The 55434-nt window shown below is 63.4% G+C and carries 58 protein-coding genes, 4 tRNA genes and 2 rRNA genes (2 of these 64 running past the window's edge); 8 read left to right on the forward strand and 56 right to left on the reverse strand.

The window, feature by feature from the left end; translation table 11 throughout:
• Together HNO53_RS18440 and HNO53_RS18445 are read right to left on the reverse strand one after the other, a co-directional pair.
• Positions 1 to 758: the 5' portion of a phospholipase D family protein gene (locus tag HNO53_RS18440; protein ID WP_242597470.1), read on the reverse strand. The gene continues 757 nt to the left of window position 1, outside the view; 758 of the gene's 1515 nt are visible here — the first part of the coding sequence; its start codon is at positions 756 to 758; its stop codon lies beyond the left edge, outside the window.
• A gap of 34 nt (positions 759 to 792) precedes the next feature.
• On the reverse strand, positions 793 to 1035 hold the full coding sequence (locus HNO53_RS18445; RefSeq protein ID WP_209474159.1) for a hypothetical protein: 243 nt from the start codon (positions 1033 to 1035) through the stop codon (positions 793 to 795).
• Between the two features lie 131 nt (positions 1036 to 1166).
• On the opposite strand from HNO53_RS18445, the gene HNO53_RS18450 reads away from it, so the two are divergent.
• The gene (locus HNO53_RS18450; RefSeq protein ID WP_209474161.1) at positions 1167 to 1967 is read left to right on the forward strand and encodes a TlpA disulfide reductase family protein; all 801 of its coding nucleotides are present in this window, start codon (positions 1167 to 1169) and stop codon (positions 1965 to 1967) included.
• A 150-nt stretch (positions 1968 to 2117) separates the two neighbouring features.
• Positions 2118 to 5069 (forward strand): RNA polymerase-associated protein RapA, encoded by a 2952-nt coding sequence (rapA, locus tag HNO53_RS18455; RefSeq protein WP_209474163.1) that lies wholly within the window; start codon positions 2118 to 2120, stop codon positions 5067 to 5069.
• Positions 5070 to 5091: 22 nt separating this feature from the next.
• Here rapA and HNO53_RS18460 read toward each other — a convergent pair whose 3' ends face one another.
• Positions 5092 to 6003: a TIGR01777 family oxidoreductase gene (locus HNO53_RS18460; protein ID WP_209474165.1), complete on the reverse strand. Its 912-nt coding sequence runs from the start codon at positions 6001 to 6003 to the stop codon at positions 5092 to 5094.
• Between the two features lie 145 nt (positions 6004 to 6148).
• Between HNO53_RS18460 and HNO53_RS18465 the strand changes: the two genes are divergently transcribed.
• The 3 genes from HNO53_RS18465 to phrB all read left to right on the forward strand — a co-directional run bounded on the left by HNO53_RS18465 (position 6149) and on the right by phrB (position 9008).
• On the forward strand, positions 6149 to 6529 hold the full coding sequence (locus HNO53_RS18465) for a sirohydrochlorin chelatase (protein ID WP_209474167.1): 381 nt from the start codon (positions 6149 to 6151) through the stop codon (positions 6527 to 6529).
• Between the two features lie 120 nt (positions 6530 to 6649).
• Positions 6650 to 7564, forward strand: coding sequence for a MerR family transcriptional regulator (locus HNO53_RS18470; protein ID WP_209474169.1), 915 nt, complete (start codon positions 6650 to 6652; stop codon positions 7562 to 7564).
• Positions 7565 to 7586: 22 nt separating this feature from the next.
• Entirely contained in the window at positions 7587 to 9008 is a 1422-nt protein-coding gene (gene phrB / locus HNO53_RS18475) for a deoxyribodipyrimidine photo-lyase (protein ID WP_209474171.1), read from the forward strand.
• Positions 9009 to 9049: 41 nt separating this feature from the next.
• On the opposite strand, the gene HNO53_RS18480 is transcribed toward phrB, so the two are convergent.
• Entirely contained in the window at positions 9050 to 10912 is a 1863-nt protein-coding gene (locus HNO53_RS18480) for a putative bifunctional diguanylate cyclase/phosphodiesterase (protein ID WP_209474173.1), read from the reverse strand.
• Between the two features lie 246 nt (positions 10913 to 11158).
• Here HNO53_RS18480 and fabA point away from each other — a divergent pair, with 246 nt between their 5' ends.
• Both fabA and fabB read left to right on the forward strand, forming a co-directional pair.
• Positions 11159 to 11674, forward strand: a complete 516-nt coding sequence (gene fabA / locus HNO53_RS18485) for a 3-hydroxyacyl-[acyl-carrier-protein] dehydratase FabA (RefSeq protein WP_209474175.1) — start codon at positions 11159 to 11161, stop codon at positions 11672 to 11674.
• A 14-nt stretch (positions 11675 to 11688) separates the two neighbouring features.
• Complete coding sequence (gene fabB / locus HNO53_RS18490) at positions 11689 to 12906, forward strand: beta-ketoacyl-ACP synthase I (RefSeq protein ID WP_209474177.1); 1218 nt, start codon at positions 11689 to 11691, stop codon at positions 12904 to 12906.
• 68 nt (positions 12907 to 12974) lie between these two features.
• On the opposite strand, the gene HNO53_RS18495 is transcribed toward fabB, so the two are convergent.
• From HNO53_RS18495 to HNO53_RS18510, 4 genes are all read right to left on the reverse strand, one after another.
• Entirely contained in the window at positions 12975 to 13733 is a 759-nt protein-coding gene (locus tag HNO53_RS18495; protein WP_209474179.1) for a lysophospholipid acyltransferase family protein, read from the reverse strand.
• Positions 13730 to 14623 (reverse strand): sugar nucleotide-binding protein, encoded by an 894-nt coding sequence (locus HNO53_RS18500; protein WP_209474181.1) that lies wholly within the window; start codon positions 14621 to 14623, stop codon positions 13730 to 13732. The genes HNO53_RS18495 and HNO53_RS18500 overlap by 4 nt, the downstream gene beginning before the upstream one ends.
• Before the next feature lie 33 nt (positions 14624 to 14656).
• Positions 14657 to 15277, reverse strand: coding sequence for a single-stranded DNA-binding protein (gene ssb / locus HNO53_RS18505; protein WP_209474183.1), 621 nt, complete (start codon positions 15275 to 15277; stop codon positions 14657 to 14659).
• Between the two features lie 72 nt (positions 15278 to 15349).
• Positions 15350 to 16735, reverse strand: coding sequence for an MFS transporter (locus tag HNO53_RS18510; protein ID WP_209474185.1), 1386 nt, complete (start codon positions 16733 to 16735; stop codon positions 15350 to 15352).
• Positions 16736 to 16898: 163 nt separating this feature from the next.
• Here HNO53_RS18510 and uvrA point away from each other — a divergent pair, with 163 nt between their 5' ends.
• Positions 16899 to 19760: an excinuclease ABC subunit UvrA gene (gene uvrA, locus HNO53_RS18515; protein ID WP_209474187.1), complete on the forward strand. Its 2862-nt coding sequence runs from the start codon at positions 16899 to 16901 to the stop codon at positions 19758 to 19760.
• Positions 19761 to 19885: 125 nt separating this feature from the next.
• Here uvrA and rplQ read toward each other — a convergent pair whose 3' ends face one another.
• The 48 genes from rplQ to HNO53_RS18755 form a co-directional block, all read right to left on the reverse strand.
• Positions 19886 to 20281, reverse strand: coding sequence for a 50S ribosomal protein L17 (gene rplQ / locus HNO53_RS18520; RefSeq protein WP_149328154.1), 396 nt, complete (start codon positions 20279 to 20281; stop codon positions 19886 to 19888).
• A 39-nt stretch (positions 20282 to 20320) separates the two neighbouring features.
• On the reverse strand, positions 20321 to 21319 hold the full coding sequence (locus HNO53_RS18525; RefSeq protein ID WP_209474188.1) for a DNA-directed RNA polymerase subunit alpha: 999 nt from the start codon (positions 21317 to 21319) through the stop codon (positions 20321 to 20323).
• 82 nt (positions 21320 to 21401) lie between these two features.
• Positions 21402 to 22022 (reverse strand): 30S ribosomal protein S4, encoded by a 621-nt coding sequence (rpsD, locus tag HNO53_RS18530; protein ID WP_209474190.1) that lies wholly within the window; start codon positions 22020 to 22022, stop codon positions 21402 to 21404.
• Positions 22023 to 22034: 12 nt separating this feature from the next.
• Entirely contained in the window at positions 22035 to 22421 is a 387-nt protein-coding gene (gene rpsK / locus HNO53_RS18535) for a 30S ribosomal protein S11 (RefSeq protein ID WP_010626488.1), read from the reverse strand.
• 39 nt (positions 22422 to 22460) lie between these two features.
• Positions 22461 to 22817 carry a 30S ribosomal protein S13 gene (rpsM, locus tag HNO53_RS18540; RefSeq protein WP_010626487.1) on the reverse strand — a complete coding sequence of 119 codons (357 nt, stop codon included), beginning with the start codon at positions 22815 to 22817 and terminating at the stop codon, positions 22461 to 22463.
• A 122-nt stretch (positions 22818 to 22939) separates the two neighbouring features.
• A complete protein-coding gene (rpmJ, locus tag HNO53_RS18545; RefSeq protein WP_009099023.1) occupies positions 22940 to 23053 on the reverse strand; it encodes a 50S ribosomal protein L36 in 114 nt (37 codons plus the stop codon).
• A gap of 51 nt (positions 23054 to 23104) precedes the next feature.
• Positions 23105 to 24436, reverse strand: coding sequence for a preprotein translocase subunit SecY (gene secY / locus HNO53_RS18550; protein WP_209474192.1), 1332 nt, complete (start codon positions 24434 to 24436; stop codon positions 23105 to 23107).
• Positions 24437 to 24871 carry a 50S ribosomal protein L15 gene (gene rplO, locus HNO53_RS18555; protein WP_209474194.1) on the reverse strand — a complete coding sequence of 145 codons (435 nt, stop codon included), beginning with the start codon at positions 24869 to 24871 and terminating at the stop codon, positions 24437 to 24439.
• A gap of 3 nt (positions 24872 to 24874) precedes the next feature.
• Positions 24875 to 25057 carry a 50S ribosomal protein L30 gene (gene rpmD / locus HNO53_RS18560; RefSeq protein WP_010626484.1) on the reverse strand — a complete coding sequence of 61 codons (183 nt, stop codon included), beginning with the start codon at positions 25055 to 25057 and terminating at the stop codon, positions 24875 to 24877.
• Between the two features lie 5 nt (positions 25058 to 25062).
• On the reverse strand, positions 25063 to 25563 hold the full coding sequence (gene rpsE / locus HNO53_RS18565) for a 30S ribosomal protein S5 (RefSeq protein WP_010626483.1): 501 nt from the start codon (positions 25561 to 25563) through the stop codon (positions 25063 to 25065).
• Positions 25564 to 25574: 11 nt separating this feature from the next.
• Complete coding sequence (rplR, locus tag HNO53_RS18570) at positions 25575 to 25925, reverse strand: 50S ribosomal protein L18 (protein WP_111413347.1); 351 nt, start codon at positions 25923 to 25925, stop codon at positions 25575 to 25577.
• Positions 25926 to 25934: 9 nt separating this feature from the next.
• Complete coding sequence (gene rplF / locus HNO53_RS18575; RefSeq protein ID WP_197448631.1) at positions 25935 to 26465, reverse strand: 50S ribosomal protein L6; 531 nt, start codon at positions 26463 to 26465, stop codon at positions 25935 to 25937.
• 9 nt (positions 26466 to 26474) lie between these two features.
• The gene (gene rpsH, locus HNO53_RS18580; RefSeq protein WP_209474196.1) at positions 26475 to 26867 is read right to left on the reverse strand and encodes a 30S ribosomal protein S8; all 393 of its coding nucleotides are present in this window, start codon (positions 26865 to 26867) and stop codon (positions 26475 to 26477) included.
• A gap of 32 nt (positions 26868 to 26899) precedes the next feature.
• On the reverse strand, positions 26900 to 27205 hold the full coding sequence (gene rpsN, locus HNO53_RS18585; RefSeq protein WP_209474197.1) for a 30S ribosomal protein S14: 306 nt from the start codon (positions 27203 to 27205) through the stop codon (positions 26900 to 26902).
• A gap of 10 nt (positions 27206 to 27215) precedes the next feature.
• The gene (gene rplE / locus HNO53_RS18590; RefSeq protein WP_111413343.1) at positions 27216 to 27755 is read right to left on the reverse strand and encodes a 50S ribosomal protein L5; all 540 of its coding nucleotides are present in this window, start codon (positions 27753 to 27755) and stop codon (positions 27216 to 27218) included.
• A gap of 18 nt (positions 27756 to 27773) precedes the next feature.
• Entirely contained in the window at positions 27774 to 28091 is a 318-nt protein-coding gene (rplX, locus tag HNO53_RS18595) for a 50S ribosomal protein L24 (RefSeq protein WP_086507996.1), read from the reverse strand.
• Positions 28092 to 28105: 14 nt separating this feature from the next.
• Positions 28106 to 28477, reverse strand: coding sequence for a 50S ribosomal protein L14 (gene rplN / locus HNO53_RS18600; protein WP_010626476.1), 372 nt, complete (start codon positions 28475 to 28477; stop codon positions 28106 to 28108).
• Positions 28478 to 28516: 39 nt separating this feature from the next.
• Entirely contained in the window at positions 28517 to 28777 is a 261-nt protein-coding gene (gene rpsQ / locus HNO53_RS18605) for a 30S ribosomal protein S17 (protein WP_010626475.1), read from the reverse strand.
• A gap of 1 nt (position 28778) precedes the next feature.
• A complete protein-coding gene (rpmC, locus tag HNO53_RS18610; RefSeq protein ID WP_010626474.1) occupies positions 28779 to 28970 on the reverse strand; it encodes a 50S ribosomal protein L29 in 192 nt (63 codons plus the stop codon).
• Complete coding sequence (gene rplP / locus HNO53_RS18615; protein WP_111413341.1) at positions 28970 to 29383, reverse strand: 50S ribosomal protein L16; 414 nt, start codon at positions 29381 to 29383, stop codon at positions 28970 to 28972. The genes rpmC and rplP overlap by 1 nt, the downstream gene beginning before the upstream one ends.
• Positions 29384 to 29398: 15 nt before the next feature.
• Positions 29399 to 30100, reverse strand: coding sequence for a 30S ribosomal protein S3 (gene rpsC, locus HNO53_RS18620; protein ID WP_111413340.1), 702 nt, complete (start codon positions 30098 to 30100; stop codon positions 29399 to 29401).
• A gap of 11 nt (positions 30101 to 30111) precedes the next feature.
• Positions 30112 to 30444, reverse strand: coding sequence for a 50S ribosomal protein L22 (rplV, locus tag HNO53_RS18625; protein WP_097790618.1), 333 nt, complete (start codon positions 30442 to 30444; stop codon positions 30112 to 30114).
• An 18-nt stretch (positions 30445 to 30462) separates the two neighbouring features.
• Positions 30463 to 30738: a 30S ribosomal protein S19 gene (gene rpsS, locus HNO53_RS18630; RefSeq protein WP_009098993.1), complete on the reverse strand. Its 276-nt coding sequence runs from the start codon at positions 30736 to 30738 to the stop codon at positions 30463 to 30465.
• 22 nt (positions 30739 to 30760) lie between these two features.
• Positions 30761 to 31588 (reverse strand): 50S ribosomal protein L2, encoded by an 828-nt coding sequence (gene rplB / locus HNO53_RS18635; protein WP_209474199.1) that lies wholly within the window; start codon positions 31586 to 31588, stop codon positions 30761 to 30763.
• A gap of 17 nt (positions 31589 to 31605) precedes the next feature.
• Positions 31606 to 31902 (reverse strand): 50S ribosomal protein L23, encoded by a 297-nt coding sequence (rplW, locus tag HNO53_RS18640; protein WP_010626469.1) that lies wholly within the window; start codon positions 31900 to 31902, stop codon positions 31606 to 31608.
• Entirely contained in the window at positions 31899 to 32504 is a 606-nt protein-coding gene (gene rplD / locus HNO53_RS18645) for a 50S ribosomal protein L4 (RefSeq protein WP_209474201.1), read from the reverse strand. Before rplD ends, rplW begins: the two co-directional genes overlap by 4 nt.
• Positions 32505 to 32518: 14 nt before the next feature.
• The gene (rplC, locus tag HNO53_RS18650; protein ID WP_209474202.1) at positions 32519 to 33157 is read right to left on the reverse strand and encodes a 50S ribosomal protein L3; all 639 of its coding nucleotides are present in this window, start codon (positions 33155 to 33157) and stop codon (positions 32519 to 32521) included.
• A gap of 149 nt (positions 33158 to 33306) precedes the next feature.
• The gene (gene rpsJ, locus HNO53_RS18655) at positions 33307 to 33618 is read right to left on the reverse strand and encodes a 30S ribosomal protein S10 (protein WP_010626466.1); all 312 of its coding nucleotides are present in this window, start codon (positions 33616 to 33618) and stop codon (positions 33307 to 33309) included.
• Between the two features lie 165 nt (positions 33619 to 33783).
• Positions 33784 to 34977: an elongation factor Tu gene (gene tuf / locus HNO53_RS18660; RefSeq protein ID WP_209474204.1), complete on the reverse strand. Its 1194-nt coding sequence runs from the start codon at positions 34975 to 34977 to the stop codon at positions 33784 to 33786.
• Between the two features lie 29 nt (positions 34978 to 35006).
• The gene (gene fusA / locus HNO53_RS18665; RefSeq protein WP_209474206.1) at positions 35007 to 37127 is read right to left on the reverse strand and encodes an elongation factor G; all 2121 of its coding nucleotides are present in this window, start codon (positions 37125 to 37127) and stop codon (positions 35007 to 35009) included.
• Between the two features lie 45 nt (positions 37128 to 37172).
• Positions 37173 to 37643, reverse strand: a complete 471-nt coding sequence (gene rpsG, locus HNO53_RS18670; protein ID WP_159554817.1) for a 30S ribosomal protein S7 — start codon at positions 37641 to 37643, stop codon at positions 37173 to 37175.
• Between the two features lie 125 nt (positions 37644 to 37768).
• Positions 37769 to 38143 carry a 30S ribosomal protein S12 gene (gene rpsL / locus HNO53_RS18675; RefSeq protein ID WP_010626462.1) on the reverse strand — a complete coding sequence of 125 codons (375 nt, stop codon included), beginning with the start codon at positions 38141 to 38143 and terminating at the stop codon, positions 37769 to 37771.
• 136 nt (positions 38144 to 38279) lie between these two features.
• The gene (gene rpoC / locus HNO53_RS18680; protein WP_209474208.1) at positions 38280 to 42500 is read right to left on the reverse strand and encodes a DNA-directed RNA polymerase subunit beta'; all 4221 of its coding nucleotides are present in this window, start codon (positions 42498 to 42500) and stop codon (positions 38280 to 38282) included.
• 11 nt (positions 42501 to 42511) lie between these two features.
• Positions 42512 to 46591, reverse strand: a complete 4080-nt coding sequence (gene rpoB, locus HNO53_RS18685; protein WP_209474209.1) for a DNA-directed RNA polymerase subunit beta — start codon at positions 46589 to 46591, stop codon at positions 42512 to 42514.
• 232 nt (positions 46592 to 46823) lie between these two features.
• Complete coding sequence (gene rplL, locus HNO53_RS18690; protein ID WP_111413331.1) at positions 46824 to 47198, reverse strand: 50S ribosomal protein L7/L12; 375 nt, start codon at positions 47196 to 47198, stop codon at positions 46824 to 46826.
• Between the two features lie 90 nt (positions 47199 to 47288).
• Positions 47289 to 47792 carry a 50S ribosomal protein L10 gene (rplJ, locus tag HNO53_RS18695; RefSeq protein ID WP_209474211.1) on the reverse strand — a complete coding sequence of 168 codons (504 nt, stop codon included), beginning with the start codon at positions 47790 to 47792 and terminating at the stop codon, positions 47289 to 47291.
• Positions 47793 to 48056: 264 nt separating this feature from the next.
• Complete coding sequence (rplA, locus tag HNO53_RS18700) at positions 48057 to 48749, reverse strand: 50S ribosomal protein L1 (RefSeq protein WP_010626457.1); 693 nt, start codon at positions 48747 to 48749, stop codon at positions 48057 to 48059.
• Positions 48750 to 48751: 2 nt separating this feature from the next.
• Positions 48752 to 49183 (reverse strand): 50S ribosomal protein L11, encoded by a 432-nt coding sequence (rplK, locus tag HNO53_RS18705; protein ID WP_071943762.1) that lies wholly within the window; start codon positions 49181 to 49183, stop codon positions 48752 to 48754.
• Positions 49184 to 49275: 92 nt separating this feature from the next.
• Entirely contained in the window at positions 49276 to 49809 is a 534-nt protein-coding gene (gene nusG, locus HNO53_RS18710; protein WP_209474213.1) for a transcription termination/antitermination protein NusG, read from the reverse strand.
• An 8-nt stretch (positions 49810 to 49817) separates the two neighbouring features.
• On the reverse strand, positions 49818 to 50186 hold the full coding sequence (secE, locus tag HNO53_RS18715) for a preprotein translocase subunit SecE (protein WP_209474215.1): 369 nt from the start codon (positions 50184 to 50186) through the stop codon (positions 49818 to 49820).
• A 68-nt stretch (positions 50187 to 50254) separates the two neighbouring features.
• Positions 50255 to 50330: transfer RNA gene (locus tag HNO53_RS18720), tRNA-Trp, on the reverse strand.
• Positions 50331 to 50474: 144 nt separating this feature from the next.
• Positions 50475 to 50549 (reverse strand) — tRNA-Thr (locus HNO53_RS18725).
• A 40-nt stretch (positions 50550 to 50589) separates the two neighbouring features.
• Positions 50590 to 50663: transfer RNA gene (locus tag HNO53_RS18730), tRNA-Gly, on the reverse strand.
• Positions 50664 to 50710: 47 nt separating this feature from the next.
• Positions 50711 to 50794 (reverse strand) — tRNA-Tyr (locus tag HNO53_RS18735).
• Positions 50795 to 50911: 117 nt separating this feature from the next.
• Positions 50912 to 51751, reverse strand: a complete 840-nt coding sequence (locus HNO53_RS18740; RefSeq protein WP_209474217.1) for a type III pantothenate kinase — start codon at positions 51749 to 51751, stop codon at positions 50912 to 50914.
• A complete protein-coding gene (locus tag HNO53_RS18745) occupies positions 51748 to 52731 on the reverse strand; it encodes a biotin--[acetyl-CoA-carboxylase] ligase (protein WP_209474219.1) in 984 nt (327 codons plus the stop codon). The genes HNO53_RS18740 and HNO53_RS18745 overlap by 4 nt, the downstream gene beginning before the upstream one ends.
• Positions 52732 to 52955: 224 nt before the next feature.
• Positions 52956 to 53071: ribosomal RNA gene (rrf, locus tag HNO53_RS18750) — 5S ribosomal RNA — on the reverse strand.
• Positions 53072 to 53173: 102 nt separating this feature from the next.
• Positions 53174 to 55434: ribosomal RNA gene (locus tag HNO53_RS18755) — 23S ribosomal RNA — on the reverse strand (it continues 629 nt past the right edge of the window).

Genomic DNA, 55434 nt, shown 5'->3' on the forward strand with positions numbered 1-55434 from the left:
GGCGAGTCGGCGTTGGCCTCGACCCAGTCGTCGAGCGATGCCTTGAGGTCACGCCACGCCTCGTCAGCGGCGGGGTGATAACGCCCTATAGGCTGTGCCAGTCCATGATTCCAATACAGATGGAAGCTGCGCGACAGCGGTTCCACCACCGGCCCCAGAACCAGCAGGTCGAGGTCGGTGAAATTACGCGGCTCGCTGGCGCTGTAGTATTCGTCGCCCAGATTGCGCCCGCCGACGATGGCCAGAGCGCCGTCAGCGATCCATAGCTTGTTGTGCATGCGACGATGCTGGCGTGTCGCCTGTGGCACCGAAGCCAGCACACGACCAATTAGCGTATCGCGACCGATGCCGATCGCGTTGTAGACGCGCACCTGAATGTTGGGATGACTTGCAAGCGCCGCCAGCTGCGCCCCCTGCCCCACCGCGCCCATGTCGTCGATCAACAGGCGCACCTCGACGCCCCTGTCGGCGGCACGCAGCAGGCGGTGCAGCAGCAGGCGGGTCGTCAGCCCGTCGCCCATCAGGTAGGTCTGGATATCGAGTCGCCGGTCGACCTGCTCACTGAGCAACACGCGCAAGCTGAAGGCATCCTGGCCGCTGGAGAGCAGGGTGAAGCCACTCTTGCCGGGGTGCGGCGAGGCGCTCAATCGCGCCCACTGACCCAGCCACGTGGCTTCACTCTCGGCAGGGGCCAACGGGGCGCCATGCTCGCGCGGCACCGGCGCGGCGGCGCAACCCTGCAGTACGAAGCCCAGCACGACGCACAGCGTCAGACACCGGGCTCGTCTAAGCTCAGGGCTCGTCATCGTCGTCCGCCAGCCGGCGAGCCATCTCCTTGCGCGCCTTGTTACGCCGATAGAGTCGCGCCAGCGCCAGGGCCAGCGCAAAGGCGACCATCGCGGCCAGCGTCACCCCCTGCCAGGGTCGGGCAGCCTCGCCACCCAGCACCGTTTCCAGCGTGATGATGAGGATGAAGCCCAACGCCTGACTGCCAATGGCCAAGGCGCGCAGAGGATCGAATGACTTGTGTGCCATGAAGGCTCCCGCCGGGTGACAGTGCTTGCCGTGCGCAGTAGGCTTGCTCTGCTGACGCAGCAACCCATGCAAGTGGATGATTCTACCCGGTCTTGCCGTTTGCGCCGACCCCTCTTCTCGGAGCTGAACCGATGGACGCCTTCGCCCTGGGCCCCGTACTGATATCCGTCCCGCGCCTGTATGCCATTGGCTGTGCCCTGCTCTTGCTGCTCGCAGCCTGGCTGTTGCTGGGGCTCTCCCCCGGGGTCCGCTCGCGCTGGTTCAACGGGCTGGTGCTGGCCTGGCTGGTCGGTGCCCGCCTGGGTCATGTGGCGATGAATCTCGATGCCTACGCCGCCGCCCCGCTGGACGTGCTCAAGCTGTGGCAGCCGGGCTATCACGGCCTGTGGGGACTGCTCGCGGCGCTGATCTGGAGCGGCTGGGCGCTGCGCGACCGGCTGCTGTCGATGATCGGCGCCATGGGCCTGACCGTCGGCGCCTCGGCGCTATGGCTGGTACTGGTCACCCTGGCCCCGTTGGGTGGCGACATGCCGCTGCGCGAGCTGCCCGACATCTCCCTGGAGAATCTCGACGGCGAGCCGGTCAACCTGCAGGACCTGCGTGGTGAACGCGTGGTGGTCAACCTCTGGGCCACCTGGTGCCCGCCCTGTCTGCGCGAGATGCCGCTGCTGGCTGAGGCCGGCGAACGCGAGGACGTCACAGTGGTGGTGATCAACCAGGGCGAGGAACTGCTGCAGGTGGTGCGCTATCTCGACGAACAGGGGCTGGCCTTCCGCTACCCGCTGCTCGACCCCCGCCAGCAGATGATGTCGACCTTCGAGTCGCCGGGACTGCCCACCACCCTCTTGTTCGACCGTGAAGGCCGCGCGGTGGAGCGCCACGTGGGAGAGCTGTCACGGGCGCAGCTGAACGGCTGGCTGGAGCGTCATTGAGCCGAGGGGGCGATCCGTCCTACCATTTCCGGGCGTTCTCCACCAGCCTTAAGCCATGACAAGCTTTGCGTTAGAATCGCCCGCCCTGCTGCTGGCGGAGCTGCCTCTGCCGACAGCATGCGCATCGTTTTCCGCATCGACCGAGGCATCATGAGCGACTTTTCACCCGGCCAGCGCTGGATCAGCGACGGCGAGGCCGATCTGGGCCTGGGCACCATTCTGAGTTGCGATCAGCGTAGCGTCACCGTGCTGTTCGGTGCCAGCCAGGAAACCCGCACCTACAGCAGCCGTCAGGCACCTCTCACCCGAGTCGCCTTCGGCAGCGGCGACCGCATCCAGTCGAGCGAAGGCTGGAGCCTGACCGTCGACGACAGCAAGGAGGTCGACGGTCTGATCGTCTACATCGGCGAGGACGAACAGGGCGAACTGCGCGAACTGCCGGAGGCACGCCTGGCCGATACCATGCAGTTCGACCAGGCTCGCGACCGTCTGCTGACCGGCCAGGTCGACCGCAACGACTGGTTCGACCTGCGCTTCCGTACCCTGCATCACCACCACCGCATCGAACAGAACCCGGCGCTGGGTCTGGCCGGACCGCGCATCGACCTGATTCCTCACCAGCTCTACATTGCCGATGAAGTGGCCCGGCGTCATGCACCACGCGTGCTGCTGGCCGATGAGGTGGGGCTGGGCAAGACCATCGAGGCCGGTCTGATCCTGCATCGCATGCTGCTCACCGGCCGCGCCCAGCGCGCGCTGATCCTGGTCCCGCCGAGCCTGACGCATCAATGGTTGGTGGAGCTGCTGCGTCGCTTCGCCTTGGAAGTGACCCTGCTCGACGAGCAGCAGAGCCTGGCCCAGGCCGAGAGCAACCCCTTCGAGTCCGGCCAGTTGATCCTGGCCAGCCAGGAATGGCTGTTCGCCAATCCGCATCGACAGGAGCAGGCCGCCAGTAGCGACTGGGATCTGCTGATCGTCGATGAAGCGCACCACCTCGACTGGAGTGCCGATCAGGCCGGCCCCGGTTATGCATGCGTCGAGCGCCTCGCGAAGACCGTGCCGGGAGTGCTGCTGCTCACCGCCACCCCCGAGCAAATGGGGCTCGAGAGTCACTTCGCCCGCTTGCGTCTGCTCGACCCGGACCGCTACCACAGCCTCGACGCCTTCCGCGAGGAGGAGCAGCACTATGTGGAAGTGGCCCAGGCCATCGACGCCCTGGAGAACCTTCCCGCAGGCGGCAGCGACGCGCGCGACAGCGTATCAGCAGTAGTCGACGAGCCCGACAGCCTGGCGCTGCTGAAGGTGCTCGCCAACCCCGAGAGCGGCCCCGAGCAACAGGCCAGCGCCCGCGATCAGCTGCGCGAGCAGTTGCTCGACCGGCACGGCACCGGACGGGTGATGTTTCGTAACAGCCGCCGCCACGTGGGCGGCTTTCCCCAACGCCGCCTGCACCTGGCAACACTAACGCTGCCTTCGGCCTACCGCCGCGTGCTGCGCAAGCTCGAGCGCGACGAGGACTATCTCGACGAACTGCTGATCGAGACCGGACTCGACCACCCCGACGTACTGATCTACCCCGATGCCACCTATCGTGCGCTTTCGGACGACCCGCTCAACGCCGAGCCCTGGTGGCAGATCGATCCTAGAGTGAGTTGGCTGCTGGAGCGGCTCGCCGACGACGGGGAGCAGGGTTTCGCCAGCGACAAGGTGCTAGTGATCGCCCATGATCGCGAAACCGCCCAGGGCCTGGCCGAAGCCCTGCGGGTTCTGGGCGGCATCCACGCCCCGGTGTTTCACGAAGGGCTCACGCTGGTCGAGCGCGACCGCGCGGCCGCCGCTTTCGCCGACGAGGAGGAAGGCAGCCAGGTACTGGTATGCTCCGAGATCGGCTCGGAGGGGCGCAACTTCCAGTTCTGCCGTCATCTGGTGATGTTCGACCTGCCGCAGCATCCCGACCAGCTCGAACAACGCATCGGCCGGCTCGATCGTATCGGCCAGCGCCACGCCATCGAGATCCACGTGCCGCTGTTCGAGGCCAGCCCGGGCGAGCGCCTGCTGCGCTGGTTGCGCGAGGGAATGGACGCCTTCGCCTCGCCCCACGGCGTCGGCAATGAGCTGTTCGATGCCTTCGGCGACGCGCTGGCCGAAGCGCTGCTCGACGACGAAGCGCTGGAGGACGTCATCAACGAGACCCGGGCGCTATTCGAGAGCCGCCTGGCCCAGCGCGACGCCGGGCGCAACCGCCTGCTGGAACTCAACGCCTGTCGCCCGGCGCGTGCCGAGGCGGTGGCGGCAGCGATTCGTGAGCTCGACGACGACCCGGCGCTGACGCGCTACCTCGACCAGGCGCTGGATATCTTCGGTGTCGATAGCCAGGAGCTCGGCGGCGGCCTGCTGCACCTGCAGCCCGGCCCGCAGATGCTCGACGGCCTGCCCGGCCTGGCCAAGGGCGAGGAGGGCTTCACCGCCACCCTGTCGCGCGAGCGCGCTCTGGCCCGCGATGACGTGCAGCGTCTCTCCTGGGAGCATCCGTTGCTGCGCGAGATGATGGGGCGCATCCTCGACGGCACCATGGGCAACACCGCCCTAGCGCTGCTCAAGCATCCCGCCATACCCGCCGGGCGACTGATGGCCGAGCTGGTGTTTCGCACTTACTGTCCGGCACCCAAACGCCTGCACGTCAACCGCTTCCTGCCGCCGACCGCGGTGCGCGTGCTGCTCGACGAATCGGGCGCCGTGCTCAGCGACAAGGTCTCCTTCACCGGGCTGTCGAAGAACCTGAAGAAGGTCAAGAAGGCCATGGCCCGCGACCTGATCCGCAGCCGTCACGACCAGTTGCGCGACCTGCTCACCCAGGGCGAGCAGGAGGCCGAACGCGAGCTGCCGAGCATCGTCGAGGGCGCTCAAGTTCGCATGCGTCGGGAGCTTGACGGCGAGCTGGCCCGCCTGGAGGCGCTGGCAAGACTCAACCCGGCGGTGCGCGAGGAAGAGCTCGAGGCGCTACGCCGTGAACGTCGCGAACTGGATGCCGCCATCGATAGCACACGACTGCGGCTGGATGCGGTCAGGGTCATCGTCACGGTGGGAGAAGAGAGCCGCTGACGCCGTGTGCAGAAGGCCGAGATCAGCGCTTCTCGAGGATGTCGGCCAGCGCCTGCTCCAGCGTCGGATACCGAAACGTGAAGCCGGCCTCGAGCAGGCGCGCCGGGCGCATGTCGGCCCCGGTCAACAGCAGGCGTGCCATCTCGCCGAAAGCGGCCTCCAGTACGACCGCCGGTACAGGCATGACGGCAGGGCGGTTGAGCTGCCGGGCCAGCACGCGGGTGAACTCGGCGTTGGTGACCGGATGCGGCGCGCTGCCGTTGAACGGCCCATCGAGGTCGTCGCGCTCGAGCAGGAACAGGATGCTGCGCACCAGATCCTCGCGGTGGATCCACGGCATGTACTGTCGCCCGTCGCCAAAGCGCCCTCCCAGCCCCAGCTTGAATGGCGGCAGCATCTTGGCCAAGCTGCCGCCTCCCGTATCCAGCACCAGGCCGGTACGCAACAACGCCACCCGGGTCCCGAAGTCAGTCGCCTCGAGCGCGGCGTCCTCCCAGCGCTTGCACAGGCGATGGGCGAATTCATCGTGGGGGGGGGTCTGCTCGGTGACCTCCCGGCTTCCCTGATCGCCATAGAATCCCATCGCCGAACCCGACACCATGACATGCGGTGCCTGCCCGCTGGCCTGCTCGAGCTGCTCACAGAGGATCACCAGATCGCGAGTCACGTTGACCCGGGAATCGATCAGCCGGTTTTTCTGCTCGTCGCTCCAGCGCTTGGCGGCGATCGGCTCCCCGGCCAGATTGACGATGGCATGCGGCGGGGAATCGACGAAATCGAGCACCGAGCGTCGCACGTCGGTCCCTTCCGGTAGCTTGCGTCGAGCGGATGCCGGATCGCGGGAAACCACCTGCAGCCGGTGCCCCGCCTCCTTCAGGCGCAGGCACAGGCGCTGGCCAACGAAGCCACTGCCGCCGGTCACCAAGACTCGCATATCAGATTCCCTCCCGCGTCGCAGGCGCCCTCACCCGCTGCGCCTTTCGTTATACAATCGTTGTACATCTCTGCTATGCTGGCGGCAACCGGCCGGTTCAACGGTGCAGCCCGCCGGCCGCTACACTTCGTGTTCGGAGATCGCCATGACCTACAGTCTGATTCTGCTCGCCCATGGCTCCAGCGATCCCGCCTGGCGTGCCCCTTTCGAGCATTTCCACGCATCCTTGGCCACTCGCATGCAGGTCCCGCTCAAGCTAGCCTACATGGAGCTTAGCGAACCCTCGCTGGAAAGCAGCGTGGCCGAGCTCGCTTCGGCAGGCCTTCGGCGCGCCGATATCCTGCCCCTGTTCTTCGCCGCCGGGCGCCATCTGCGCAAGGACGTCCCGGCTCAGGTCGAGGCGCTGAGGTCATCCCATCCCGACATCGAGCTGAGGCTGCTGCCCCCCGTGGGCGAACACCCTGCTTTCATCGATGCCCTGGCCGCCGTGGTCGCGGAGCAGGCAGGGGAGGCCTTGTCGACTTGACCGTGACCTCCATCAGTTGTACACCGCCCGTTTAGCGTACAATATTCCTTGGCAGCGAGCCTCGGCAACAGCCGGGACACCGTTGCCACCAGGCCCAGACAACACAAGAGGCAGGCGAGCATGACCGAGAAGGGGGCCCATCCGGCCGACACACCGCTCTATCCGATCCGCGAGGTGTCACGCCTTACCGGGGTCAACTCGGTTACCCTGCGCGCCTGGGAGCGCCGCTACGGCCTGATCCGCCCCAAGCGCACCCCCAAGGGACATCGCCTCTACGCTCGCGAGGATATCGAGCGGGTCGAGCGCATCCTGCAGTGGCTTAGCCGTGGCGTGCCGGTCAGCCAGGTCAAGGAGCTCATCGACCAGCCGCAACCCATACCGGCGGCCGAGCCGGCCTCCGGCGACTGGCCCAGCCAACGGCGTCAGTTGTTGGCGGCCATCGAGGCTCTCGACCAGGGCCAGATGGAAACGCTCTACGCACAGAGCCTGGCCCTCTATCCCGTGTCAACCTGTCTGGCGGAGCTGTGGCAACCGGTGTTTCGCGAACTCGAGGAGCACTGGGTCGATCAGCTCGGCGCCGCCCTGCAGCGCCGCTGCCTGGAGTCGTTCCTGCGCACCCGTATCGGCATCCGCCTCTACCATGCCAACCACTTGGCCAAGGGCCCCGTACTGCTGATCGCACCGCTGCCCGACGATCCCGGCACCCTGTGGCTGCTGTTGGCGGCACTCGCCGCGAGCGATGCCGGTTACCGGGTACAGTTGATGGATAGCGCACTGCCCTTCGGCGAACTGCCACTGGCGGTTGAACGCCTGCATGCCGCCGCGCTGGTCCTGGTCAGCGGGCGCGCCGAGCGGGCCGACCTGATCCGGCGCCAGCTTCCACGCCTGGCCGAGCAACTCGACGCCCCCCTCGGCTTGTGCGGGCCGGTTGCCCGTATTCGCAGCGGCGATCTGGCCGATAGCCTGGTGGAACTGCTGGGCGACGATCTGCCGCTGGCCATGGCGCGCATGCGACCGTTGATCCTCGAACACTGAGCCCGTCCCCAGGCAGCCGATCATGACCTGCTCCCTGATGTGGTTTCGCAGCGACCTGCGCATTCACGACAATACGGCACTTGCCGCCGCCGCCTGCAACGGTCCGGTCGTGGCCGTGTTCCTGCGCAGCGTCCCTCACTGGCAGCGTCACGGGCATGGCGCCAACAAGCTCGACTTCTGGCAGCGCGGCGTGGCCGCCCTGGCCGACGCCCTGGCCGGCCTCAACATTCCCCTGCTGCATCGCGACATTTCCGCGTTCGGCGAATCGCCTGCCGCGCTGCTGCAGATCGCTCGCGAGGTCGGCGCCGGGGCCGTGCACTTCAATTGCGAGTATCCCCTCGACGAGCAGCGCCGCGATGCGGCCGTGGTCGAGGCCTTTCGGGAAGAGGGTCTGTCTGCAGTCGGCCATCACGACAGCGTGGCCTTCGCCCCGGGCGAGCTGTTGACGGGCAAAGGAGGGTACTACAGCGTCTTCACCCCCTTTTCCCGCGCCTGGCATCGCCAGTTGACGCCAGAACGCCTGGCGTTGCGCGAGACACCCCCTGTGCAGAAGCCGTCCTCCGGTGCTCCCCGTCCCGCTGTCCCACCCCCGACCCGGCTCGCAGACGCGCCGCTTGATGCAAGCCGTTGGCCTGCCGGCGAGGCCGCCGCTGCCGACCGCCTGGAGCGCTTTCTACGCTTTCGCGCGCGCCGCTACGCAAGCCAGCGCGACTTTCCCGCCATCGCCGGCACCAGCGAGCTCTCGCCCTACCTGGCACTCGGCATGATCTCGCACCGCCAGTGCCTGCAAGCCGCGCTGGCCGAGAACGACGGCAGTCTGGCCGAGGGCGATGCCGGCCTCACCGCCTGGGTCAACGAGCTAGTCTGGCGCGAGTTCTACCAGCACGTGGCGACGGGCTTTCCCCAGGTGTGTCGTCACCGCGCCTTCCAGACGCATACCGAGGCGCTTGCCTGGCGCGACGACGAAGCAGGCTTCAAGGCCTGGTGCGAAGGGCGCACAGGCTACCCCATCGTCGACGCCGCCATGCGCCAGTTGGTCCACACCGGCTGGATGCACAATCGGCTGCGTATGATCGCAGCGATGTTCCTGAGCAAGCATCTGCTGATCGACTGGCGGCGCGGAGAAGCGTTCTTCATGCACCACCTGGTGGACGGCGAGTTCTGCGCCAACAACGGCGGCTGGCAGTGGGCCGCCTCCACCGGTACCGATGCGGCACCCTATTTTCGAATCTTCAATCCCACTACCCAGTCCCATCGCTTCGATGCGGATGGCCGTTTCATCGCCGCGCACGTGCCCGAGCTGGCCGCGCTGTCACCACGCGACCGTCATGCACCCAGCGATACCCAGCGAGCCAATGTCGGCTACCCGCCGCCCATCGTCGAGCACAAAGCGGCACGCCTCAGGGCCCTGGATGCCTTCAAGGCCCTGCCGCCGCCCACCTGAGCGCTACATCATGGGCTTGCTCACCGACGATGCGCAGCCTGTCAGGCCGATGGCTCGACGCGCATGACCAGCCCCGATGATTCCGAGGTCAGCGCCTGCCACTGGGCCTCGATCGCTTCGGCGGGCCCCGGACGCGCATAGAGGAAGCCCTGAACCAGCCGACAGCCGGCCTGCTGCAGGAAGTCGAGCTGGCCCTGGGTTTCCACGCCCTCCGCCACCACGTCCAGCCCCAGCCCCCTTGCCATGGCCAGCACGGCGCTGACGATAGCGGCATCGGCGGGGTCGTCGGGCAGTGAGCGGATGAAGGCGCGGTCGAGCTTGAGCTTATCCAGCGGTAGATTCTTGAGGTAGCTGAGCGACGAATAGCCCATGCCGAAGTCATCGATGGCGATACGATGCCCCTTGGCGCGCAGCGCCTCCAACCGAGGCACGATGTCCCCGGCGCGCTCGTCGAGAAGTACCGATTCGGTCAGCTCCAGACCGAGCTGGGCCGGCTCGATGCCGTGCCTCGCCAGCCCTGCCGAGAGCGCCGTCTCCAGCTCCCCCTGAAACATCTGGATCGCCGAGATGTTGATCCACACGGGCAGTTGGGGCAGGCCCAGCTCATGCCATCGCGCCATCTGTGCCAGCGCCTCGTCGATGACCCAGTTGCCGAGCGAGCCCATCAGCCCGTGACGCTCGGCCAGCGGGATGAAATCGGCCGGCGATACCATGCCATGCTCGGGATGCCGCCAACGCAGCAGCGCTTCCATGCCGACCACGGCGCCATCCATGATGCGATGCTGGGTCTGGTAGTGCAGCTCGAGCTGATCGCCGTTGGCCAAGGCGTCGCGCAGGCCATAGACCAGCGCCATGTGCGGCGAGTTCTGTACGTCGAGTGCCGGGCGGAAGCGCTGGCTGACGTTACGCCCGTGCCGTTTGGCCGAGTAGAGTGCCGACTCCAGGCGCTGGAACAGAACGCCGGAGTCCTTGCCGTCCTCGGGGGCGCGGCAGCTACCGATGGAGAGCCCCAGGCGCAACGTCTTGCTGCCCAGCTCGAAGGGCTCGCCCAGGTACTGGCGCAGTCCGGCAACCCAGTGGTCATGATCGTCGAAGGTGGTGGTACGGATGACCAGAAATTCGTCGCCGCCCAGGCGTCCCACCACGCCGCCGGCCACATGGCGGGCCAGTCGCTGGCCGAAGCGCGCCAGCAGCCGGTCGCCCTGCTCCACCCCGAGACTGTCGTTGACCGACTTGAAGCCGTCGATGTCGATGATCGCCATGTCGAGGCTCTCTCCGGCGCGCAGATGACGCAATCGCGAGGTCATCAGATCGTGCAGGCGGCGGCGATTGGGCAACCCGGTGAGAGGATCCTCGAAGCCGATGCGCCGCAGGTCCTGCTCACGCGCCTTGTGCACCGAGATATCGGTGAAGGTGCCGACGTAGTGGGTGATGTGTCCGCGTGCGTTGGCGACCGCCTTGACCCGCAGCCATTCGGGGAACTCGTCGCCCTGTTTGCGCCGGTTCCAGATTTCCCCCTCCCAACGGCCCTTGCTGTGCAGGGTCTGCCAGAAGCGTTTGAAGAACGCCGGATCGTGACGTGCCGCGGCCAGGTTGGCCGCATTGAGCCCCCGCACTTCCTCCTCGGTAAAGCCGGTAATCCGGGTAAAGGCCGGGTTGACGGAGAGGATACGGTTCTCGGCATCGGTGATCTGCACGCCCTCCTCGGAGAGCATCAGCGCCTGCTGCATCAGATCGGCGTGCTGTCGATCACGCTTGATCTGGCGCCAGGCGATTGCCAGCCCGGCCACGACGATGAGCACAGCGGCCACCCGCAAGCCAGGACTGGGCAGCCAGATACAGGCCGGCAGCGCCACCATGGCAGCCCAGATCGTGGGGCGGTTCAATGCGAAGGATGGCCGCATGAGAGGTCCCGAGATGACGGATGTAAAAGGAAAGTTGCGCCCATGCTGTGCATCGACCCTACCTAGAGTATCGACACTTGGCGCTGACACTTTAATCGCTGCCGGGCGTTGCGTCATGCCCGGCGTGCAATCGGGGCCCTCGGCCATTAGACTAGGCAGGGCCGCCCGGCGGGTTGGCGCCTGTGCCATCCTGCCTCCGCACCGCACGCGGGAGGGCCCACTACAACTGCGACTCGGAACGACTCAGTGACCAAGCAACACTCTTTCGAACGCGAAGAACTGCTGGCGTGCAGCCGCGGCGAGCTCTTCGGCCCCGGCAACGCCCAACTGCCGGCACCCAACATGCTGATGCTGGACCGCATCACGCGTATCCATGAAGAGGGCGGCCAGTTCAACAAGGGCGAACTGATCGCCGAGCTCGACATTCACCCCGACCTGTGGTTCTTCGACTGCCACTTCCCCGGTGATCCGGTAATGCCCGGCTGCCTGGGGCTCGATGCCATGTGGCAACTGGTGGGCTTCTACCTGGGCTGGCTCGGCCACCCGGGCCGTGGCCGCGCGTTGGGCTGCGGCGAGGTGAAGTTCACTGGCCAGATCCTGCCCGAAGCCAGCAAAGTCACCTATCACATTAATGTCAAGCGCATCATTACCCGGCGTCTGATCCTGGGTATTGCCGATGGCACCGTATCGGTGGATGGCCGCGACATCTATCAGGCCAACGACCTGCGGGTCGGCCTGTTCACCTCTACCGCGAATTTCTGAAACAGGAGGCTCCCATGCGACGAGTGGTAGTCACCGGCCTGGGCATCGTGTCCTGCTTGGGCAACGATGCGCAAACGGTCGTCGAGGCGCTCCGGAGCGGGCGCTCGGGTATTCGCTTCAAGGAGGAGTACGCCGAGCGCGGCTTTCGCAGCCAGGTCGCCGGTACCGTCGACATCGATCTCGACGCGCTGATCGATCGCAAGCTGCGTCGTTTCATGGGCGACGCGGCGGCCTATGCCTATGTGAGCATGGCCCAGGCCATCGAGGATTCCGGCCTGAGCCCCGAGCAGGTGTCGAGCGAACGCACCGGGCTCATCGCCGGCTCCGGCGGCGCCTCCAGTGCCAACCAGGTCGAGGCCGCCGACGTGATGCGCGAGAAGGGCCTGCGTCGGGTCGGTCCCTACCGGGTCACTCGCACCATGGGCAGCACCGTCTCCGCGTGCCTGGCCACACCCTTCAAGATCAAGGGCGTCAACTACTCGATCTCCTCCGCCTGTGCGACGTCCGCGCACTGTATCGGCAATGCCATGGAGCAGATCCAGATGGGTAAGCAGGACATCGTCTTCGCCGGCGGCGGCGAAGAGGAGCATTGGACCCTGTCTTGCCTGTTCGACGCCATGGGTGCCTTGACGACCCAATACAACGACACTCCCGACAAGGCCTCGCGCCCCTACGACAAGGCGCGCGACGGTTTCGTCATTGCTGGCGGCGGCGGCATGCTGGTGCTCGAGGAGCTCGAGCACGCCAAGGCGCGCGGGGCGAAGATCTATGCCGAACTGGTCGGTTACGGCGCCACCTCCGATGGCCACGACATGGTCGCCCCTTCCGGCGAAGGTGCCGTGCGCTGCATGCGTCAGGCCATGGCCACGGTCGACGGCAAGATCGACTATATCAACACCCATGGCACCTCCACCCCGGTGGGCGACGTCGCCGAGCTGAAGGCGATCCGCGAGGTGTTCGGCGACACCACGCCGCCGATGAGCTCCACCAAGTCGCTGACCGGCCACTCGCTGGGCGCCACCGGCGTGCAGGAGACGATCTATTCGCTGCTGATGATGGAGCACGACTTCATCGCCGCCTCGGCCAACGTCGAGGAGCTCGACGACCAGGCTGCCGGCTTCGATATCGTCACTCGCATGCGCGAGGGCGCCAGCCTCGATCGCATCCTCTCCAACAGCTTCGGCTTCGGCGGCACCAATGCCTGCCTGGTACTGCAGCGCTACCGCGACTAGAGCCGCAGCCGCCACGCCAGATGCAAAAGGCGCCCACGGGCGCCTTTTCTGCGTCTGACTAGGTCCGGTCAGCCGTTACCGGCATCCACCGCGGGCTTTGTCGTTAGCGGACGCGGCACTTCGGAGATTTCGGCCAGCCGAGACTCGATCCACGCCTCCACTTCGATCAGCACTTCCTCCGGCGTGCGCCCTGCCGTCTCGATCGGCTCGCCCACCACCACGTTGAGCACCCCCGGGTTTTTCACCCAATGGCGCCCCGGCCAGCGTTCGCCGGCATTGTGTGCTACCGGCAGCACCGGTACACCGGCACGGCAGGCAATGACGGCACCGCTCTTGTTGTAGCGCCGTCGCTGGCCCGGATCCACCCGGGTGCCCTCGGGAAAGATCAATACCGACAGCCCTTCCTGCAGCCGCACCACGCCTTGCGTCAGCACCTGCTTCATCGCCCGCGCCGGCTTCGAACGGTCCAGGGCAATGGGGTGCAACAGCCTGAGTCCCCAGCCGAACACCGGAATACGTAGCAGCTCCTGCTTGAGCACCGTGCATACCGGCGGCTTGAGGATCTGCAGGAAGATGGTTTCCCATTCGCACTGGTGGTTCGCCAGGATCACGCAGGGGCCCTGCGGCAGGTGCTCCCTGCCACTCACCCGGTAGGTCACCCCGCAGGTCCAGCAAAACCAGGCAGTAATGAAATGGTTGTAGAGATTGAGCAGGCGATAACGTGCCGGCAAGGCGAGCAGGGGCGCGACGGGAAGCAACAGTGCGCCGAAGACGAAGATGGCAAGGAAATAGCCGACATAGAACAGCAGGCTGCGCAACACATTCATGACGGAGTGCGGCCCTCTTCATCGAGCAGGGTGGCACGGCGCGCCTGGCACCACTCATCGAGCAGGCGACCTACCTCCAGCCGCCACGGCTTCTGATGCACCCCGAAAGCCTCGAGCACGCGCCGGCAGTTGAGCACCCGTCGCAGCGGCTGGTCATGATGATGCTTGAGCGCCTTGACCTCGCCCAGCGTCACCTGCTCACCCAGTCCCTCCAGGCGAGTCGAGAGCTGGGTGCGCACCATGGAGGTGAACGTGTAGGCGCTGACCGGCTCCGTTCCCGCCAGATGGTAGGCCCCCCAGGCACTGGAACCGCATGCGAGCTGGTGCAACATCCCGACCAGCGCCATGGCCACGGCATCGGCCGAGGTAGGGCAGAAAATCACGTCCTGGGCGGCGCGGACCTCCTCGCCGGTCACCAGGCTGTCTATCACGCCACTGAGCCAGGCGTGCCCACCCTCCAGGGCGAACAGAGGCCCCAGCCGCACGATCAAGTGCCGCGGGTGGCTTTGGCGGATACGGTCGCCGATGGCGATCAGCCGCCTGAGGCTCTCGTCCCGTGGTGCGGGTATCACGTGCTCGTCGATGGGTGTCTCGAAGCCATCCTGATAGAGCTGATCGGAAACGCACCACACCAACGGCGTACCGGTCTCGCGGCACGCCGCCAGGCAGGCATCGACCCCCTTGCCGTGGGCCACCACGGCGGCGGGCTCGATCTCCATGGGTGCCGAAAGTGGCGGCACGATTACCGCCATCGGTTCCAGCTCGCGCAGTCTCGCCGCATCGATATGCAAGCCGGACTCGATGACGAGCTCGGTATCGCTACGCCGATGCACCAATCTGGCCAGCGCCAGGTTGAGGCAATGACCGGCATCCAGTATCAACAGCTTCACGCTATCGCCTCCGGCGGCTTCGATCGGGCGAGATCAGAACGGAATCTCGTCGTCGAAATCGTCGAAGCTGCCCGGATCGGGCGCACCGTAGTTGTTCTGCTTCTGGCCGCCCTGCTGAGGCTGGCCGCCCGGCGCCGGACGCTGCTGCGGCTGGCCACCGCCATAGCCGCCCTGCTGCGGCGCGTTACCGTAGCCCCCCTGCGGCGGAGCGCCATAACCGCCCTGCTGCTGTGCCATGGGCGCACCCTGAGGCGCACCGTAGCCACCGCTTTGCTGCTGCGGCATGCCCGCCCCGGCCTGGCCGCCAAAGTCGCCACTACGCGAATCGAGCATCTGCATGTCGTTACAGACGATCTCAGTGGTGTAGCGGTCCTGACCGTCCTGCCCCTGCCATTTACGCGTCTGCAGGCGCCCCTCGAGGTAGACCCGCGAGCCTTTCTTAAGGTACTGCTGGGCAATCTCGGCCAAGCGGTTGAACAGTACCACCGAGTGCCACTCGGTACGCTCCTGACGTTGACCGCTCTGCTTGTCGGTCCAGGTATCGGTCGTCGCGACGCGCAGATTGGCAACGGGACTACCGGAAGGCATGAAACGGACCTCGGGGTCCTGCCCCAGGTTACCGATGAGAATGACCTTGTTGACGCCACGGGCCATGCTGGACTCCCTCTATAGTGAACAGGTGCATTGTAATGGTGCGGCCCTGCGGGCCGATGCCTGGCGAGCAGGCTAACCGCCGTGGCGGTTCGAGCGAATCAGGCGCGCCAGGGCATCCTCGTCGAGGCGACGCCGATCCACCTTAAGATACGCGACTCGCTCCTCCGGCACGACCAGAACGTCCTCGACCCCGGCCACGTCGGCAAAGCTCGCCATCAACGTATCGAGCGTGTCCTCCTGGTGTTCGTCATCCAAGGCCACCACCTCGCTCGACAGATGCGGTGGGGCCGGCATGCCCAGCATCAATAGCCACCACAGCGCGGCCAGGGCGGCACTGCCGACGAACACCGCCGGCAGCCCCCACTGCTGGGCCAGCAAGCCCCCCAGCACACCGCCGAGAAAGGCGCCGAGAAACTGGCTGGTCGAGTAGACGCCCATCGCCGTGCCCTTGGCCCCGGCCGGTGCCAGCTTGCTGAGCATCGACGGGAGCATGGCCTCGAGCAGGTTGAAGGCGATGAAGAACAACAGCAGCCAGCCGAACAGCGCCCAGCGGCCTTCAAAAGCGGCCAACCCGGCCAGGCTGACGACGATGGCCGCGATCGCCGTAAGGCTCATCCCCTTCATGCGCTGGCGCTTCTCGGCCACCACCACCAGCGGCACCATGGCAGCGAATGCCAGCGTCATGATGGCGAGATAGGTCAAGCCGTGACGCTCCGCCGCGATGCCCGATTCGACCAGGCGGAACGGCACGGCAACGAAGATCGCCATCAGCACCAGGTGCAAGGAGAAGATCGATAGATCGAGACGCCACAGGTCGGCACGCGTGAAGATCTCCGTCAACTGACCACGGTCGATACCCACGTCGCGGTGACGCAGCCGGCGCGGCGCCGGCGGCACTAGCTTCCACAGCACCGCCAGACCTAGCACGGCCAGGCCGGCGGTGAACCAGAACACAGAGGCCAGGCCAAAGGCCGCCGCCAGCCACGGCCCCAGCACCATGGCCACGGCGAATGCCACGCCTATCGAAAGGCCGATGGTGGCCATGGCGGCGGTGCGCACCTGCTCGCGGGTCTGATCGGCAAGCAGCGCCATGATCGCAGCGGCCACGGCGCCACTGCCCTGCAGGCAGCGTCCGAGGATGACGGCGCTGATGGAGTCTGCGGCTGCGGCCACCACGCTGCCGACGAGAAACAGTAGCAAACCGGTAGCAATGACAGGCTTGCGCCCGAGGCGGTCGGAAAGCAGGCCGAAGGGGATCTGCAGGATCGCCTGGGTGAGACCGTAGACGCCCAGCGCCAGGCCAACCAGCAGCGGCGTGGCGCCGGCCAGCTCGTCAGCGTACAGCGCCAGCACCGGCAACACCATGAACAGTCCCAGCATGCGCGTGGCATACAGGCCGGCCAGGCCGGTAATGGCGCGCCGTTCGGAGGCTAGCAGCAGTCCAGAGAGCTTGCGCATAGGGGATCAGTAGATTCCATGATGGGCGGGCCGGAGCCCTTTTGATGGACCGACTATTCTAACGACTCCGGCCCCCACAGGAAACGCCTCGACCAGCGGCGCTTTGGCGCGTAGTCGACCGCAGGCGTATAATCGAGGTTTTGCCCAGTGCCATGAGGTGGGAATGGACAGGATCGTGGTCAGGGGTGCGCGCACCCACAACCTCAAGCAGATCGACGTCGAGCTGCCCCGCGACAGCCTGATCGTGGTCACCGGGCTTTCGGGCTCGGGAAAGTCGTCGCTGGCCTTCGATACCCTCTATGCCGAGGGCCAGCGCCGCTATGTGGAGTCGCTCTCCACCTACGCGCGTCAGTTCCTGTCGATGATGGAGAAACCCGACGTCGATCATATCGAGGGGCTGTCGCCGGCGATCTCCATCGAGCAGAAGTCCACGTCACACAACCCGCGCTCCACGGTCGGCACCATCACCGAAATCTACGACTATCTGCGCCTGCTGTTCGCTCGCGCCGGCACGCCGCGCTGCCCCGAACACGGCGAGGAGCTCGAGGCCAGCACCATCTCACAGATGGTCGACCAGGTGTTGGCGCTGCCCGAGGGCAGCAAGCTGATGCTGCTGGCCCCCGTGGTCAAGGGCCGCAAGGGCGAGCACCTGCAGCTGCTCGCCGAGCTGCGCGCCCAGGGTTTCGTCCGTGTGATGGTCGACGGCCAGGCACTGGAGCTCGACGATATCGCCCCGCTGGACAAGAACAAGAAGCACGACATCAGCGTCGTGGTCGATCGCATCAAGGTGCGTGAAGGACTGGCTCAGCGCTTGGCCGAATCGTTCGAGACCGCCCTCAATCTGGCCGACGGCATTGCCGTGGTGCACTTCATGGACGGCGAGGCCGAGGACATCACCTTCTCGGCGCGCTTTGCCTGTCCTGTGTGCGGCTATGCCATTGCCGAGCTCGAGCCACGCATGTTCTCGTTCAACAACCCCGCCGGCGCCTGCCCCACCTGCGACGGTCTCGGGGTGCAGCAGGTCTTCGACCCCGACAAGCTGATCAGCCACCCGGAGCTGTCGCTGGCCGAAGGCGTCATCAAGGGCTGGGACCGGCGTAGCATTTATTACTTCAGCCAGTTGCAGGCCGTCGCCGACCACTACCGCTTCACTCTGGAGACGCCGTGGCAGGAGCTCGCCCGGCACGAGAAGGACATCGTCCTATACGGCAGCGGTGACGACGAGGTCGCCTTCAGCTACGTCAACGACCGCGGCCGTCGCGTGACCCGCGAGCACCCCTTCGAGGGCGTGCTGCCCAACATGCAGCGACGCTACCGCGAGACCGAGTCGAGCATGGTACGCGAGGAGCTGGCCCGCTACATCGCCGACCGTCCCTGCCCTACCTGCCACGGCTCACGACTGCGCAAGGAGGCGCGTCACGTCTTCGTCGACGATCATACGCTGCCGCAGATCGTGCAGCTGCCGATCGGCGAGGCGTGGGATTATTTCCAGCGCCTGACCCTGCCCGGACGCAAGGGCGAGATCGCCCAGAAAGTGATCAACGAGATTCATGCCCGCCTGGAGTTCCTGGTCAACGTCGGCCTCGACTACCTCAACCTCGAACGCAGCGCCGAGACCCTTTCCGGCGGCGAGGCCCAGCGCATTCGCCTGGCGAGCCAGATCGGCGCCGGCCTGGTCGGGGTCATGTACATCCTCGACGAACCCTCCATCGGCTTGCACCAGCGCGACAACGACCGCCTGCTCAAGACCCTGATCCACCTGCGTGACCTAGGCAATACCGTGATCGTGGTCGAGCACGACGAGGATGCCATTCGCGCCGCCGACCATGTGCTCGACATCGGCCCCGGCGCCGGCGTGCACGGCGGCAGGATCGTCGCCCAGGGCACCCCGGAGCAGGTCATGGCCAGCCATGACTCGCTGACTGGCCAGTACCTGTCGGGCAAGCGCCGCATCGAGGTGCCCAAGTGGCGCATCCCCGGCAACCCCGAGAAACGCCTCGTACTCACCGGGGCGCGCGGCAACAACCTTCACGCCGTCACCCTTGGCCTACCGCTGGGACTGTTCATCTGCGTCACCGGGGTCTCCGGCTCAGGCAAGTCGACCCTGATCAACTCGACGCTGATGCCCATCGCCGCACGTGAACTCAATCACGCCACGACCCTGACACCGGCGCCCTACGACACCATCGAAGGGCTCGATCAGCTCGACAAGGTGATCGACATCGACCAGAGTCCCATCGGGCGTACGCCACGCTCCAACCCGGCGACCTACACCGGCATTTTCACACCGATCCGCGAACTCTTCGCCGGCACTCAGGAGGCGCGCTCACGCGGCTACAAGCCGGGCCGCTTCTCGTTCAACGTCAAGGGCGGGCGCTGCGAAGCGTGCCAGGGCGAGGGCATGATCAAGGTCGAGATGCATTTCCTGCCCGACATCTACGTGCCCTGCGACGTGTGCAAAGGCAAGCGCTACAACCGCGAGACGCTGGAGATCGAATACAAGGGCAAGAGCATCGACGAGGTGCTCGAAATGACCGTGGAAGAAGCGCTGGAGTTCTTCAGCCCGGTACCGGCCATCGCACGCCGCTTGCAGACCCTGCTCGACGTGGGCCTCTCCTACATCCGCCTGGGCCAGAGTGCCACCACGCTTTCCGGCGGCGAGGCACAGCGCGTAAAGCTGGCCCGCGAGCTGGCCAAGCGCGACACCGGCAAGACGCTCTATATCCTCGACGAACCGACCACCGGGCTGCACTTCGAGGACATCCGCCAGCTGCTCGCCGTGCTCCACCGCCTGCGTGACCACGGCAACACCATCGTGGTGATCGAGCACAACCTCGACGTGATCAAGACCGCCGACTGGATCGTCGACCTGGGTCCCGAGGGCGGCTCCGGCGGCGGTCGCATCATCGCCGAGGGTACCCCCGAGCAGGTGGCCGAGATGGAAGTCTCGCACACCGGTCGCTTCCTCAAGCCACTGCTGGAGCGGGCCAGGAGCCAACAGGCCGAGCTGGCGACATCCAAATAGCCATATGACGGTCAGCGGCGCCGGGCAAGCCGCAACTGACAGACCAGCCAAAAAAACCCGGCTTCGCGAGAAGCCGGGTTTTTCGTATTGCTACAGCATTGCCGGGCCGGGCCCGCTGCCGGGAATCACTCCTCGGCGGCGGCTTCCTCGGCCTCCTCGACGACCGGACGGTCGACGAGTTCGACGAAGGCCATGGGGGCGTTGTCGCCGGTGCGGAAACCGCACTTGAGGATACGGACGTAACCGCCCGGACGCTCGGCGTAACGCGGACCCAGCTCGTTGAAGAGCTTGCCGACCGCTTCCTTCGAGCGGGTGCGGCTGAAGGCCAGACGGCGATTGGCGACGCTGTCCTGCTTGGCCAGGGTGATCAGCGGCTCGATGACGCGACGCAGCTCCTTGGCCTTGGGCAGGGTTGTCTTGATCACTTCGTGCTCGATCAGCGACACGCTCATGTTCTTGAACATGGCCTGGCGATGCGAGCTGGTACGATTCAGGTGACGACCACTCTTACGATGACGCATGGTTGTGATTCCTTACCAAACTGGGACTCGAGTCGACGCTCACGCGGAGGCCTTGTCGTCCTTCAGGCTCGCCGGCGGCCAGTTCTCCAGCCGCATGCCAAGGGAAAGACCGCGCGCAGCCAACACGTCCTTGATTTCGTTCAACGACTTCTTGCCGAGGTTCGGCGTCTTCAGCAGCTCGACTTCGGTGCGCTGGATCAGATCGCCGATGTAGTAGATATTCTCGGCCTTCAGGCAGTTGGCACTGCGGACGGTCAACTCGAGATCGTCTACGGGACGCAGCAGGATCGGATCGACGTGATCCTCTTCCTCCACGACCTCCTGTTCCTTGTCGGCTTCCAGGTCGACGAACGCAGCCAGCTGCTCCTGCAGGATGGTCGCGCTGCGACGGATCGCCTCCTCGGGGTCCAGGGTGCCGTCGGTCTCCAGGTCGATGATCAGCTTGTCGAGATCGGTACGCTGCTCGACACGCGCGGCATCGACGGCATACGAGACGCGGCGCACGGGGCTGAAGGTGGCATCCAGCTGCAGGCGGCCGATGGCGCGCGATTCATCATCCGCGCCCACACGGGCATCCGCCGGCTCGTAGCCGCGACCGCGAGCGATCTTCAGCTGCATCTTGAGCTCGGCGCCCTCGTTGACGTGGGCGATGACGTGGTCCGGATTGACGATCTCGACGTCGTGGTCGAGGACGATGTCACCCGCGGTCACCACGGCCGGGCCCTGCTTGTTCAGCGAGAGCACCGCCTCGTCGCGACTGTGCATGCGGATGGCTACGTCCTTGAGGTTCAGAAGAATCTCGATGACGTCTTCCTGAACACCCTCGATCGCGCTGTACTCATGCTCGACACCCGAGATCTCGACTTCCACCACGGCGCAGCCGGGCATGGACGAGAGCAGAATGCGACGCAGCGCATTGCCCAGGGTATGGCCAAAGCCACGCTCGAACGGCTCGAGCACGATCTTCGCGTGATGCGCGCTGATCTCTTCGACCTTGATATCGCGCGGACGGAGAAACTCTGTCACTGAACGCTGCATAACTACACCTTTGAGGCTGCCTAACGGTTACTCGGTACTCGTTGCCGGCCCGCACGGGCCGGCACGACGCGATCAGCGACGCTTACTTCGAGTACAGCTCGACGATCAGGTTTTCGTTGATGTCGGCCGACAGGTCGCCGCGTTCCGGGATAGCCTTGAAGGTGCCTTCCATCTTCTTCGCGTCCACCTCGATCCAGGCGACGTCGCCGCGGTTGGCAGCGATGGAAAGTGCACTCTGGATGCGCGCCTGGTTCTTCGCCTTCTCGCGAACGGAAACCACGTCGCCGGGCTTGACCTGATAGGAAGCCACGTTGACGGTACGGCCATTGACCGCAATCGCCTTGTGGCTCACCAGCTGGCGCGCCTCGGAACGAGTGGAACCGAAGCCCATGCGGTAGACGACGTTGTCCAGTCGGGATTCAAGCAGTTGCAGCAGGACTTCGCCGGTAGCGCCGGAGCGACGGGCGGCCTCCTTGTAGTAGCCGCGGAACTGCTTTTCGAGCACGCCGTAGATACGACGCACTTTCTGCTTCTCGCGAAGCTGCAAGCCGTAGTCGGAAAGACGCTGACGGCGCTGGCCGTGCACACCCGGGATCTGCTCGGATTTGCACTTCTTCTCGAAGGGAGTCACACCGCTCTTGAGGAAGAGGTCGGTGCCTTCACGACGAGACAGTTTGCACTTCGGTCCAATATAACGAGCCATGAATCTGTCTCCTTAAACGCGGCGTTTCTTCGGCGGACGGCAGCCATTGTGGGGAATGGGCGTCGCGTCAGTGATGCTCTGCACGCGGAAGCCGGCGGCGCTCAGCGCGCGCACGGCGGATTCACGGCCAGGACCGGGGCCCTTGACCAGCACGTCGACGTTTTTCACACCATACTCGGCTGCAGCGGTCGCTGCACGTTCGCTTGCCACTTGAGCAGCGAACGGGGTGCTCTTGCGAGAACCACGAAAACCCGAACCACCGGCTGTTGCCCAGGAAAGAGCGTTGCCCTGGCGGTCTGTGATCGTCACGATCGTGTTGTTAAAAGAGGCGTGGATGTGCGCAACGGCGTCCACTACCTGCTTTTTAACCTTTTTACGGTTGCTACGCGGGTTAGCCATGTTGATGTCAATTCCTGTCTTTACGCCAGAACGTGCGTGTTACTTGCGGATCGGCTTACGCGGGCCCTTCCGGGTACGCGCGTTAGTCTTGGTCCGCTGACCACGCAGCGGAAGACTACGACGATGACGCAGACCACGATAGCAACCCAGGTCCATGAGACGCTTGATGTTCAGCGTCACATCACGACGAAGGTCACCTTCCACGGTGTACTTGCCGACCTCGGCACGCAGGGCATCAACCTCTTCCGAGGAGAGTTCCTGAATCTTGGTGGTCGGCGCGATGCCGGTAGCAGCACAGATTTCCTGTGCACGCGTACGGCCAATCCCGAAGATATAGGTCAGCGAGATCGCCGCATGCTTGTTGTCCGGGATATTGACGCCTGCAATACGGGCCATCAGCTTTCTCCGAAATTTGAGCGGCTTGCTCGATTAGTCACTACAAAAGGCGCAACAGCATACCCCTTTACCCAGCTTCGGGCAAGGGGTATGCCGGCACCACTTTTCCACAAACGCCAGAATCAACCCTGGCGCTGCTTGTGCCGCGGCTCGATGCAGATGACGCGGACCGCGCCATTGCGCCGAATGATCTTGCAGTTGCGGCACATCTTCTTGACGGAAGCTCGAACTTTCATCGTTCCTTCTCCAAAATCGGCACGCGGCGCGCCAATCACCAGCGGCGCGGCTCAGCGCATGATGCCGCCGCTGCCATAGCCTTTCAGGTTGGACTTCTTCATCACCGACTCGTACTGGTGCGACATGAGGTGCGACTGCACCTGGGCCATGAAGTCCATGATCACCACCACCACGATCAGCAACGAGGTACCGCCGAAGAAGAACGGCACGTTCCACGCCACGATCAGGAACTGGGGCATCAGGGAAACCGCAGTGATGTACAGGGCACCGAACAGGGTCAGACGGGTCATGACCTTGTCGACGTAGCGAGCGGTCTGCTCACCAGGGCGAATCCCCGGCAGGAAGGCCCCTGACTTCTTGAGGTTGTCAGCGACATCCTTGGGGTTGAAGACCAGCGCTGTGTAAAAGAAGCAGAAGAATACCACCGCCGCCGCGAAAAGCAAGATGTACAGCGGCTGTCCCGGCCCGAGAGCCTGAGAGGCGCGCTGCAGCCATTCCATGCCGTCTCCGGCCCCGACCCACTGGCCGATGGAGGCGGGGAACAGCAGGATGCTGGAGGCAAAGATCGGCGGAATCACGCCCGCCATGTTGACCTTCAGCGGCAGGTAGCTGCTCTGCCCGGCATACATCTTGTTGCCGACCTGGCGCCGCGGGTAGTTCACCGTGATGCGGCGCTGGCCGCGCTCGATGAATACCACGAAGGCCACGGTCGCCACGCCCAGCACCGAGAGCGCCAGCAGCGGGAGCACGTTCCACGCACCCTCGTTACGGGCCAGCTCGAAGGCCTGACCCACCGCACCCGGCAGGCCGGCGACGATACCGGCAAAGATCAGCAGCGAGATGCCGTTGCCGATTCCCTTCTCGGTAATCTGCTCGCCCAGCCACATCAGGAACACTGCGCCCGACACGAAGGTGACGATGGCAGTGAAATAGAAGCTGAAGTCGGCGGTATAGGCGATACCCTGGCTGGCCAGACCCACCGACATGCCGGTGGCCTGCACCAGGGCCAGCGCCACCGTGCCGTAGCGGGTGTACTGGCTGATCTTGCGGCGGCCGGCCTCGCCCTCCTTCTTCAACTGCTCGAGATGGGGCGAGACCGCGGTCAGCAGCTGCATGATGATCGACGCCGAGATGTAGGGCATGATGCCCAGGGCGAAGATACTCATGCGTTCCAGCGCACCACCCGAGAACATGTTGAACAGTCCCAGGATGGTGCCCTGCTGCTCCCTGAACAAGGCAGCAAGCTGGTCAGGATTGATACCGGGAACGGGAATATGGGCACCGATACGGTACACCACGATGGCGAGGAGCACGAAGCGCAGACGCGCCCACAGTTCACTCAGACCGCTGCCCATCGCCGGCATGTTTCCTGACTTGGCCATTTAGTCCTCTACCTTGCCACCGGCGGCTTCGATCGCGGCACGGGCACCCTTGGTGACCTTGAGACCGCGAACGGTAACCGCCTTGTTGACGTCGCCGGAAAGAATGATCTTCGCGTGCTGGGTAGCGTCCTTGAGCACGTTGGCCTGCTTCAGGGTCTCCAGGGTGACTTCGTCACCGGCGACCTTGGCCAGCTCGCTCAGACGCACCTCTTCGGAGACCAGCGACTTCATGGAGGTGAAGCCGAACTTGGGCAGACGCCGCTGCAACGGCATCTGGCCGCCCTCGAAACCTGGCTTCACGGTGCCACCGCTACGCGACTTCTGGCCCTTGTGACCGCGACCGCCGGTCTTGCCCAGACCGGAGCCGATGCCACGACCGACGCGCTTTTCGGCGTGCTTGGAGCCCGGTGCCGGGCTCAGGCTGTTGAGTTTCATGGATTACTCTCCCTCTACCCGCACAAGGTAGTTGACCTTGTGGATCATGCCGCGCACGGCAGGGGTGTCTTCCAGTTCGACCGTATGACCGATGCGACGCAACCCGAGGCCCTTCATGGTGGCTTTGTGCTTGGGCAGTGTGCCGATGGTGCTACGGATCTGGGTAACCTTGAGTGTGGCTGCCATGGTATTTACCCCGTGATCGCTTCGACAGACAGACCGCGCTTGGCGGCGATGTCTTCCGGCGACTGCATGGAAGCGAGACCCTTGACGGTCGCGCGCACCACGTTGACCGGATTGGTGGAGCCGTAGCACTTGGCCAGCACGTCGTGGACGCCGGCCAGCTCGAGCACGGAGCGCATGGCGCCGCCGGCAATGATCCCGGTACCTTCGGAGGCCGGCTGCATGTACACCTTGGAGGCGCCGTGACGGGCCTTGACCGGGTACTGCAGGGTGTGGCCCTTGAGGCTCACCTTGACCATGTTGCGGCGCGCCTGGTCCATGGCCTTCTGGATCGCGACCGGCACTTCACGCGCCTTGCCACGACCGAAGCCGACACGACCATTGCCGTCGCCCACGACGGTCAGGGCGGTAAAGCCGAAAATACGGCCCCCCTTGACCACCTTGGCGACGCGGTTGACCTGCACGAGCTTTTCCTGCAGATCGCCGGTGTTCTGTTCGTTCTTCGCCATCGTAAAACCCTTTAGAATTCCAGGCCGCCTTCACGTGCGGCGTCGGCCAGGGCCTTCACGCGACCGTGATACTTGTAACCGGCACGATCGAAGGCCACCTGGGTGATGCCAGCCTGCTTGGCGCGTTCGGCAATCAGCGCGCCGACCTTGGCGGCGGCGTCGGAGTTGCCGGTCGCCCCCTCGCGCAGGTCCTTGTCCAGCGTGGAAGCGCTGGCCAGCACCTTGCCACCATCCGGCGAGATGATCTGCGCGTAGATGTGGCGCGGGGTACGGTTGACGCACAGGCGATACACGCCCAGCTCGCGCATCTTGGCGCGAGCGCGGCGGGCACGACGGAGACGAGATTCTTTCTTCGCGTTCATAACCCTGCCTTACTTCTTCTTGGCTTCTTTACGACGCACCTGCTCGTCGGCATACCGCACACCCTTGCCCTTGTAGGGCTCGGGCGGACGGAAGGCACGAACCTCGGCGGCGACCTGGCCCAGCTTCTGCTTGTCCGCGCTCTTCAGCACGATGACGGTGTTCTTCGGCGTTTCCGCAGAGACACCTTCAGGCAGCGAGTACTCGACCGGGTGGGAGAAGCCCAGTGACAGATTCAGCGTCTGGCCACTTGCCTGGGCACGATAGCCGACGCCAACGATTTCGAGGGTCTTGGTGAAGCCCTCGGAGACGCCGGTGACCAGGTTCTGGACCAGAGCACGAGTGGTGCCGACCATGGCCCAGGACTTGGCGCTCTCGCTCGGATTGAAGGTCAGTTGACCCTCTTCCTGGGCGATGGCCACGTCCGGGTGAACGGTCATGGACAGCGTGCCCTGGCTGCCCTTGACGGTCAGCTGGTCGCCGTCGAGCTTGACGTCGACGCCGGCGGGCACTTTAACCGGATATTTGGCTACGCGGGACATTCCAGACTCCTAGAATACGGTGCAGATGACTTCGCCACCGACGCCCGCCTGGCGAGCGGCACGGTCGGTCATCACGCCCTGGGAGGTGGTGACGATCGCCACACCCATGCCGTCCGCCACCTTGGGCAGTTCATCCTTGCCCTTGTACTGGCGCAGGGACGGCTTGGATACCCGCTGCAGGTGCTCGATGACCGGCTTGCCCTCGAAGTACTTGAGGGTCACGCTCAGCTCGGGCTTGGTGCCTTCAGCGACCGCGAAGTCGGTGATATAGCCCTCTTCCTTCAATACGCGGGCCACCTCGACCTTGAGCTTGGAGGACGGCATGGTGACCGTCTCCTTGGTGGCCAGCTGCGCATTGCGGATACGGGTGAACATATCCGCCAGAGTGTCTTGCATGCTCATTTACATTGCGCTCCTGATGTTTCCGTGGCGGCTTACCAGCTGGACTTCTTCAGCCCAGGGACCTCGCCACGCATAGCGGCTTCACGCAGCTTGTTACGGGCAAGCCCGAACTTGTTGTAGTAGCCGTGCGGACGGCCGGTGATCCGGCAGCGGTTACGCTGACGCACCGGGCTGGAGTCGCGCGGCAACTGCTGCAGTTTCAGCGTCGCCTCGAAGCGCTCTTCGTCGGAAGTATTCACGTTCTGGATGATCGCCTTGAGCTCGGCACGGCGGGCCGCATACTTCTCGACCAGCTTGGTGCGCTTGAGCTCGCGTTCAATCATGCTCTTCTTTGCCATGATCCCACCCTTATTTCTTGAACGGGAAGTTCAGCGCGCTCAGCAGCGCACGACCTTCCTCGTCGGTGTTGGCAGTAGTGGTGATGGTGACATCCAGCCCACGAATCCGATCGATCTTATCATATTCGATCTCGGGGAAGATGATCTGCTCACGCACACCCATGGAGTAGTTGCCGCGACCGTCGAAGGACTTCGGGTTGAGACCACGGAAGTCACGTACGCGGGGAATCGCGATGTTGACCAGACGATCGAGGAACTCCCACATGCGCTCGGCGCGCAGGGTCACCTTGATGCCGATCGGCCAACCTTCGCGCACCTTGAAGCCCGCGATGGACTTGCGCGCCTTGGTCACCAGCGGCTTCTGACCGGAGAGCTTCTCCAGGTCGCCGATGGCATTTTCGATCAGCTTCTTGTCGCTGGTCGCGTCACCGATGCCCATGTTGAGGGTCACCTTGGTGATACGCGGCACCTGCATCACGTTGGCGTAGCTGAACTGCTCTTTGAGCTGAGCCACCACCTCGTTCTGATAACGTTCTTTCAAGTTCGCCATTTTGCTACCCGACTCGCGTTAGGCGTCGATCTGCGTCTGCGTCGACTTGTAGATACGTACCTTGGTACCGTCTTCCTTAACCTGGAAGCCGACGCGATCCGCCTTACCGGTCTCCGAGTTGAAGATCGCCACGTTGGACGCGTGAATCGGAGCCTCGCGCTCGACGATACCGCCCTGATTGCCCGCCATAGGGTTGGGCTTGGTGTGACGCTTGATCATGTTCACACCGGACACGACAAAGCGTTCGTCCTTGAGGACGCGCTTGACGGTGCCACGCTTGCCCTTGTCCTTGCCGGCGATGACGATCACTTCATCGTCACGTTTGATCTTTTGCATATCCGCCTCGCTCCTTACAGCACTTCGGGCGCCAGGGAAATGATCTTCATGAACTTCTCGGTACGAAGCTCACGGGTCACCGGCCCGAAGATACGGGTGCCGATCGGCTGTTCGTTGGTGTTGTTCAACAGAACCGCCGCATTTCCGTCGAAGCGGATCAGCGAACCGTCGGAACGACGGACTCCGCTGCGGGTACGAACCACTACCGCCTTGAGGACCTGGCCTTTCTTGACCTTGCCACGCGGAATGGCTTCCTTCACCGTGACCTTGATGATGTCACCGACGCGCGCGTAGCGGCGGTGTGAGCCGCCAAGCACCTTGATGCACTGCACCCGGCGCGCTCCGCTGTTGTCGGCGACATCCAGCATTGTCTGAGTCTGAATCATCGGTTTTCTCCAAACCTAATCTGACTGCTCTCGCCGAGCTCAGCCCCTGGCCTGCTCGATCACCTCGACCAGCGTCCAGGCCTTCTTCTTGGACAGCGGACGGCATTCCTGGATGGATACCGTGTCACCGGCCTTGGCCTGGTTCGCCTCGTCATGGGCGTGCAGCTTGGTGGAGCGCTTGACGTACTTGCCATAGATCGGGTGCCGCTCGCGGCGCTCGATCATGACGACGATGGATTTGTCCATCTTGTCGCTCACCACCTTGCCGGTGAGCGTACGGGCTTTCTTTTCTTCGGCCATCTCAGTCACCTGCCTTCTCGTTGAGCACAGTCTTCACCCGGGCGATGTCCCGACGAACCTGCTTGAGCAGGTGAGTCTGGCTGAGCTGGCCGGTGGCCTTCTGCATGCGCAGGTTGAACTGCTCGCGGAGGAGTTCGAAGAGCTGCTCTTGGAGCTGCTCGACTGACTTTTCACGAATTTCCTGGGCTTTCATCACATCACCGTCCGTTTCACAAAGGTGGTGGACACGGGCATCTTTTGCGCGGCCAGGGAGAAGGCCTCACGGGCCAGCTCTTCGGACACGCCTTCGATTTCGTACAGGACCCGACCCGGCTGGATCTGTGCGACCCAGTACTCGACGGAGCCCTTACCCTTACCCATACGGACTTCGAGTGGCTTCTTGGAAATCGGCTTGTCGGGGAACACGCGGATCCAGATCTTGCCGCCACGTTTGACGTGACGAGTGATCGCACGACGGCCGGCCTCGATCTGGCGCGCCGTGATACGGCCGCGACCGGTGGCCTTCAGACCGTATTCCCCGAAGCTGATCTTGCTTCCGCGATGCGCCAGGCCACGGTTGCGACCTTTCTGCATCTTGCGGAATTTCATGCGCTTGGGCTGTAACATCGACTCGCTCTCCCCTTACCTGGAACCTTTCTTCTTGGAGGGCGCGGCCTGCGGCTGTTGCTTGGCCTTGGCGCGGACCTCTTCGATGCCCCCGAGGATCTCACCCTTGAAGACCCACACCTTGACACCGATGATGCCGTAGGTGGTCTTGGCCTCGTAGGTGGCGTAGTCGATGTCCGCACGCAGCGTATGCAGCGGCACGCGACCTTCCCGGTACCATTCGGTGCGGGCGATTTCCGCGCCGCCGAGGCGACCGGAGAGCTGCACCTTGATGCCGCCGGCGCCGAGGCGCATGGCGTTCTGCACCGCGCGCTTCATGGCGCGACGGAACATGACACGACGCTCGAGCTGACCGGCGATGTTCTGCGCGACGAGCTTGGCGTCGAGCTCCGGCTTACGCACCTCTTCGATGTTGACGTGCACGGGCACGCCCATCATCGCGGTGACGTCGCGACGCAGCTTGTCGACGTCCTCGCCCTTCTTGCCGATCACGATGCCCGGACGGGCAGTGTGAATGGTGATACGGGCGTTGTTCGCCGGACGCTCGATAGTGATCTTGCTCACGGAGGCGTTCTTAAGACGCTCCTCGAGGAAGCGACGCACTTCGAGATCGTTGTTCAGCTTGTCGGCATAAGCACCGCGCTCGGCATACCACACCGAGGAGTGGTCCTTGACGATACCCAGCCGAATACCTGTCGGATTGACTTTCTGACCCATCTGGTCGACTCCTACTTCTCGGCTACCTTGACGGTGATGTGGCAGGTGCGCTTCAGGATGCGATCCGCACGGCCCTTGGCGCGCGGACGGATGCGCTTGAGCGTCATGCCCTCATCGACGCAGATGGTCGAGACACGCAGCTCGTCGATATCCATGCCGTTGTTTTCTTCCGCATTCGCGATGGCGGACTGCAGCACCTTCTTGACCAGCTTGGCAGCCTTCTTCGGCGAGAAGGTCAGCAGGTCGAGCGCCTCGGCGACCGGTTTACCGCGCACCTGGTCAGCCACCAAACGGGCCTTCTGGGCGGATAAACGAGCGCCACGCAGCTTAGCTGTGACTTCCATCTCTCAATCCTCTCTGGCTTACCGTTTGGCTTTCTTGTCCGCCGCATGACCGCGATAGGTGCGGGTGGCAGCGAATTCGCCCAGCTTGTGGCCAACCATTTCCTCGGAGACGTGCACCGGGACGTGTTGGCGACCGTTATGGACAGCAATGGTGAGCCCGACCATGTTCGGCAGGATCATGGAACGACGCGACCAGGTCTTGATCGGTTTGCGGTCGTTCTTCTCCACTGCAGCCTCAACCTTCTTCAGCAGATGAAGGTCGATAAAAGGACCTTTCTTCAGTGAACGTGGCACAGCCGTTACCCCTTAATGTCTGTTACTTGGCCTTGCGGCGGCGAACGATCAGCGCGTCAGTGCGCTTGTTCTTGCGGGTCTTGTGGCCCTTGGTGGGCACGCCCCACGGCGTCACCGGATGACGACCACCGCTGGTGCGGCCTTCACCGCCACCGTGCGGGTGATCCACCGGGTTCATGGCCACACCGCGAACGGTCGGACGCACGCCTCTCCAGCGCTTCGCACCGGCCTTGCCAAGTTGACGCAGGCTGTGCTCAGAGTTGCTCACTTCACCCAGGGTCGCACGGCAGTCAGCCAGCACCTTGCGCATCTCGCCGGAGCGCAGACGCAGGGTGGCATAGCTGCCTTCACGGGCGACCAGCTGGGCGCTGGTACCGGCACTGCGAGCCAGCTGCGCACCCTTGCCGGGCTTGAGCTCGATGCAGTGAACGGTGGAACCCAGCGGGATGTTGCGCAGCGGAAGGGTGTTACCCTTCTTGATCGCCGCATTCACGCCGGACTCGAGACGGTCGCCTGCACTCACGCCCTTCGGCGCGATGATGTAGCGACGCTCGCCGTCCAGGTACTTCAGCAGCGCGATGTGGGCGCTGCGGTTGGGATCGTATTCGAGACGCTCGACGACGGCGGGAACGCCATCCTTGGTGCGCTTGAAGTCGATCAGCCGGTAGTGCTGACGATGACCACCGCCCACGTGGCGGGTGGTGATGCGACCGTTGTTGTTACGACCACCGCTGCGCGACTGCTTCTCGAGCAGCGGCGCATAGGGCTTGCCCTTGTGCAGCTCGTCGCTGACGACCTTGACGAGGTGGCGACGACCGGCGGATGTGGGTTTTGTCTTGACGATTGCCATGATCCGTACTCCTGCCCTTATTCGGCGCCAGTGAAGTCTTCGAGCGTCTCACCAGCAGCCAGGGTCACGTAGGCCTTGCGGTAGCCCTGGCGGCGGCCCAGACCGTGCGCGCTGCGCTTGGTCTTGCCCTTCATGTTCAGCACCTGGACGCGATCGACCTTCTTGCCAAACAGCACCTGCACGGCCTGCTTGATTTCCGGCTTGGTCGCGTCACTGGCCACCTTGAACACATACTGGTTGCGCTCGGCGGCGAAAGCGGCCTTCTCGGTCACGTGCGGACCGAGCAGAACCTTGAATACGCGCTCCTGGTTCATGCCAGCTTCTCCTCGAATTTACGCAGAGCAGAGACGGTGACCAGCACCTTGTCGAAGGCGATCAGGCTCACCGGATCGGCGGCAGCCACGTCCACCACATCCACGTTCGGGATGTTGCGGGCGGCCAGGTAGAGTTTCTCGTCGACTTCCTCGGTGACGATCAGCGCCTTTTCCAGGCCCAGCTCACCCAGCTTGGCGACCAGCTGCTTGGTCTTGGGCGCATCGACGGTGAACTCGTCGATGGCGACCAGGCGTTCCTGACGCACCAGCTCGGACAGGATGGAGCGCATCGCGGCGCGATACATCTTGCGATTGACCTTCTGCGAGTGGTCCTGCGGACGCGCGGCGAAGGTCACGCCGCCGCTGCGCCACAGCGGCGAGCGGATGGTGCCGGCACGTGCGCGCCCGGTACCCTTCTGGCGCCACGGCTTCTTGCCGCCACCACGCACGTCGGAACGGTTCTTCTGGGCGCGAGTACCCTGGCGCGCACCGGCCAGATAGGCGGTGACGACCTGGTGAACCAGCGCCTCGTTGAATTCTTTGCCAAAGGTGGCGTCGGCGACTTCGACAGTACCCGCGCCTGCAGCAAGATTCAGATTCATCGGTTCTATCCCCTTCAGCCAGCTTTGACGGCGCTGCGTACGATGACGTCGCTGCCGGTAGCACCGGGCACGGCGCCCTTGATCAGCAGCAGGTTGCGCTCGGCATCGACCCGCACGACTTCAAGGCTCTGCACGGTGCAGCGGACGTTGCCCATCTGACCGGCCATCTTCTTGCCCTTGAACACACGACCCGGGGTCTGACACATACCGATGGAACCCGGCGCACGATGCGACAGGGAGTTGCCGTGGGTGGCATCCTGGGTACGGAAATTCCAGCGCTTGACGGCGCCCTGGAAGCCCTTGCCCTTGGAGGTGCCGGTCACGTCGACCTTCTGACCAGCTTCGAAGAGGGATACGGTGAGTTCGCCGCCCACTTCCGGTGCCTCATCGCCTTCGGCGACGCGGAACTCCATCAGCGAACGACCGGCCTCGATACCTGCCTTGGCGTACTGACCTGCTTGCGCCTTGGTGAGGTGCTTGGCCTTGCGGGAGCCGGTTGTGACCTGAATCGCCGCGTAGCCGTCGGACTCGACGGTCTTGACGCTGGCGACGCGATTCGGCTCAACCTCGATCACGGTTACGGGCACGGAGGCGCCATCTTCGGTAAAGACACGGGTCATACCGGCCTTTCTACCGACCAAACCGATAGTCATTCTCAGTCTCCTTTAGTGTACGGGGCTATCACCCGCTATGGCTGCCCTTTCCAGAGCATTCCACTAGCACGTTGTATGACGCCATCTCGGCGTGGCGGCTGCTGCTCCAAGGTGTCGGAAGAGCGCTGGGCCGCGGGTGTCTAGTGTGGTTAGTCGAGCTTGATCTGCACGTCCACGCCAGCGGCGAGGTCGAGCTTCATCAGGGCATCGACGGTCTTCTCGGTCGGCTCGACGATATCGAGCACGCGCTTGTGAGTGCGAATCTCGTACTGGTCGCGCGCGTCCTTGTTGACGTGCGGCGAGATCAGCACAGTGTAGCGCTCACGATTGGTCGGCAGCGGAATCGGACCGCGCACCTGGGCGCCAGTACGCTTGGCGGTATCAACGATCTCCGCGGCGGACTGGTCGATCAGGCGATGGTCGAAGGCCTTCAACCGAATGCGAATCTTCTGGTTCTGCATTTGCCCTAAACTCCAATGGAAGTCGACGGCAATCTGCCGCCTACCCACGCATTCAAAGGATGCGCATTATATGCATGCCCGAGGCCGGAGTCAAACAACTCCGCTCGGGTGCGCAGAAAGGGGGCCCCTTGCGGAGCCCCCTTCGATCGATCAGAAGCCCAAGGCTTACTTGATGATCTTGGCCACGACGCCGGCGCCAACGGTACGACCGCCTTCACGAATGGCGAAGCGCAGACCTTCGTCCATGGCGATCGGAGCGATCAGGGTCACGACCATCTGGACGTTGTCGCCCGGCATGACCATCTCGACGCCTTCCGGCAGTTCACAGGTACCGGTCACGTCAGTGGTACGGAAGTAGAACTGCGGACGATAGCCCTTGAAGAACGGGGTGTGACGACCACCTTCTTCCTTGGACAGCACGTAGACTTCGGCTTCGAAGACGGTGTGCGGGGTGATGGTGCCGGGCTTGGCCAGCACCTGACCACGCTCGACCTCGTCACGCTTGGTGCCGCGCAGCAGGGCACCGACGTTCTCGCCAGCACGACCTTCGTCGAGCAGCTTGCGGAACATCTCGACACCGGTAACGGTCGTCTTGGTGGTGTCCTTGATACCGACGATCTCAACTTCCTCGCCGGCCTTGACGATGCCACGCTCGATACGACCGGTGACCACGGTGCCGCGACCGGAGATGGAGAAGACGTCCTCGATCGGCATCAGGAACGGCTGATCGATGGCACGCTCCGGCTCCGGAATATAGTCATCCAGGGCCTTGATCAGGTTGGCCACCGCGGTGGTGCCCATGCCGTTCTCGTCTTCGCCGTTCAGCGCCATCAGCGCGGAACCGGTGATGATCGGAGTGTCGTCACCCGGGAAGTCGTACTCGTTGAGAAGCTCGCGCACTTCCATCTCGACCAGCTCGAGCAGCTCTTCGTCGTCGACCATGTCGGCCTTGTTCAGGAACACGACGATGTACGGCACGCCGACCTGACGCGACAGCAGGATGTGCTCGCGAGTCTGCGGCATGGGGCCGTCGGCAGCGGAACAGACCAGGATGGCGCCGTCCATCTGGGCAGCACCGGTGATCATGTTCTTGACGTAGTCGGCGTGTCCCGGGCAGTCGACGTGCGCGTAGTGGCGCTGCTCGGACTGGTACTCGACGTGGGAGGTGGCGATGGTGATACCACGCTCACGCTCTTCCGGCGCGTTGTCGATGGAGTCGAACTGACGCCATTCACCGCCGAAGACCTCAGCCGAAACGCGAGTCAGGGCCGCAGTCAGAGTGGTCTTGCCGTGGTCGACGTGACCGATGGTGCCGACGTTGACGTGCGGTTTGGAACGTTCGAATTTTTCCTTAGCCACTTCGATAACCTCTTTACGTTTGCTAGCGGTTAGCCTTTCTGGTTGATGACGGCTTCAACGATGCTGGAGGGCGCCTCTTCGTAGCTCGCGAACTCCATAGTGTAGCTCGCACGACCCTGGGTCTGAGAACGCAGATCGGTCGCATAACCGAACATCTCGCCCAGAGGCACCATCGCGCGGATGACCTTGCCGGAGGAAGAGTCATCCATGCCCTGCACCAGACCACGGCGACGGTTCAAGTCACCCATGACGTCACCCATGAAATCCTCGGGCGTCACGACCTCGACTCTCATCACCGGCTCCAGCAGCACGGCCTTGGCCTTGCGCGCCCCTTCCTTGACAGCCATGGAAGAGGCAACCTTGAACGCGTTCTCGTTCGAGTCCACGTCATGGTAGGAACCATCGTACAGCGTGACCTTGACGTCGATCATCGGGTAACCCGCGATGACGCCGTTCTGCAGCTGCTCGTAGGCCCCTTTCTCGACGGCACCCACGTATTCCTTGGGTACCACACCGCCGACGATCTCGGAAGCGAACTTGAAGTGCATGTCTTCGTCTTCGCCCTTGTCCGCCTCGGTGAGCGGCTCGATACGCAGCCAGACATGGCCGTACTGGCCACGACCGCCGGACTGACGCACGAACTTGCCTTCCTGCTCGACCTTGCCGCGAATGGTCTCGCGGTAGGCGACCTGCGGCTTGCCGATATTGGCTTCGACCTTGAACTCGCGACGCATGCGGTCAACGATGATGTCCAGGTGCAGTTCGCCCATGCCGGAGATGATGGTCTGACCGGTCTCTTCGTCGGTCTTGACGCGGAAGGACGGATCCTCCTGGGCCAGCTTGCCCAGCGCCACGCCCATCTTCTCCTGGTCGGCCTTGGATTTCGGCTCCACCGCCACGGAGATCACCGGATCCGGGAACTCCATGCGCTCGAGGATGATCTTGTTTTCGAGATCGCACAGGGTGTCACCGGTGGTGACGTCCTTGAGGCCGATACAGGCAGCAATGTCGCCAGCGCGAACCTCTTTGATCTCTTCACGCGAGTTGGCGTGCATCTGCACGATACGCCCCACGCGCTCTTTCTTCTGCTTGACCGAGTTGAATACGCTGTCACCGGAGTTGAGCACCCCGGAGTAGACGCGAATGAAGGTCAGGGTGCCGACGAAGGGGTCGGTGGCGATCTTGAACGCCAGCGCAGCGAAAGGCGCGTTGTCGTCCGCTTCGCGGGTCTCGATCGTGCCGTCCTTGTCGTCCAGCTCACCCTCGATGGCCTTGACCTCGGTGGGTGACGGCATGTATTCGATGACGCCGTCGAGCACCGCCTGCACGCCCTTGTTCTTGAACGCAGAGCCGCAGGTGACCAGCACGACCTCGTTGTCCAGGGTACGGCGGCGCAGACCGGCCTTGATCTCCTCGATGGAGAGCTCGCCCTCCTCGAGGTACTTGTCCATCAACTCTTCAGAGGCCTCGGCCGCGGCTTCGACCATCTGCTCGCGGTACTCCTCGGCGGTCTCCTGGAGCTCGGCCGGAATGTCGACCAGCTCGTAGTTCATGCCGAGGCTTTCCTCGTCCCACAGGATGGCCTTCATCTGGATCAGATCGATGACGCCCTTGAACTCCTCTTCGGTGCCCCAGTTGATCTGGATCGGCACGGCGTTGGCGTTCAGGCGCTTCTTGAGCTGATCGACGACCATGAAGAAGTCGGCGCCGGTACGGTCCATCTTGTTGACGAACACCATGCGCGGCACTTCGTACTTGTTGGCCTGGCGCCACACGGTCTCGGTCTGCGGCTGCACGCCGGACGAGCCGCACAGCACCACGACGGCACCGTCGAGCACGCGCAGGGAACGCTCCACCTCGATGGTGAAGTCGACGTGCCCCGGGGTGTCGATGATGTTGATGCGGTGCTCATCGAACTGCTTGTTCATGCCCTGCCAGAAGCAGGTGGTCGCCGCAGAAGTGATGGTGATGCCACGCTCCTGCTCCTGCTCCATCCAGTCCATGGTGGCCGCGCCGTCATGAACTTCGCCCACCTTGTGGGAGAGACCGGTGTAGAACAGGACACGTTCGGTCGTGGTGGTCTTGCCGGCATCGACGTGAGCGACGATGCCGATGTTGCGATAGCGGTTGAGTGGAGTCTTGCGAGCCACGGTGGAACTCCCCGTTGATTGGCGATGCGTTTAGAAGCGCTGCACTTAGAAACGGTAGTGCGAGAACGCCTTGTTGGCCTCGGCCATGCGATGCACGTCTTCACGCTTCTTGACCGCGGAGCCCTTGCCTTCGGCGGCATCCAGCATCTCGCCAGCGAGGCGCTGCACCATGGTCTTCTCACCGCGCTTGCGCGCCGCATCCACCAGCCAGCGCATGGCCAACGCCTGGCGACGCGAGGGACGAACCTCTACCGGCACCTGATAGGTCGCACCGCCAACGCGGCGGGACTTGACCTCGACCATCGGCTGGATGGCTTCCAGCGCGCGATCGAAGATGTCCAGCGGCTCTTCTTTACTGCGCTCGGCAACCGTGTCCAGCGCACCATAGACGATGCGCTCAGCTGTGGACTTCTTGCCGCTGACCATCAGGTGGTTCATGAACTTGGCCAGACGCTCACTTCCGAACTTGGGATCCGGCAGGATCTCGCGCTTGGCTACAACTCTTCTTCTAGGCATGACAAGCCCTCTATCGAAGGGTCTTTCAGGCAAACCCGGCACACCCGCACGCTCTCACCGAGCCCGCGACGACCGGCCTTACTCTTATCAGACCGAAATAAATGTCGTTAGCGCAACGAAGTCGATCAGGACTTCGGACGCTTGGTACCGTACTTGGAACGGCCCTGCTTACGATTCTGCACGCCGGAGGTGTCGAGGGCGCCGCGCACGGTGTGGTAACGCACACCCGGCAAGTCCTTGACACGACCGCCGCGGATCAGAACGACGGAGTGTTCCTGAAGGTTGTGACCCTCACCACCGATGTAGGACGAAACCTCGAACCCGTTGGTCAGACGCACGCGGCAGACCTTACGCAGGGCCGAGTTCGGCTTCTTCGGGGTAGTGGTGTAGACGCGGGTGCAGACGCCGCGCTTCTGTGGGCAGGCCTGCAGCGCCGGCACGTCGCTCTTGGCGGCGGGGCGCTTGCGCGGCTTGCGCACGAGCTGATTGATCGTTGCCATGTTGTGTAGCTGACTCCAATGGTTGCCTTGCCTTTTCGTGGACGCGGGCGCACCCACCCCACTATTAAAGGCTGCGAATTCTAAGGTCTAACGGGGTGGGGCGTCAAGCGATTGACCGCCTGACGCCCCTGCCCGCCTACAGCTCGTCGTCGTCCGAATCGAGGGCGGTGAGCTGGGCACCCAGCTCCTGCTCGACGTCGAAGGCCGACGGGTGAAGCAGACGCTCGGTATCTTCCCGCTTGCGGCGACGCTCCTGGTGATGCGCCAGCCCCGTTCCCGCCGGGATCAGGCGACCGACCACCACGTTCTCCTTCAGGCCACGCAGGTAGTCGCGCTTGCCGGTAACCGCCGCCTCGGTCAGCACCCGCGTGGTCTCTTGGAAGGAGGCCGCGGAAATGAACGATTCGGTGGCCAGGCTGGCCTTGGTGATACCCAGCAGCACGCGCTGGTATTTGGCCGGGAACTTCTCGGCCTGTTCCATCCGCGCATTTTCCTCGAGCACCTTGACCAACTCGACCTGGTCCCCCGGAATGAACTCGGAGTCGCCGGAGTCGGTGATCTCGACCTTGCGCAGCATCTGACGCACGATCACCTCGATGTGCTTGTCGTTGATGCCCACGCCCTGCAGGCGATAGACCTCCTGGATCTCGGCGGTGATGTACTTGGCCAGCTCCGCCACGCCCAGCAGCCGCAGGATGTCGTGCGGGTTGCTCGGACCGTCGGAGATCACCTCGCCTTTCTCCACGGTCTCGCCTTCGAAGACCGCGATCTGACGCCACTTCGGGATCAGCATCTCGAACGGATCGCTGCCGTCGTCGGGCGTGATCGTCAGGCGGCGCTTGCCCTTGGTCTCCTTGCCGAAGCTGATCGTACCGCTGACTTCGGCGAGGATGGCCGGCTCCTTCGGCTTGCGCGCCTCGAACAGGTCGGCCACCCGCGGCAGACCACCGGTGATGTCCTTGTTGCCGGACGCCTCCACCGGGATACGCGCAACGATCTCGCCGATGCCGATCTGAGCGCCATTGTCGACCGAGACGATTGCCTTGCCCGGCAGCAGGTACTGCACCGGGGTGTTGGAACCCGCCACGCTGACCGGCTCGCCGCTCTCGTCGGTGAGCAGGATCATCGGTCGGCTGTCGCGACCAGCCTGCGGGCGTGCCGCCGACTCGATCACCTCGATCGAGGAGAGGCCGGTCATCTCGTCCACGCTGCGGTGGATGGTGACCCCGTCGACCATGTCGACGTACTGCACCTTACCCTCCAGCTCGGCGATGATCGGGTGGGTGTGCGGATCCCACTTGGCCACCATCTGACCGGCCTCGACTGCATCGCCGTCCTTGATCGACAGCTCGGCGCCGTAGGGTAGCTTGTAGTACTCGCGCTCGCGGCCATGCTCGTCGGCCACCGCCAGGGCGCTGGAGCGGGACACTACCACCAGCTTGCCGTCGTTGCGCTCGACGAACTTCATGTTGTGCAGGCGCACCTTGCCGCCGTGCTTCACCTGCACGCTGTCCACCGCCGAGGCACGCGATGCCGCGCCGCCGATGTGGAAGGTCCGCATGGTCAGCTGGGTACCCGGCTCACCGATCGACTGGGCGGCAATGACCCCCACCGCCTCGCCGATGTTGACCTGATGACCACGCGCCAGGTCGCGACCGTAGCACGAGGAGCAGACGCCGTGGGTCGATTCGCAGGTGATCGCGCTGCGCACCACGATCTCATCGACACCCATGGTGTCGAGACGCTCGCACCAGACCTCGTCGAGCAAGGTTCCCTTCTCGATCAGCACCTCATCGGTGCTGGGGTCGATGACGTCCTGGGCCACTACGCGGCCGAGCACGCGCTGCGCCAGCGAGACGATGATGTCGCCCCCCTCGATGACCGGATGCAGGGTCAGCCCCTGCTCGGTGCCGCAGTCGGGCTCGGTGATCACCATGTCCTGGGCGACATCGACCAGACGGCGGGTCAGGTAACCGGAGTTGGCGGTCTTGAGCGCCGTGTCCGCCAGACCCTTCCGCGCACCGTGGGTCGAGATGAAGTACTGCAGTACGTTCAGGCCCTCGCGGAAGTTGGCCACGATCGGCGTCTCGATGATCGAGCCGTCGGGCTTGGCCATCAGGCCGCGCATGCCCGCGAGCTGGCGGATCTGGGCAGCACTACCACGCGCCCCGGAGTCGGCCATGATGAATACGCTGTTGAACGAATCCTGCTCGACCTCGTTGCCCTTGCGATCGACGACGGTTTCCTTGGAGATGCCCGCCATCATCGCCTTGGCCACCTTGTCGTTGGCCTTGGACCAGATGTCGATGACCTTGTTGTACTTCTCGCCGGCGGTCACGAGACCGGAGGAGAACTGATCCTCGATCTCCTTGACCTCGGCCTCGGCCGCCTCGACGATTTCCGTCTTGGCTTCGGGAATGACGAAGTCGTTGACGCCGATGGAGGCGCCTGACCAGGTCGCCATGCGGAAGCCGGTATACATCAGCTGGTCGGCAAAGATGACCGTCGGCTTGAGACCGGCACGGCGATACACCTCGTTGAGGAGCTTCGAAATCGCCTTCTTCTTCATCGGCTGATCGACCAGCTCGAACGGCACGCCGTCGGGCAGGATGCGGAACAGCATGGCGCGACCCACGGTGGTGTCGTAGAGGGTACGCGCGGTGCTGCGCTCGCCAGTCTCCTCGTCGATCAGCACCTCGGTCAGGCGCACCTTGACCCGCGCATGCAGCGATACGCTCTGGGTACCGAAGGCGCGCTCGACCTCGTTGAGGCCGGAGAACACCATGCCCTCGCCCTTGGCGTTGATCTTCTCGCGGGTCATGTAGTACAGGCCCAGTACCACGTCCTGGGACGGCACGATGATCGGGTCACCGTTGGCCGGGGACAGCACGTTGTTGGTGGCCATCATCAGCGCACGCGCCTCGAGCTGGGCTTCCAGCGTCAGCGGTACGTGCACTGCCATCTGGTCGCCGTCGAAGTCGGCGTTGTAGGCGGCACACACCAGCGGGTGCAGCTGGATTGCCTTGCCTTCGATCAGCAGCGGCTCGAAAGCCTGGATACCCAGGCGGTGCAGGGTCGGCGCGCGGTTCAGCAGCACCGGGTGCTCGCGAATGACGTCGGCGAGAATGTCCCACACCTCGGGCAGCTCGCGCTCGACCATCTTCTTGGCCGCCTTGATGGTGGAGGCCTGGCCGTTGGCCTGCAGCTTGGAGTAGATGAACGGCTTGAACAGCTCGAGCGCCATCTTCTTGGGCAGACCGCACTGGTGCAGGCGCAGGGTCGGACCGACGGTAATGACCGAACGGCCGGAGTAGTCGACGCGCTTGCCCAGCAGGTTCTGGCGGAAACGCCCCTGCTTGCCCTTGATCATGTCGGCCAGCGACTTCAGCGGACGCTTGTTGGAGCCGGTGATGGCGCGACCGCGACGACCGTTGTCGAGCAGCGCATCGACCGCTTCCTGCAGCATGCGCTTCTCGTTGCGCACGATGATGTCCGGCGCATTGAGGTCGAGCAGCCGCTTGAGGCGGTTGTTGCGGTTGATCACCCGGCGGTACAGGTCGTTGAGGTCGGAGGTGGCGAAACGACCGCCGTCCAGCGGCACCAGCGGACGCAGGTCCGGCGGCAGCACCGGCAGCACCTCCATCACCATCCACGCCGGATCGTTACCGGAGTTGAGGAAGGCCTCCAGCAGCTTGAGCCGCTTAGAGAGCTTCTTGATCTTGGTCTCGGAGTTGGTCTGTGGGATCTCCTCGCGCAGGCGGTCGACCTCCTCGGAGAGGTCGATGTCCTTGAGCAGCGCCTGGATCGCCTCGGCACCCATGCGGGCGTCAAAATCGTCACCGAACTCCTCGAGGGCCTCGAAGTACTGCTCGTCGTTGAGCAGCTGGCCGCGCTCGAGCGTGGTCATGCCCGGGTCGATGACCACGAAGCTCTCGAAGTAGAGCACCCGCTCGATATCACGCAGGGTCATGTCGAGGAACATGCCGATGCGCGACGGCAGCGACTTGAGGAACCAGATGTGCGCTACCGGCGAGGCCAACTCGATGTGCCCCATGCGCTCCCGGCGCACCGCCGCCTTGGTCACCTCGACGCCGCACTTCTCGCAGATGATGCCGCGGTGCTTCATGCGCTTGTACTTGCCGCACAGGCACTCGTAGTCCTTCACCGGGCCAAAGATCTTGGCGCAGAACAGCCCGTCCCGCTCCGGCTTGAAGGTGCGGTAGTTGATGGTCTCGGGCTTCTTGACCTCGCCGTAGGACCAGGAGCGAATCATGTCCGGAGACGCGAGCGAGATCTTGATCGCGTCGAACTCTTCGGACTGTGACTGCGATTTGAGGACTTTCACCAAATCTTTCATGGAGTCGGCTCCTAGCTCTCTAACTCGATATCGATGCCCAGCGAACGGATTTCCTTCACCAGTACATTGAAGGACTCCGGCATGCCGGCATGCATGGTGTGGTCGCCGTCGACAATGCTCTTGTACATCTTGGTGCGACCTTCCACGTCGTCGGACTTCACCGTGAGCATCTCCTGGAGCGTGTAGGCCGCGCCGTAGGCTTCCAGCGCCCACACCTCCATCTCGCCGAAACGCTGGCCGCCGAACTGCGCCTTGCCGCCCAGCGGCTGCTGGGTGACAAGCGAGTAGGAGCCAGTGGAACGGGCGTGCATCTTGTCGTCCACCAGGTGGTTGAGCTTGAGCATGTACATGTAGCCAACCGTCACCGGGCGGTCGAAGGCGTCGCCGGTACGCCCGTCGTACAGGGTCATCTGGCCGGAATCCGGCAGGTCGGCCAGGCGCAGCAGGTGCTTGATCTCACCTTCGGCGGCACCGTCGAATACCGGCGATGCCATCGGCACGCCGCCGCGCAGGTTCTTGGCCAGGGCAATGATCTCGTCGTCGGAGAGCGAGTCGAGATCCTCCACCCGGGTTCCCGTGGTGGAGTTGTAGACCTGCCCCAGGAACTCGCGAATCTCGGCCACCTGCTGGGCACGGGCATCGCGCAGCATGGCATCGATCTTGAGGCCAAGGCCCTGGGCAGCGAGCCCCAGGTGAGTCTCGAGGATCTGCCCCACGTTCATCCGCGACGGTACGCCCAGCGGGTTCAGGACGATGTCCACCGGCACGCCGTTGTCGTCGAAGGGCATGTCCTCCACCGGCATGATCGCCGAGATGACACCCTTGTTACCGTGACGGCCGGCCATCTTGTCGCCCGGTTGGATGCGGCGCTTGACCGCCATGTAGACCTTGACGATCTTGAGCACGCCGGGCGCCAGGTCGTCGCCCTGGGTCAGCTTGCGCTTCTTGTCCTCGAAGCGCTCTTCCATCTCCTTGCGGCGGTTCTCGAGCTGTTCGTCGGCCTGGGCCAGCAGCTCGTTGAGCGCCTCGTCCTGCAGCCGCAGCTTGAACCACTGCTGGCGCGGCAGCTCCTCCAGGTAGCTGTCGGAGAGCACGTCGCCCTTCTTCAGCTTGGGACCGCCGTTGACCGGCTGACCGGAGAGCGTGCGCTTGAGGCGCTCGAAGGTGGCGTCCTCGGCGATACGGTAGGTCTCCTGCAGGTCCTTGCGCACCTCGTCGAGCTGCATCTGCTCGATGGCCAGTGCACGCGAGTCCTTCTCCACGCCGTCGCGAGTGAACACCTGCACGTCGATGACCGTGCCCTTCATGCCGGTCGGGGCACGCAGCGAGGTATCCTTCACGTCGCTGGCCTTCTCGCCGAAGATCGCCCGCAGCAGCTTCTCTTCCGGCGTCAGTTGGGTCTCGCCCTTGGGCGTGACCTTGCCCACCAGGATGTCACCCGGGCCGACCTCGGCACCGATGTAGACCACGCCGGCTTCATCCAGCTTGGCCAATGCCGACTCGCCGACATTGGGGATATCGGAGGTGATCTCCTCCGGCCCCAGCTTGGTGTCGCGCGACACGCAGGTCAGCTCCTGGATGTGGATGGTGGTGAAGCGGTCCTCCTGCACCACACGCTCCGAGAGCAGGATCGAGTCCTCGAAGTTGTAGCCGTTCCAGGGCATGAAGGCGATACGCATGTTCTGACCCAGGGCCAGGTCGCCCATGTCGACGGACGGACCGTCGGCCAGGATGTCGCCACGCGCCACGATGTCGCCAGGACGCACGATGGGACGCTGGTTCATGCAGGTGTTCTGGTTGGAACGCACGTACTTGGTGAGGTTGTAGATGTCGACGCCGGCTTCGCCGCCGATGATCTCGTCCTCGTTGATACGCACCACGATGCGCTTGGCGTCCACCGAGTCGATCACCCCGCCGCGACGCGCCACGGCGCAGACGCCGGAATCGCGGGCGACGAAGCGCTCCATGCCGGTGCCGACCAGCGGCTTCTCGGCGCGCAGCGTCGGTACCGCCTGGCGCTGCATGTTCGAGCCCATCAAGGCGCGGTTGGCATCGTCATGCTCGAGGAACGGGATCAGCGCGGCTGCCACGGAGACCACCTGGCGCGGTGACACGTCCATCAGCGTCACCTGCTCGGGACGCATGAAGGTGGTTTCGCCCTTGTGGCGCACCTGCACCAGATCGTCGACCAGCTTGCCGGATTCGTCGACGCTGGCCGAGGCCTGGGCGATGATGAAGTCGCCCTCCTCGATCGCCGACAGGTGAACCACCTCGTCGGTCACTTGGCGATCCACCACCTTGCGGTACGGCGTTTCGAGGAAGCCATAGCTATTGGTGTGGCTGTAGGTCGCCAGCGAGTTGATCAGACCGATGTTCGGACCTTCAGGGGTCTCGATCGGGCACAGGCGACCGTAGTGGGTGGCGTGAACGTCGCGCACCTCGAAGCCGGCCCGCTCGCGGGTCAGGCCGCCCGGGCCAAGCGCGGAAACACGGCGCTTGTGAGTGACCTCGGAAAGCGGGTTGTTCTGGTCCATGAACTGGGAGAGCTGGCTGGAGCCGAAGAACTCCTTGACCGCCGCGGCGACGGGCTTGGCGTTGATCAGATCTTGCGGCATCAGGCCTTCGCTCTCGGCCATGGAGAGGCGTTCCTTGACCGCGCGCTCGACGCGTACCAGTCCCACGCGGAACTGGTTCTCGGCCATCTCGCCGACGCAGCGAATGCGGCGGTTGCCCAGGTGATCGATATCGTCGACTTCGCCGAAGCCGTTGCGGATATAGATCAGTTCCTTGAGCACATCGAGGATGTCGCGATTGTCGAGCACCCCGGAACCGGTGTCGCCCTCACGACGCAGGCGACGATTGAACTTCATGCGGCCGACGCCCGACAGGTCGTAGCGGTCCTCGGTGAAGAACAGGTTGTGGAACAGCGTCTCGGCGGCTTCCTTGGTGGGCGGCTCGCCGGGGCGCATCATGCGGTAGATCTCGACCAGCGCTTCGAGCTGCGAGCCGGTGGTGTCCAGGCGCAGGGTCTCGGAGATGAACGGACCGCAGTCCAGGTCATTGGTGTAGAGGGTCTCGAGCTTGGTAATGCCAGCCTGACCCAGCTTCTCGAGCAGCTCGGGCGTGATCACGCTATTGCAGGGGCAGATCAGCTCGCCGGTGTTCGAATCGACCTGATCCTTGGCCAGGGTCTTGCCGAACAGGTAGTCCATCGGCACCTCGAGACGCTCGAGGCCGGCCTTCTCCAGCTGGCGGATATGCTTCTGGGTGATGCGACGCCCTTCTTCCACGATCAGGTTGCCGTCGGCATCCTTGATGTCGAAAGTCGCGGTTTCGCCGCGCAGGCGCGACGGCACCAGATCCACAGAGAAGCCACTCTTCTCGATGTGGAAGGTGCTGGTGTCGAAGAACTCGTCGAGGATCTCCTCGGCGCTCATCCCCAGCGCGCGCAGCAGCACCGAGGCCGGCAGCTTGCGGCGACGGTCGATGCGCACGAAGACGTTGTCCTTGGGGTCGAATTCGAAGTCGAGCCAGGAGCCACGATACGGAATCACGCGGGCGGAATAGAGCAGCTTGCCCGACGAGTGGCTCTTGCCCTTGTCGTGGTCGAAGAACACGCCCGGCGAGCGGTGCAGCTGGGAAACAATGACCCGCTCGGTGCCGTTGACCACGAAGGTGCCGTTCTCGGTCATCAGGGGGATCTCCCCCATGTAGACTTCCTGCTCCTTGATGTCCTTGATGGCCTTGTTCGAGGAGTCGCGATCATAGATGATCAAGCGTACCTTGACCCGTAGCGGAGCGGAGTAGGTGACGCCACGCAGCTGGCACTCCTTGACATCGAACGCCGGGGTACCAAAGCGGTAGCTGACGTACTCGAGCGCTGCGTTGCCGGAGAAGCTCTCGATCGGGAACACGGACTTGAAGGCCGCGTGCAGCCCCACCTCGAGGCGCTCATCGGCCGAGCGGTCCTGCTGGAGGAAGTCGTAATAGGAATCAAGCTGGATCGCCAGCAGGTAGGGCACATCCATCACTTGGGGCAGTTTGCCGAAATCCTTGCGGATGCGTTTTTTCTCAGTGTATGAGTAAGCCATCTGTATTCCCCAGCTTGTTCACCATGGGTGACCGATGCGTGGTCGGCGCCGCCCGGCGGACCTCTCCGCCAGGCGCTGACGGCAAGCTCCACAGGGGTAGCTCGCCGTCGGGATTCTGCTAGCGACGCTGCGTCAGCAAGGCGCTAGTGCAACAGAAAAAGGCCGGCAGCGGGAAGGCCCGCCACCAGCCATGGAAGCTTACGCAGCGCGTGAAGCCATGGAAACCAAGGGGTTACTTGAGTTCCACAGTGGCGCCGGCTTCTTCCAGCTTCTTCTTGGCCTCTTCGGCCTCGTCCTTGGACATGGCTTCCTTGATGGTCGCCGGCGCGCCGTCGACGGCACCCTTGGCTTCCTTCAGGCCCAGGCCGGTGATCTCGCGAACGGCCTTGATCACGTTGACCTTCTTGTCGCCAGCGCTGGTCAGCACCAGGTCGAACTCGGTCTGCTCTTCGGCAGCGCCGGCGTCACCGCCAGCAGCCGGGCCGGCCACGACGGCGGCAGCGGCGGAAACGCCGAACTTCTCTTCCATCGCTTCGATCAGCTCGACGACTTCCATTACGGACATGTCGGCGACGGCGTTGATGATGTCTTCTTTGGTCAGTGCCATTTCGATGATTCCTAACTTTGCGGGAGCCTCGGCGCACCGAGTACTCGTCTGTTCAGTGTTCGATTCAGACAGCGGGAATGAGTTCGCCGATCAGGCGGCCTGTTCCTGCTTCTGGTCGCGCAGGGCGGCCAGCGTACGAACCAGCTTGCCGGCGGATGCCTCCTTCATGACGGACATCAGCTTGGCGATGGCCTCGTCGTAGGTCGGCAGGGTCGCCAGACGGTCGATGTCGCTTGCCGGGATCAGCTCGCCTTCGTAGGCCAGCGCCTTGACTTCGAAGTTCTTCTCATCCTTGGCGAAATCCTTGAACAGGCGAGCGGCAGCGCCCGGATGCTCAGTGGAAAACGCCAGCAGAGTCGGACCGACGAAGCTCTCGTTCAGACACTCCCATTGAGTGCCCGAGAGGGCGCGGCGTGCCAGGGTGTTGCGAACAACACGGATCTGCACACCATTCTCGCGCGCCTGCTTGCGCAGACCGGTCATCTTTTCGACCGTAACGCCGCGAGAATCGGCAACTACGACGGAGAGAGCGCCCTTGGCCGCTTCACTGACCTCGGCAACAATCGCCTTCTTGCCTTCGAGTGCTAGTGGCACAGTGATCACTCCTTCGTGCCGGAACCACATGGGCTCCGGAGGTTACCATCTCTTCCGCCAACGCCAGGCGTCGACGGAAGTCCTGGGTGATGGTGCTCACCAGCGTTCTGGCGGCCACACCATCTGCGCAGGCACCCCTAGGGGAGATTAAGCCGCCCACTAGAGAGAGGGCGGCACCTGCGGTCTTTGACGGCGCCCCTCACGCCCTGACGGGCAAGACGTGCGGGGACCGCAAAGTTCTTGCAACTTCTTCTGCCTGCGTCCTTAGACCAGAGCAGAGTGATCGAGGGTCAGGCCCGGGCCCATGGTAGTGGACAGGGTGACCTTCTTGAAATAGATGCCTTTGGACGTGCTCGGCTTGAGACGCTTGAGATCGGCAACCAGCGCTTCCAGGTTGCCCCGGATGGCATCGGCGTCGAAATCGACCTTACCCAGCGTGGTATGGATGATGCCGTTCTTGTCGGTACGGAAACGTACCTGACCGGCCTTGGCGTTCTTGACCGCTGTCGCCACGTCCGGTGTCACGGTACCCACCTTGGGGTTCGGCATCAGACCGCGCGGACCAAGGATCTGGCCCAGCTGGCCGACGACGCGCATGGCGTCCGGCGAGGCGATGACCACGTCGAAGTCGAGCTGTCCCTTCTTGACCTGCTCGGCCAGGTCATCCATGCCGACGATGTCGGCACCGGCTTCCTTGGCGGCATCGGCGTTGGCGCCCTGGGTGAACACGGCGACGCGAACGTCCTTGCCGGTCCCGTTGGGCATCACGGTTGCACCGCGCACCACCTGGTCGGACTTACGCGGATCGACGCCCAGATTGATGGCGACATCCAGCGACTCCTTGAACTTGACGGTGGAGAGCTCGGCGAGCAGGGCCACGGCCTCTTCCAGGCTGTACGCCTTGGAGGCATCGACCTTTTCGCGAATCATCTGTGCGCGCTTGGACAGTTTGGCCATGATCAGAGACCCTCCACGTTCAGGCCCATGCTGCGGGCACTACCGGCAATGGTACGCACTGCGGCGTCGAGGTCGGCAGCCGTCAGGTCCGGCTCCTTGGTCTTGGCGATTTCCTCGAGCTGCTCGCGGGTCACGGTACCGACCTTCTTCTTGTTCGGCTCGCCGGAGCCGGACTTGATGCCAGCCGCCTTCTTCAGCAGGACCGCCGCCGGCGGGGTCTTGGTGATGAAGGTGAAGCTGCGGTCGGAATAGACGGTGATCACCACGGGAGTCGGCAGACCCGGCTCGATGTCCTGGGTCGCAGCGTTGAACGCCTTGCAGAACTCCATGATGTTGACACCGTGCTGACCCAGCGCAGGGCCCACGGGGGGACTCGGGTTGGCCTTACCAGCTGCCACCTGCAGCTTGATGTAAGCCTGTACTTTCTTGGCCATGATGTACTCCAGTTGGGTAATAGCGCCTTGCGGCTCCCCGGGTTAAACGGCCACCGTAGTGGCCGCGCAGTAAAGCCTGTCGTCGAGAACGGTTATTCCTTCTCGACCTGGGAAAACTCGAGCTCGACGGGCGTCGCCCTGCCGAAGATCAGCACGCTGACCTGCAGGCGACTCTTGTCGTAGTTGACCTCTTCGACCACGCCGTTGAAATCGGCAAAAGGCCCGTCGATGACACGCACGGACTGACCCGGCTCGAACATCGTCTTGGGCCGCGGCTTGTCACTACCGTCCTTCACGCGGCGAAGAATGGCGTCGGCCTCACGCTGAGTGATCGGCGCCGGCTTCTCCTTGGTACCGCCGATGAAGCCCATGACACGGGGCGTCTCGTTGACCAGGTGCCAGGTCGCGTCATCCATTTCCATCTCGACCAGCACATAGCCGGGATAGAACTTGCGCTCACTCTTGCGGCGCTTGCCGTCACGCACCTCGACGACCTCTTCGGTCGGCACCAGAATCTCGCCAAAGCGATCCTCCATGCCATACATCTTCACGCGCTCCTTGAGGGAGCGCATGACATGCTTCTCGAAGCCGGAGTAGGCGTGAACGACGTACCAACGCTTGGACATGAAAACTCCTAACCGATGACGCCGGACATCGCCCAGCTAAGTAGGGTGTCGATCAGCCACAGCATCAGCCCGACGACCAAGACGGCAACCAGCACGATCGCGGTCGTCTGCACGGTCTCGGGTCGGGTCGGCCATACAACGCGCTGAATCTCTTTCTTGGCGTTCTTGGCCAGCTCGGCGAGGTCCCGCCCCCTGGCGGTCATCAGCGCAACAACCGCAGCGCCCGCGCAGAGCACGACGACGCCAAGCACACGATAGAGAAGCGCCTGGTCGGCAAAATAGGTATTCCCCACCACCGCCAGCACCACCAACGTAACGACAACCGCCCACTTGAGCCCGTCGTGGCGCGACTCCTGCACCTCGGCGTTGTGTTTCATGAAAACGAGACTCCTCAGGGTGCGGCAATCGAGTATGTTCGTATGAAGGATGCCAACCTGGGGAAGGTTGGCAGGCCAGGAGGGAATCGAACCCCCAACCTGCGGTTTTGGAGACCGCTGCTCTGCCAATTGAGCTACTGGCCTGTATCTGGTATGCATCACCTCTTGCAGGCCGCATGCACAACAGCGGGCGCCATGATAGCGGATGACTCGCCGACTGGCAACCCTCTCCCGACGAATGAGCGCCGCGAAGAAAAAGAAAGGCGAGCCTTTGCCCGCCTTTCGAATTGGAGCTCATGGACGGATTTGAACCGTCGACCTCACCCTTACCAAGGGTGTGCTCTACCCCTGAGCTACATGAGCAAAACCTCTGGCATCACCAACAAGCACTGCCGACAATACCTGGAGCGGGCAGCGGGAATCGAACCCGCATCATCAGCTTGGAAGGCTGAGGTTCTACCATTGAACTATGCCCGCCTACCCACTCTTTCCAACCCAGACCCCAAGGCCTTGGCCAGCATATCTGGTGGAGGGGGAAGGATTCGAACCTTCGAAGCTTTCGCGGCAGATTTACAGTCTGCTCCCTTTGGCCACTCGGGAACCCCTCCAGATGGCGGCCCATTCTACCGCCTGCCGAAACCATGTCAAGGGCTTATTTTTCAGCCACTTGCCACCTCAGTGACACAGAACCTCGCCACCTAGGCCTCGGAACGCGCTGCATTGTGTCAAAGCAGCATGGAGAATGCAAGGCCTGCCCGGATTTTTTCCAAGCCAGCCGGCGCGGGCACACGCGGCGCCCCAGACATGCGACCGGCACGCTCGGCAGCGGTCAGCGGAAAGCAGGCCTCCAAGCCGCCATAAACCATATCGGGCCAGACCGCATGCGGAGAGTGCACCCCCCGCGCCACGACTCGCGCGTCTCCCCCGGTCAGCAGCATCGGCAACGCTACCCCTTCGCGATCGCAGACCTCGGCATAGATGCGGTTCACGGCACTGACGGCAGCGAGATAGATTCCGTGATTGACGGCCTCGACGGTTCGCTTGCCGGGAAGTAGCAGCTCCTCGGCCTCGCTATCGGGATCAATGGCAACGTTGCGCGTGCCGAGCTTGAGACTTTCCTTCATCAGACGCAGGCCCGGCAGAATATACCCGCCCAGATGGCGGCCGCCCGGGAGCACGAAATCGATGGTGATGGCACTACCGCAGTCCACGGCACAACAACCGCCGGCCAACTGATAGCCGGCCAGCACGCCCATCCAGCGATCAACCCCCAACCGGTGCGGCTCCTCATAGCCGTTGACCACACCCAGCGCCTCGGGTACCGAACGCGCCACATGCACACCGCGCACTCGGCTCTGCAATAGCCTCACGGTCTGCTCCAGCACCGCCTGGCGAGCAACGCTGGAGATACGCACCGCCTCGACTACATCGAGATCCGGTATATCGGAACCTGGCTTCCACTCCTCGCGCGTCCAGACGGCTCCCCGCGAGCGAATTTCGCTGCTGTCGGCATCCTTCAGTCGCCACTTGGAAAGCGTATTGCCGATATCCAGGTCAAGGATCATGTACGCCCACGCACGCTGATCTCTCCTCCCCCAAGGCGTTCGCGACCGTCACCGTGACGAATCCACAGATTGCCTGACTCATCCACACTCTCGGCCGTCGCCACCAGACGCTGCTGCCCTCGCAGCACGTCCACTTCACGGCCCTGAAAGGCATGGCGTACGTTCCACGCCTCCTGCCAGGCAGCGAACCCCATCGCTTCGTAGCCTGCCAGCAGAGGCAATAGCTCGTCCAGCAATTCAGTAGCTAGCTGGTTACGTGACAGCGTCGGCGCCTGATCATGCACTGCCGCCACTCGCTGCTCGATCTGTGCACGAAACCCTTCGGGCAGGTTGAAGTTGATCCCCATGCCAACCACGACTTCGCAAGGCCCTCCCATGTCGCCACTGATCTCGACCAGGATGCCGGCCAACTTGCCCAGCTCTCCTCTCTCATTGGCCAGCAGAACATCGTTGGGCCACTTCAATCGCGGCTTCATGTCATGGCGTTCAAGCGCCTTGGCCAAGGCCACGCCCACCGCAAGACTCAACCCCTCCAGCGTCGCGACTCCGGACTCGAAACGCCAGCCCACCGACAGCATGAGCGCTCCCCCCCACGGGGTCGACCAGACGCGCCCGCGCCGACCACGCCCAGCACTCTGCTGCTCCACCAGGCACACCTCGCCATGCCCGGCCCCTTGGGCAAAGCGTTGTCGGATGAACTCGTTGCTGGAGGGCAATGTCTCCTCCACGAACAGCCTGGCGAGATGCTGGCGTCCGTGTCGCGACAGACCGGCGACGACCTTTCCGCCATCCATCAGCTCTAACGGCATGGCCAGCCGATACCCCTGCCCCTTGACCGCCTCGAAAGGAATACCCAATGCCTCTAGCTTCTTCAGTTGTTTCCAGACCGCGGTGCGGGATACACCCAGCCGATCGCCCAACTGCTCCCCGGAGTGGAACTCTCCATCACTTAGCAGTCGAATGAGGTCGCCGATGGTCATGCCTGTAACCTAGCCGGGAAAAGATCCATTCTAGCGAACTGCCGCTTTCGCGGAAACGCGTTGTTTGGATAAAGAAAAAACCCCAGCCTCTTTCGAAGCTGGGGTTTGGGAAGAGATGATGCCTGACGATGTTCGGGTCGTTCGGAGGGCGGCGCTCCGCCACTCTCCAGGGGAGGCCCTAAACGGCGAAACCCCGACCAGTTGGCCGGGGTTTCTGAAGAGATGCCTGACGATGACCTACTCTCGCATGGGGAGACCCCAAACTACCATCGGCGCTGAGCGGTTTCACTGCTGAGTTCGGCATGGGATCAGGTGGTTCCCACTCGCTATGGTCGTCAGGCGAAAACGGTTGGAATCATGCTGACGCGATCGTCTCTGCCCGGCTCTCGCTCAGGCGGCGTATCCGTCAATCGTGCGCGATGCGCAGACCCCTTGGGGTTATATGGTCAAGCCTCACGGGCCATTAGTATCGGTTAGCTCAACGCCTTGCAGCGCTTCCACACCCGACCTATCAACCAGCTGGTCTCGCTGGGCCCTTCAGGAGGCTCGAGGCCTCGGGGATGTCTCATCTTGAAGGGGGCTTCCCGCTTAGATGCCTTCAGCGGTTATCCCGTCCGCACGTAGCTACCCGGCAATGCCACTGGCGTGACAACCGGAACACCAGAGGTGCGTCCACTCCGGTCCTCTCGTACTAGGAGCAGCTCTTCTCAAACATCCAACGCCCACGGCAGATAGGGACCGAACTGTCTCACGACGTTCTAAACCCAGCTCGCGTACCACTTTAAATGGCGAACAGCCATACCCTTGGGACCGACTTCAGCCCCAGGATGTGATGAGCCGACATCGAGGTGCCAAACACCGCCGTCGATGTGAACTCTTGGGCGGTATCAGCCTGTTATCCCCGGAGTACCTTTTATCCGTTGAGCGATGGCCCTTCCATACAGAACCACCGGATCACTAGAACCTACTTTCGTACCTGCTCGACGTGTCTGTCTCGCAGTTAAGCACCCTTATGCTCTTGCACTCAATGCACGATTTCCGACCGTGCTGAGGGTACCTTCGTGCTCCTCCGTTACTCTTTGGGAGGAGACCGCCCCAGTCAAACTACCCACCACACACTGTCCTCGATCCGGATCACGGACCTGAGTTAGAACGCCAATGATGCCAGGCTGGTATTTCAAGGTTGGCTCCGCCCGAACTGGCGTCCGGGGTTCCTAGCCTCCCAGCTATCCTACACAAGCAACATCAGCGTCCAGTGTGAAGCTATAGTAAAGGTTCACGGGGTCTTTCCGTCTAGCCGCGGGTACACAGCATCTTCACTGCGATTTCAATTTCACTGAGTCTCGGGTGGAGACAGCGTGGCCATCATTACGCCATTCGTGCAGGTCGGAACTTACCCGACAAGGAATTTCGCTACCTTAGGACCGTTATAGTTACGGCCGCCGTTTACCGGGGCTTCGATCAAGAGCTTCGCCCGAGGGCTAACACCATCACTTAACCTTCCGGCACCGGGCAGGCGTCACACCCTATACGTCCGCTTACGCGTTGGCAGAGTGCTGTGTTTTTAATAAACAGTTGCAGCCACCTGGTATCTTCGACCGCCTCGTGCTCCGGCCGCGAGGGCCTTCACACTAACGCGGCGTGCCTTCTCCCGAAGTTACGGCACCATTTTGCCTAGTTCCTTCACCCGAGTTCTCTCAAGCGCCTGGGTATTCTCTACCTGACCACCTGTGTCGGTTTGGGGTACGGTCCCACTGTATCTGAAGCTTAGAGGCTTTTCCTGGAAGCGTGGCATCGATGACTTCCACCCCGTGGGGTGTTCGTCTCGCCTCTCGGCCTTGGGGATCCGGATTTGCCTGAATCCCCAGCCTACGGGCTTTCACCAGGACAACCAACGCCTGGCCCACCTAGCCTTCTTCGTCCCCCCATCGCAATACAGTGAGGTACGGGAATATTGACCCGTTTCCCATCGACTACGCCTTTCGGCCTCGCCTTAGGGGCCGACTCACTCTGCTCCGATTAGCGTCGAACAGAAACCCTTGGTCTTCCGGCGGGGGAGTTTTTCACTCCCCTTGTCGTTACTCATGTCAGCATTCGCACTCGTGATACCTCCAGCAGACTTCTCAATCCACCTTCATCGGCTTACACGACGCTCCTCTACCGCTTGCCATTCGGCAAGCCCGTAGCTTCGGTACCTGGTTTAGCCCCGTTACATCTTCCGCGCAGGCCGACTCGACTAGTGAGCTATTACGCTTTCTTTAAAGGATGGCTGCTTCTAAGCCAACCTCCTAGCTGTCTGAGCCTTCCCACATCGTTTCCCACTTAACCAGGATTTCGGGACCTTAGCTGACGGTCTGGGTTGTTTCCCTTTTCACGACGGACGTTAGCACCCGCCGTGTGTCTCCCACGCTTGCACTCACCGGTATTCGGAGTTTGCCTCGGGTTGGTAAGCCGGGATGGCCCCCTAGCCGAAACAGTGCTCTACCCCCGGTGGTGATACGTGAGGCGCTACCTAAATAGCTTTCGAGGAGAACCAGCTATCTCCGGGCTTGATTAGCCTTTCACTCCGATCCACAAGTCATCCAAATCTTTTTCAACAGATCCTGGTTCGGTCCTCCAGTTGATGTTACTCAACCTTCAACCTGCTCATGGATAGATCGCCCGGTTTCGGGTCTATTTCCAGCGACTGGTCGCCCAGTTAAG

It is taken from the genome of Billgrantia antri, assembly GCF_017868935.1.
Lineage (GTDB): Bacteria > Pseudomonadota > Gammaproteobacteria > Pseudomonadales > Halomonadaceae > Halomonas > Halomonas antri.

Excerpts from the sequence above, each read along its gene's own strand:
- HNO53_RS18445 (WP_209474159.1), bottom strand. The coding sequence starts at position 1,035 with ATGGCACACAAGTCATTCGATCCTCTGCGCGCCTTGGCCATTGGCAGT.
- HNO53_RS18450 (WP_209474161.1), top strand. The coding sequence starts at position 1,167 with ATGGACGCCTTCGCCCTGGGCCCCGTACTGATATCCGTCCCGCGCCTG.
- rapA (WP_209474163.1), top strand. The coding sequence starts at position 2,118 with ATGAGCGACTTTTCACCCGGCCAGCGCTGGATCAGCGACGGCGAGGCC.
- HNO53_RS18460 (WP_209474165.1), bottom strand. The coding sequence starts at position 6,003 with ATGCGAGTCTTGGTGACCGGCGGCAGTGGCTTCGTTGGCCAGCGCCTG.
- HNO53_RS18465 (WP_209474167.1), top strand. The coding sequence starts at position 6,149 with ATGACCTACAGTCTGATTCTGCTCGCCCATGGCTCCAGCGATCCCGCC.
- HNO53_RS18470 (WP_209474169.1), top strand. The coding sequence starts at position 6,650 with ATGACCGAGAAGGGGGCCCATCCGGCCGACACACCGCTCTATCCGATC.
- phrB (WP_209474171.1), top strand. The coding sequence starts at position 7,587 with ATGACCTGCTCCCTGATGTGGTTTCGCAGCGACCTGCGCATTCACGAC.
- HNO53_RS18480 (WP_209474173.1), bottom strand. The coding sequence starts at position 10,912 with ATGCGGCCATCCTTCGCATTGAACCGCCCCACGATCTGGGCTGCCATG.
- fabB (WP_209474177.1), top strand. The coding sequence starts at position 11,689 with ATGCGACGAGTGGTAGTCACCGGCCTGGGCATCGTGTCCTGCTTGGGC.
- HNO53_RS18495 (WP_209474179.1), bottom strand. The coding sequence starts at position 13,733 with ATGAATGTGTTGCGCAGCCTGCTGTTCTATGTCGGCTATTTCCTTGCC.
- ssb (WP_209474183.1), bottom strand. The coding sequence starts at position 15,277 with ATGGCCCGTGGCGTCAACAAGGTCATTCTCATCGGTAACCTGGGGCAG.
- HNO53_RS18510 (WP_209474185.1), bottom strand. The coding sequence starts at position 16,735 with ATGCGCAAGCTCTCTGGACTGCTGCTAGCCTCCGAACGGCGCGCCATT.
- uvrA (WP_209474187.1), top strand. The coding sequence starts at position 16,899 with ATGGACAGGATCGTGGTCAGGGGTGCGCGCACCCACAACCTCAAGCAG.
- rplQ (WP_149328154.1), bottom strand. The coding sequence starts at position 20,281 with ATGCGTCATCGTAAGAGTGGTCGTCACCTGAATCGTACCAGCTCGCAT.
- HNO53_RS18525 (WP_209474188.1), bottom strand. The coding sequence starts at position 21,319 with ATGCAGCGTTCAGTGACAGAGTTTCTCCGTCCGCGCGATATCAAGGTC.
- rpsD (WP_209474190.1), bottom strand. The coding sequence starts at position 22,022 with ATGGCTCGTTATATTGGACCGAAGTGCAAACTGTCTCGTCGTGAAGGC.
- rpsK (WP_010626488.1), bottom strand. The coding sequence starts at position 22,421 with ATGGCTAACCCGCGTAGCAACCGTAAAAAGGTTAAAAAGCAGGTAGTG.
- rpsM (WP_010626487.1), bottom strand. The coding sequence starts at position 22,817 with ATGGCCCGTATTGCAGGCGTCAATATCCCGGACAACAAGCATGCGGCG.
- rpmJ (WP_009099023.1), bottom strand. The coding sequence starts at position 23,053 with ATGAAAGTTCGAGCTTCCGTCAAGAAGATGTGCCGCAACTGCAAGATC.
- secY (WP_209474192.1), bottom strand. The coding sequence starts at position 24,436 with ATGGCCAAGTCAGGAAACATGCCGGCGATGGGCAGCGGTCTGAGTGAA.
- rplO (WP_209474194.1), bottom strand. The coding sequence starts at position 24,871 with ATGAAACTCAACAGCCTGAGCCCGGCACCGGGCTCCAAGCACGCCGAA.
- rpmD (WP_010626484.1), bottom strand. The coding sequence starts at position 25,057 with ATGGCAGCCACACTCAAGGTTACCCAGATCCGTAGCACCATCGGCACA.
- rpsE (WP_010626483.1), bottom strand. The coding sequence starts at position 25,563 with ATGGCGAAGAACGAACAGAACACCGGCGATCTGCAGGAAAAGCTCGTG.
- rplR (WP_111413347.1), bottom strand. The coding sequence starts at position 25,925 with ATGAACGCGAAGAAAGAATCTCGTCTCCGTCGTGCCCGCCGCGCTCGC.
- rplF (WP_197448631.1), bottom strand. The coding sequence starts at position 26,465 with ATGTCCCGCGTAGCCAAATATCCGGTTAAAGTGCCCGCCGGCGTCGAC.
- rpsH (WP_209474196.1), bottom strand. The coding sequence starts at position 26,867 with ATGAGCATGCAAGACACTCTGGCGGATATGTTCACCCGTATCCGCAAT.
- rpsN (WP_209474197.1), bottom strand. The coding sequence starts at position 27,205 with ATGGCAAAGAAGAGCATGATTGAACGCGAGCTCAAGCGCACCAAGCTG.
- rplE (WP_111413343.1), bottom strand. The coding sequence starts at position 27,755 with ATGGCGAACTTGAAAGAACGTTATCAGAACGAGGTGGTGGCTCAGCTC.
- rplX (WP_086507996.1), bottom strand. The coding sequence starts at position 28,091 with ATGCAAAAGATCAAACGTGACGATGAAGTGATCGTCATCGCCGGCAAG.
- rplN (WP_010626476.1), bottom strand. The coding sequence starts at position 28,477 with ATGATTCAGACTCAGACAATGCTGGATGTCGCCGACAACAGCGGAGCG.
- rpsQ (WP_010626475.1), bottom strand. The coding sequence starts at position 28,777 with ATGGCCGAAGAAAAGAAAGCCCGTACGCTCACCGGCAAGGTGGTGAGC.
- rpmC (WP_010626474.1), bottom strand. The coding sequence starts at position 28,970 with ATGAAAGCCCAGGAAATTCGTGAAAAGTCAGTCGAGCAGCTCCAAGAG.
- rplP (WP_111413341.1), bottom strand. The coding sequence starts at position 29,383 with ATGTTACAGCCCAAGCGCATGAAATTCCGCAAGATGCAGAAAGGTCGC.
- rpsC (WP_111413340.1), bottom strand. The coding sequence starts at position 30,100 with ATGGGTCAGAAAGTCAATCCGACAGGTATTCGGCTGGGTATCGTCAAG.
- rplV (WP_097790618.1), bottom strand. The coding sequence starts at position 30,444 with ATGGAAGTCACAGCTAAGCTGCGTGGCGCTCGTTTATCCGCCCAGAAG.
- rplB (WP_209474199.1), bottom strand. The coding sequence starts at position 31,588 with ATGGCAATCGTCAAGACAAAACCCACATCCGCCGGTCGTCGCCACCTC.
- rplW (WP_010626469.1), bottom strand. The coding sequence starts at position 31,902 with ATGAACCAGGAGCGCGTATTCAAGGTTCTGCTCGGTCCGCACGTGACC.
- rplD (WP_209474201.1), bottom strand. The coding sequence starts at position 32,504 with ATGAATCTGAATCTTGCTGCAGGCGCGGGTACTGTCGAAGTCGCCGAC.
- rplC (WP_209474202.1), bottom strand. The coding sequence starts at position 33,157 with ATGACTATCGGTTTGGTCGGTAGAAAGGCCGGTATGACCCGTGTCTTT.
- rpsJ (WP_010626466.1), bottom strand. The coding sequence starts at position 33,618 with ATGCAGAACCAGAAGATTCGCATTCGGTTGAAGGCCTTCGACCATCGC.
- rpsG (WP_159554817.1), bottom strand. The coding sequence starts at position 37,643 with ATGCCTAGAAGAAGAGTTGTAGCCAAGCGCGAGATCCTGCCGGATCCC.
- rpsL (WP_010626462.1), bottom strand. The coding sequence starts at position 38,143 with ATGGCAACGATCAATCAGCTCGTGCGCAAGCCGCGCAAGCGCCCCGCC.
- rpoC (WP_209474208.1), bottom strand. The coding sequence starts at position 42,500 with ATGAAAGATTTGGTGAAAGTCCTCAAATCGCAGTCACAGTCCGAAGAG.
- rpoB (WP_209474209.1), bottom strand. The coding sequence starts at position 46,591 with ATGGCTTACTCATACACTGAGAAAAAACGCATCCGCAAGGATTTCGGC.
- rplL (WP_111413331.1), bottom strand. The coding sequence starts at position 47,198 with ATGGCACTGACCAAAGAAGACATCATCAACGCCGTCGCCGACATGTCC.
- rplA (WP_010626457.1), bottom strand. The coding sequence starts at position 48,749 with ATGGCCAAACTGTCCAAGCGCGCACAGATGATTCGCGAAAAGGTCGAT.
- rplK (WP_071943762.1), bottom strand. The coding sequence starts at position 49,183 with ATGGCCAAGAAAGTACAGGCTTACATCAAGCTGCAGGTGGCAGCTGGT.
- nusG (WP_209474213.1), bottom strand. The coding sequence starts at position 49,809 with ATGTCCAAGCGTTGGTACGTCGTTCACGCCTACTCCGGCTTCGAGAAG.
- secE (WP_209474215.1), bottom strand. The coding sequence starts at position 50,186 with ATGAAACACAACGCCGAGGTGCAGGAGTCGCGCCACGACGGGCTCAAG.
- HNO53_RS18740 (WP_209474217.1), bottom strand. The coding sequence starts at position 51,751 with ATGATCCTTGACCTGGATATCGGCAATACGCTTTCCAAGTGGCGACTG.
- HNO53_RS18745 (WP_209474219.1), bottom strand. The coding sequence starts at position 52,731 with ATGACCATCGGCGACCTCATTCGACTGCTAAGTGATGGAGAGTTCCAC.